The organism is Gemmatimonadota bacterium, from assembly GCA_026702745.1.
Classification (GTDB): Bacteria; JAAXHH01; JAAXHH01; order JAAXHH01; family JAAXHH01; genus JAAXHH01.
The window spans coordinates 1-50,624 of record JAPPBT010000051.1; the positions used below are offsets into that span (position 1 = coordinate 1).

The following is a 50,624-nucleotide window of genomic DNA, read 5'->3' on the forward strand; positions in this document are numbered from 1 at the left end:
TGAGTTTCAGCCTTGCGGCCGTACTCCCCAGGCGGGGCACTTAATGCGTTAGCTTCGGCACTGAAGGGGTCGATACCTCCAACACCTAGTGCCCAACGTTTACGGCTAGGACTACCAGGGTATCTAATCCTGTTTGCTCCCCTAGCTTTCGCGCGTCAGCGTCAGTATCAGGCCAGAGAGCCGCCTTCGCCACTGGTGTTCTTTTCGATATCTACACATTCCACCGCTACACCGAAAATTCCGCTCTCCTCTCCTGTACTCAAGTGATGCAGTATCAAATGCAGGTCCCCGGTTGAGCCGGGGGATTTCACATCTGACTGACACCACCGCCTGTACGCCCTTTACGCCCAATAACTCCGAACAACGCTTGCTCCCCCCGTATTACCGCGGCTGCTGGCACGGAGTTAGCCGGAGCTTCCTCTGGTGGTACCGTCAAACCCGCCTACTATTCGTATACGGGCTTTCGTCCCACCTAACAGGGGTTTACACTCCGAGAAGCTTCATCCCCCACGCGGCGTCGCTGGGTCAGGCTTTCGCCCATTGCCCAAATTTCTAGACTGCTGGCTCCCGTAGGAGACTGGGCCTTATCTCAATCCCAGTGTGGCCGATCACCCTCTCAGGTCGGCTATCAATCGTCGCCTTGGTAGGCCGTTACCCTACCAACTAGCTAATTGAGCGCGGGGCCATCCACAAGCGGTAGCTTCCAAGGAGAGGCCACCTTTAGTTGTCATACCATGCGGACTGACAACCACATTCGGTATTAGCCCGCCGTTAGGCGGGTTGTTCCCAGCTTGAGGGCAGGTTCCCCACGTGTTACTCACCCGTCCGCCACTGTACTCACGTTCCGAAGAACGCTTTCTCGTTCGACTTGCATGACTAAGACACGCCGCCAGCGTTAGTTCTGAGCCAGGATCAAACTCTCCATATAAGAGAAGTTCAATCTGGAATTGCATCTGCTGTGAACTCCCCGGACGGATCCGGAGAGCCTTGTCAGACGACTTAAGGACATGCACGCTGCCATGTTTTCAAAGAGCGTAAACTTACCGCAACCCGCGCAAGATACACAGCCGGTCAATCGAAGTCAACAGGTTTCTTTATTTTTAATTCCTGTTGACCAAACGTGCGTTCAGGACCGCGTCTGCGGATGCTATCCGGGCAGTGTTTCGGTGCCCGATACGGCGGGTTCAAGGGGCCGGATTTAGGGGCTGTTGGGGACCGGGTTTAGCAGAGCCGGTCACCCACCCGACCACGAACGCGCCGGGAGGATCTATCCGGGCGATGTTCCGAGCGGATCAATGGTCAGCAACCCGTTGTCGTTTGCCGGCTGTCCACCGCCGTTGTCTGATGCCGCGTCGTCTGCACGCCCGCCGCCCACGCTGTCCGCCTGGTCGGCCGCGTGATAGGAGCTGCGGACCAGGGGGCCGGACTCCACGTGCGGGATGCCATAGGCTTCGCCAGCCTGCTTGAACCGGGCGAACTCGTCCGGATGATAATGCTTACGTACCGGCAGATGCTTCTTCGTCGGCTGCAGGTACTGCCCCACCGTTAGGATGTCGCAGTTCACCGCGGCCACGTCGCGCATGAGGGCGTGGACGGCTTCGTCGGTCTCGCCGAGCCCCACCATGATGCCCGTCTTGGTCTTCGCGCCCCGGGCCTTCGCGCGCTCGAGCAACTCGAGTGACTGGTCGTATCGCGCCTGGGGCCGCACGGTCCGGTACAGGTCCGGCACCGTCTCCAGGTTGTGGTTCAGCAGATTGGGACGGGCGTCGAGCACGGTCTGGAGCGCCGCTTCCGATCCCTTGAAATCCGGGATGAGCACTTCCACGCCCACGCCCGGGCACCTGCGCCGTATGGCCCGGATCGTTTCCGCGAAGATCGGCGCGCCGCCATCGTCCCGCTCGTCCCGGTTCACCGAGGTGATCACGGCGAACCGCAATCCCAGCTTCTCCACGGCCCCGGCCACGCGCTCGGGCTCGTCCCAGTCCAGCCCCTTGTCCGGCCGGCCCGTCTTCACCGCGCAGAACCCGCAGCTGCGCGTGCAGATGTCGCCCAGGATCATGAAGGTGGCGGTACGCTGCTCCCAGCATTCCCAGATGTTGGGGCACTGGGCGCTCTCGCAGATGGTGTGGAGCCGGTTGTCCCCGACCAGGCGTTTCAGTTCCTGGAAGTTCGGCCCCTGCTTCAGTCGCACCTTGAGCCACGGGGGCTTGGGCACGTGGGATGTAGTCGTTTCGCTCATGAGTCCGCTAGTGGTGGTCGACGCCGATGCGTGGTTCCCGGCGCAGGCACGGCCGGCATGGAGTCCGATCAGCCGATTCAAATGCGCGACCCGCGCGCTACAGGAACAAAAAGCGACCCTCCGGCGCTGTGAACCGTCGTTCCGCGCCGAAGCGGCCGCCATGGATGTCAGGTACTTTACTTGCTCTTCTTATTCCGGGTTACGGTCGAGGCCCGACCGGTTGTTTCGAGCCTCATCCAGGTTTCATTTCGGGTGCGCCGTCGTCCCCCGGCGAAATGACCACGGCCTCCTCATCGAGGTGGCCCGCGATGGTCTTCGACAGGTCGTTCAGGTCGGTCCGGCAGAAGCCCGTGTTGCTGTCGAGTATGCCGCCGCCCTCATCCATGAGAAACCAGGTCGGCACGTTCGTCAGGCCGAAATCAGACGAGGCCCAGTGGGTCGTGTCGTACACGTTCGTAAAGGACGCGCCATGCTCGTCCATGAACGCTTTCGTTTCCTCCGGCGTATCCTGCGAGACGCCCAGCACCCGGAATCCACCGTTGCCGCCGTAGGCCTGGTGGATCTTGTCGAAATAAGGAGCGCTGAACTTGCAGGTCCCGCAGCCTACCTTGTAGAAGACCGCCAGCATCCAGTCGCCGTTCGCCTGATCGCCCAGCGACGTCGAATTGCCGTCCGCGTCTTCCAGCGCGACTTCCGGGGCCGCGACCCCGGCTTCCAGGAACGCCATAGATTACTCCCGTACTGGTTGAATTCGAATAATGACAGGTTCAAACCATGCTTCGACTATATATGTATTACATCTAATATTGAATATAGGGGATACGGGGCCGGTGTTGCAACGGGAATATACCACTATCACAGTTACTACCCTTTCCTGGTGGATCCACCTTTCGAACTGTTTGATTTGGACTGTCCTGAAGCAGCCTTGGATCGTCTGGATTCAAGATACTTGTTTATATCAACTCGAAAACCGCCGCTTCGTATTACCTTCACATGTTGAAGTCCTTGCCCCTTTTTCTTTTCCACAGTCTTCCTCCTTAAACAAAAACGCCCCTGTCGTCCATTTAACGACGTGAAGGCGTTATGCTATGAACTAGAGTAAAGAGATTGGAATCTCGGTTTTCGAGATTTCGAGCGACGGGAAATGCTACATTTGATCTAACTATCGAACTAAAAATAGTCAACTAGGATCTTCGTTTCGTTTTGATCTTTAGAGATTCGGCAACGTCTTATACTACAGGCACGCTGCTCCTGTATAAACCAGGTGCTTTGTACGTGTAGGAGTTGGCGAAGTTCATCAACTGAACCTCCCTCTGATTGAGCAAGTTATGACGACGACAACACAAGACGACACGTACAACATTCACCTGTGCCTGCAGGGAAACGCCAACGCCTTCGAGCCATTGGTCCGGCGTTACCAGAATGCCGCATTCGCTGTGGCCATGGGATTCCTTCGGGACAGGACAGACGCGGAGGACGCGGTACAGGACGCCTTTGTGGCCGCCTATTGCAAGTTGTCGCAGTTGAAGGACCCGGCCATCTTCGGCAGCTGGCTACACAGAATCGTCGTCAACCGATGCAAGGAATGGAGCCGCCGGAAGAAAGCCAGCCGACTGGTTCGTGTCGATCCGAATACCGAACACATACGCGACGAATATCCCGTGGCGGCTCGGAACCACCAGGACTACATCGAAAGCCTTGAACTCTGGGATGAAGTCGAGAGACTGCCCGAACACTATCGCCAGGTCGTCAATCTGTACTACTACACGGGCTTTTCACTGAAAGAGATCGCCGACTTTTTGGACATTCCGGAATCCACGGCGAGAGGACGGCTTTACCAGTCCCGAATCCGCTTGAAAAACGCCTTGTCGCCCCAGGAAAAGGAGACCATCGCCATGAGCCAGATCGATGTCACCGAAGATGTCCAGGATGTGGTCTGCAAGATCGCCAGAGAAGACTTCAAAGAAACGATCGATATGGGCGACGTGGAAAACATCGTCCTTTACTGTGGGATTAGTACAGAAGTGGAGATTAAACCGGCAAAGGGCAATAAGCTTGTAATCGAAGGCTCCAAGATCGCGCTTGGGACGTCTGAGAAAGCGGCCCGGAGCCAGTTAAAAGAGATTTCTGTTTCAAGGGATGTGGTCGAAGATTTCTATACAACTGGGCCTCACGAAGGGGAGTTGTTCCTGGGTGTCAGATCCGACCACGACGTACCAACCGCGGAAACGCGGCGTATCAGTGAATATTGGAAGCGTGATCTGACAAACGAATGGGCATTGTATGAAGTAAGCGCCGGGAACAGGTTGATCGATGTTTTTCCTCATTTAAAAGAAGATATCGAAGTGTTTCCATCCCTTCCCGAGTCAGTTAGAAAGAGTTTGGGAAAATCGATTCGAGTGTCTGTTCAAACTCAAGAGGTATGCCCATTGGACACAAAAAAATCCACCATGAATGGTGAGATTGAAGGTGTGTTCAAGGCTATGTGGTGGCAGAATGAAAACGTCTTCGGTCCGTCCGAGTACTGTCACATATCGATTTCTGTTCCGAAAAGCAAAAACGTATCAGTTTTCAGACCTTCGAAAATCAGTGCGGAACATGTGGACGCTTCACTGATGATCTATTCTTGCCGCAACGTCAGCACGCTATCGCATATCGGCAAGGACGTGTATCTGTTTAATTGTGCTTTCACCAAAATGCAGCATATCGGGGGGAAGCTGTTTCATCGAATGTACGACTACGGAGGGGGCAAATGGCGGGATAACGTCATGGACAACATTGGCCTCTGGGAAGGGGAGATAGATACTGTAGAGGGCGATGTGGATATCGACGTTGGTAGATACGAGTTACACGCATCGGACCTGAATGGAAAGGTGGCCATATACAACAGATACGGTACGACACATCTGAAACAGACTGCCAGGCAACCGGAATCACGGTTCAGGCTTAGAACAGTATCTGGCGATATCAACCTCACCCTGCATGAGGCCATCGCTCCGGAAACCAGCGTATCCCTGCACTCGCTGTGCGGCAGTTTCGATTATGGTAACACCAGAGAAACCATACCATTGTTCAATACTCAATGCAGCGGCCATTGGTTGACCATGTCATCTATCATCGATTTTGCATCTGCAGATTTTGTGGTTTCGACAGAAAGCGGAAAAGCAAGTATCGAATTGTTCAGTTGAAACCTCTTGAATCGGTGCATGGGTTTCACACCATGCATCACTCCTCCGTGACGGTCTCCACGTCCGGGGATGGGGGTCTATTCCTGAACATAAACGGAAGCGACTTTCGCATCTTTACGCGTTCACCGTCATGTACTGCCGGCGTATAGACCGTTTTACGAGCCACGTCCACCATCAAAGAATCCACATCAGTGAAACCTGACGATCTTTCGACGAATGCCGTGTCCACGTTGCCATTCGTGCCTACCACGAGTTGAACCACTACGACGCCATCGAAATTTAGATCGACGACGCCTGTGGGGACTTCGGGGTAATAAACAGTCTCTGCTCTCGTATCCACCGCTGTGGGCCAGTAAATCCCAACTTTTTCGTCAGCCAACTGGTCGGCCATCTGGTCCGGTCGGTCTGCCGGGTCCGGTTGATCTCCTTCCGGCGCCGATTGAGCAGCCAGTTCCGATTGATCTCCTTCCGGTTGGCCACCTGCCGACTCAGATTGGACGGCTGTGTCCGGTTGACCTGCCAGCTCCGGCTGGACGGCCGATTCCAGTCGCCTCACCATCTGCGCAAATTCCGAGATTTGTCCCTCCACTGATGGGGTATCGGACCCGATGGGTGCCAGGTGCAAAACGTTGCCGACTTCATCGATCAGCACAATGTGGGGTGTATTGGGCAGATCGAAGGGAGAGTCGGCTGCCAGGAACACCGGGAAGCTCAACCTGAATTTCTCCACGATAGGCGCGATCTCATCGGCAGACTCTCCCTGGAGTACGCCGACTACCGGGACATTGTCACCGATCATCGATCCAAATGAAGCCATCATGTCGAGGCGGCTTGGGTGATGCCAAGACTTGAAAAACAAGAAGAGTTGGTACCCCTTGCCGAGATCCGGCATTGCTGCAGGTTGGCCGTGCTGGTCGAGCGCGTCGAAGGGGGCAATAAACGGCGTGCCGAATATCGTTTGCGCCTGCAGCACGCGGATTTCCACCTGGGCGTTGTACAGACTGTGCTGCAGATTTTGAACGTCCTGCCTTTGCTGGTCATTGTGCCAGAGGAGGCCGGCGCTCAATGCGACGAGGACGGCAAAGGCGACGTAAAGGTATATGTGAGTGTTCGTGCGTGAGTCGGGTGTGGACATGTCTCTGTTTCCTTAGTAAAGGGACGTTAAATTCAGGAAAAACAATAATTGTATAGGGATAACTATGGTATATGGATGCAGACGTCCCGTCAACTGAACGGGTTCCCACAAGCATCGACGAATACACTGATGATTTGCTTGCTCGCTGTCTTGTAGGTTTCCTGACAAAACCGCAATTCCCACGAGATTCCCCCACGTAATCACGACCATTCCTGTATAGCACCGAATCACACACCCGGTCACAGGGAGGCGTCGTGCGTCAATCCATTCATACCCCTACCCTGATCTCCGTCGAAGATCTGTATAAGACCTTCCCGATGGGAGACAGCCGCATTTCCGCGCTCCGGGGCGTATCCGCCACCATCAACCGGGGCGAATACATGGCCGTGATGGGCCGGTCGGGATCCGGCAAATCCACCCTGATGAACATCCTGGGCTGCCTGGACACGCCCACGGCGGGCAGGTACGCCCTCGACGGCAGGTCCGTCGGAGACCTCACGGACGACGAACAGGCCTTCATCCGAAACCGGATGATCGGGTTCGTGTTCCAGGCCTTCAACCTGCTCCCGAGAATGGACGCGCTGCACAACGTGGAACTGCCGCTCCTCTACCGCGGCATGGACAGCAGGGAACGGCGTTGGCGCTCCATGGAAGCCATGGAAGCGGTGGGCGTGAGCGACCGGGCTAGCCACAGGCCCAACGAGATGTCGGGCGGGCAGCGCCAGCGCGTGGCCATCGCCCGTGCGCTGGTCGGCGAACCGTCCATCATCCTGGCGGACGAGCCTACGGGAAACCTGGACAGCGGGACCGGGGAGGAGATCATGGCGATTTTCGATCGTCTGAACGGGGAAGGACATACGATCATACTGGTGACCCACGAAGCGCATATCGCCCGGCATTGCAGGAGGATCATCAGGTTGCGCGATGGCGTGATTGAGGAGGATCGTTCGATTGTCTGAAATGGAGATGAATATGGATGCTACCAATGTTATAAGCAATGTAGTCGTAATTGGAATCCTGCTCTTTGTCTGGCGCAGTCTCGGCATGCGGATTTCTCAACTCGATAAGCGTCTGAGTGACCGAATCGATCACCTTGATGAGCGGGTCTCGCAGATCGAGGAACGGATTGCGCACCTGGGCGAGCGGATTGCACACCTGGGTGAGCGGATTTCCCGGATAGAAGGACTGTTTGAGGCCTTCGCTCGGAAAAGCAACCCTTTTGAATCGGAAAAGAAGTCCTGAGTAAACAGGAAAGGAGACGAACATGGACGCTACCAACGTCATCAGCAATGTAGTTGTAATCGGGATCCTGCTCTTCGTCTGGCGCAGCCTCGACATGCGGATTTCTCAACTCACTGAGCGGGTCTCGCAAATCGAGGAACGGATTGCGCATTTGGGCGAACACGTATCCCGTATAGAAGGGCTGCTTGGGGCCTTTGCACGGATAAGCAACCCCTTTGAAACGGAAAAGAAGACCTGAATGGAGAAGACACATACCGGTTTCTTAAACGATATCCACGATCAAATCTTGAAACCATGAAAGGAGCATCATGGAACACGCGCAACTCTGGCTTCAGCCCCTGATTCTGTTGACCGCATTCATCTTCTTCTGGCGCGAGGCCAAAGGCAGCCGGCGGGAACTAAAAGAGGACATCCAGAAAGAACTCAACAAGATCGACGCGAGATTCAATCGATTCGAGGACAAAATCGATGCCCGGATCGAACGCCTCGAAGACAGAATCCGGGAAGACATGGACAAGATGGATTCCCGTTTCGATCGTCTCGAAAGCGCACTGATCGAAGGCAGAAATTAACCACCTCACATGCGTCACCCGCTCTGTTCATCTGGGAGTGCCGCGAAAGGAGCATCATGGAACACGTACATCTCTGGGCTCAGCCCCTGATCCTGCTGACCGCCTTCATCTTCTTCTGGCGGGAGGCGAAAGGCAGCCGGCATGAACTGAAAGCCGACATAGGGGAAGAACTGAACAAGATCGACGCGAGATTCGACCGTTTCGAGGACAACCTTAGGAAAGAGTTGGGCAAAGTCGATTCGACGTTCGACAAGGTAAACGCCAAGTTCGATCGTTTCGAAGACAAAATGCAGAAAGACATGGGTGAGATGGACAACCGGATTGCACGTCTGGAAGACAAGGTAGACGCCCGTTTCGACCGGCTCGAGCGCATTTTGCTTGAACAGGGGAAGTAGACGTCCACCATGCAACGCCCGGCCCTGTTCATCGCGGTGTGTTTTGTAATCGGCATCCTGTTGGGACACCGCGTCGACGTATCGCCTGTCCTATTTGCGCTAGGTGCAGTCGCGGTCATCGCGGCGGGTTACGCGCTCTATCGGACCCGTGGAACCACCTCGCCGTACCTTCGCATATTCATGGCTCTGAGCCTCATGTTCGCGGGCGCCTTCTGGTACGCGGTACAGGTGCGGGTCGTGCCCGCGAACGACATCCGGAGATTCTGCGACCAGCGGCAACGGCATGTGCTGACCGGGACGATCGTCCGATCGCCCGATGCGAGAGCACGTTTCACCCTGGTTACGATGGACGTGGACTCCATCTCGTTGGGCGTTGTCGGCTGGGCTTCAAGAGAGTCGCCTGGCATGGCGACCGCCACCGATCAAGCGGCCCCCGTGACTGGCCGCCTGCAGGTCCGCCTGAACAGCGGCATCGATCCCGGCCGGTACGGCGACCGCGTCCTCGTATCGGGACGCCTGCGCAGCCCCCAACCCGCTCGCAACCCCGGCGGATTCGACGCGCGCACCTACTACGGGAGCAGGGGGGTTTACGCGCTGGTGAGCGTGCGCGATGCGGGCAGCTATCGCGTGACGCGGCGCAGTACGTCGTTCACCTGGCAGACCGGGGTCATCGACCCGCTGCGAAGCAGCATCGACCGGTCCATCGACCGGACCATGCGGGGCGATTCTGCCGCCCTGCTGAAAGGCATCCTGCTGGGTGCGCGGCAGCAGCTGCCCGAGGATCTGCTCCACACCTTCAGGACGATCGGCCTGGCCCATATCCTGGCCGTGTCCGGGCTGCACGTCGGCCTGATTACCCTGGTGATCCACACGCTGCTGTCCGTCCTGAGACTGCCGCGGAACATCGTCGTCGCCGGCACGCTGGGCGTATTGGTGCTTTACGCCTTCATCACCAACCTGACGCCGTCGGTCATCCGGGCTACGATCATGGCGGCGCTCTTCCTGGCGGGCCGCCAGCTGGACCGTCAGACCGACACCGTCAACATCCTGGCCGTGGCGGCCATCGTCATTCTCCTGATCTGGCCCTCGGCCCTCTTCGACCTGAGCTTCCAGCTGTCCTTCCTGGCGACCTACGCTATCATCACGGGATATCCCCGGATGAAGGAACTGCTCCCCGAGCGGATTTCACGGTCGGAGAAATGGTGGGCCCGCTGGCTGCGGGACGGGTTGCTGGTCTCGGTCGCGGCGCAACTGGGCGCGCTGCCCGTGGTAGCGGGTACGTTCTACCAGGTTTCCTGGATGTCGGCGGTGGCGAATCTATTCATCGGGCCGCTGGTGTTCCTGAACACGACCTTCGGCGTGCTCACCGCCCTGACCGGCCCCCTGGCCATCGAAATCGCCCGCCTCTTCAGCGCCGTCAACACGCTGGTCCTGTTCGCCATGATCCACCTCTCGAAGACCTTCTCCGGCGCGCCGTCCGCGCTGGTCGAGGTGCCGGCGCCTTCCACGCTCTTCTATGGCTCCTTCTACGGCGCGGGCCTGCTGCTGCTTTGGAAACCGGGTGGGTCCCGGGCGCGGCGGACGCGGCTGGGTCTGCTGGCCCTTTCTCTCTTGCTCTTCTGTTACAACCTGCTGCCCGACCGGTCGCTGAGGATCACCGTCCTCGACGTCGGACAGGGGGACGCCATCTTCATTGCCTGTCCCAACGGACGCACCCTCCTGGTCGACGGTGGCGTCCGTACGCATTTTTACGACGCCGGCGCCCGCGTCATCCTGCCCTTCATGCGTGCGAAAGGATACCGCCGCGTGGATACGATTATCGTCACCCATCCCGACCTGGACCACTACGGCGGACTTCGGGCCGTCGTGGAGTCCGTTGAAGTGGGCGAGGTTCTTTCGAGCGGCGTCGGTTCTCAGTCCCGTTCCTACCAGGCCTGGCGCGAGGCCATCGACCGGCGCGGCATCCCGTACCGCATGGTCGCGAGGGGGGACACCCTCGCGGCGCTGGGCGGCGTGCGCGGCCTGTTTCTTCATCCGGATCCCCTGTTCCTGACAGGCCCGTCGAAGTCCAGCTCCAACGAGGTGTCCTTGGTCCTGCGCCTGTCCCTTGGCGCGTTCAGCATGCTCCTTACCGGCGACATCGAGGAAAAAGGCGAAGCCGCTACCGTCCGCCGGCCGTCCATCCTGAAAAGCACGGTGCTCAAATCGCCCCATCACGGAAGCCGCTCGTCGAGCGGAACGACCTTCCTGAACGCCGTCGACCCGGAGGCGGTGGCCGTTTCCGCCGGCATGTACAATGCCTTCGGCCACCCTTCGCCCGAGGTCATTGAGCGGTACAGGCGGCGGGGAGCGGAGGTGTTTCGAACGGACGAGGGCGGCGCGGTTGTGATCCGCAGCAACGGCCGTTCCTGGGACATGTCGTACTTTGCGCCGCCACGACCCCTCGGTCCCACGCCCGGCCAGGTGGTGGATGGGTTTCTCTTGACAGCAAAATAACCTCGGTCTATATTTCGATAACACAACATAAGTCATTATCAAACATATATTTAACACCGATTTATACCCCGGTCCAATATGATCAGAGCCGCCCCTTTGCTCGCGGTGCTTCTGCTGCTCTTCGCGGCGGAAATCCCTCCCCCTGCTAACGCCCAGGGCGCAACAGCCCAGAACCGCTCCGCCCAGGACGGCGACGCCTTCAAAGAAGCGATCAAGGAAGGTCTTGCGGCGCGCCAGCGCTACGTGGACCGGATCGAGGAACTCCAGACGGAGGTCACGAGGCAAAACGCCCGCCTGCGCACCGCCGGTACCGGCAATCGTGATGAGCAGGAGCGGCGAAACGAGACGATGTCGGCGCTTGCACGGCTTCACATGTCCGTCGGACAGTATGATCAGGCCGTCGAACTCCTGAGTAGCGCGGTGGAGCAGGCGGGCGCGACCGAATACACCGCCGACATGCGCGCGTTGCTTGGCAGACTACTCCTGGGCCTGGGGCGGTATGACGAGGCGGAGGCCGTGCTGGCCGCTACCCGGTCTCGCCAGGGCGGTCCGGCGCTGGCCACCGTTCGGCTCGCGGAGGTGTATTTCACGACGGGCAGGACCGATGAAGGCCTCGAACTGTGCCGCGAGGTCCTGAGGAACACTGGATCACAAGGACCGCCGAACGCACCGAACCTGATGGCCGCGGGGCTCGCCGCGCGGTACCTGGAGCTTTCTCACGAGGCCAACTCGTTTCTGGCCGCCGCGACACGTGTCGACGGCGAGTATCTCGATGCCTACGTGGCATGGGGTCGCCTCTTCCTCGACAAGCACAACCGTGCGGAAGCGACGGGGATTTTCGAAGACGCGCTGAAGATCGACGCCGGATATCCGCCGGCGCTGATGGGCCTGGCCGAGGCGCTTGCGGAGAAACAGCCGCTGCCGGCGGAGGCCATAGTACAGAAGGCGCTCGCGATCAACCCCGCGCTCATGGAGGGACGTCTTTTCCTCGCGGGTCTCCACCTGACGGACGAGGCCTATGATGAGGCGATCGGCCAGCTGGACCAGGCCCTGGAGGTCAACCCGGAATCGCCAGAAACACATGCCCTCCTGGCGGCCGCTTACCACGGCCAGGGCCGCCAGGCCGAATTCGAAGCCGCCCGGCAGCGCGTCCTGGACATAAATCCTTCCTATGGCCGGCTGTACGAAATCATCGCGAACCACCTCACGCGGCGCTACCGGTTCCGGGAGTCCGTGGAGATGGGCCGCCGTGCGATCGAGACCGACCCCGCGCTCTGGTCGGCCTACGCCGGGCTTGGGATCAGCCTGACCCGGGTAGGCGAGATGGATGAGGCCCGCCGGATGCTGGAACAGGCCTTCGACAGAGACCCATTCGACACCCGGACCTACAACACGCTGGAACTGCTCGACGCCTTCGAAGATTTCGAGACCAGGGAAAGCGGACCGTTTATCCTGAAGATCCACCGGGACGAAGACGCCGTGTACGGGAAGCTGGCCCTCGACCTGCTCGAAGAAGCCCACCGGACGATCGCGCCGCGGTACGGGTTCACGCCGGATGGACCCGTGCTCGTCGAGATGCTGCCGGACAACGACGACTTCATGGTGCGCATCGCCGGCGTGCCGGGAACGGGCGGCCTGCTGGGAGTCTGCTTCGGCGAGGTGGTGGTGGCGAATTCACCCAGGGCCCGGCCGAAGGGGACGTTCAACTGGGGGCAGACGCTCTGGCACGAGTACATCCACGTCACCCATCTGCAGCAGACGCGCAACCGGATCCCCCGCTGGCTGGCGGAAGGCATCGCCGTCTACGAAACGCGTCTCGCCCGGCCGGAATGGGACATGGACCTGGAAGCGGAGTTCACCGAGGCGGCCATCCAGGGCGAGTTACTCGCCGTCAGCGAACTGAACCGGGGTTTCACCCGGCCGAAGTCGCGGAATCAGATCGTCCTTTCCTACTACCAGGCCTCGGTCGTCGTGGAATACATCGTGGACACCTTCGGATTCGAGGCGGTCCGGCACATGCTGGACCTGTACAACAGGAATCGAACCACCGCCGAAGTCGTTCGCGAGGTAACGGGCCGGTCCATGGAAGACTTCGACCGGGATTTCGCGGACTATACCGAAGAACGGATCGCCGGGCTCAGCCGCGTTTTACAATTCAAGCCGCCGCGCGACGAGAAGCCGTCCATGGCCGAACTGGAGGCGATGGCGGCCGATCACCCGGAGAGTTTCTACGCCCACCTGATGCTGGGCCAGGCGTTGCACATGCAGAAACGGTACGAAGAAGCCATCGCGCCGCTTGAACGCGCCCGGACCCTCTTCGCCAATTACACCCATGCCGGCAACCCCCACGCATTGCTGGCGGAGATCTACCTCGAACAGGGGAACACGGAGGCGGCGATGGAGGCCCTCGAGGCCCTCACCGCCGTCGACGAGGACGACATCGAATCCTGCAAGACCTTGGCCGGGCTCTACGCCGGGGAAGGCCGGCGCGGGGACGCCCTCCGCATCCTGGAACGGGCCGTCATGATCGATCCCTTCGACGCCGAGATCCGCAAGATGCGCGCCGGTTTGTACGAACGGGACGGAAGGCCGGAACTGGCCGTGCCAGAGTACGAAGCCGTGCTGGCGGTCGAGACCACCGACCGGGTGCAGGCGCAGTACGACCTGGCCCGCGCCTATCTGGCGGCGGGAAGGAAGGACGACGCCAGGAAGGCCGCGCTGAAGGCCCTGGAGGCTGCGCCCGGCTTCGAAGCCGCCCAGGAGGTCCTGCTCCGGTCGCTGGAATGAGCGCACCGGCACACCCTGACAGCACCCGGCCAGCCCACCGTTAGCGCCCGATCCACCAGCACCCACTGCGCTCGGTCCGCCAGCACCCGCCCCACTCGATTCGGCCCGGTTTTAACGTTGCGATTCGGGCCTTCTCAATTTATATTCATGCGGTTTGCTCCAACTGAACGCAGGTGATGCGCGAGCGCCCCGCCGTGGGCGTCTCACCGCATGCGCCCCGCCGTGGGCGCCTCACCGCGGTCCCTTTTGAGGGTCATCTTGCCGAAACGCAACGACATCGAATCCATCCTGATCATCGGCTCCGGGCCGATCGTCATCGGACAGGCCTGCGAGTTCGACTATTCCGGCACCCAGGCCTGCAGGGCGCTCCGCGAAGAAGGCTACCGGGTCGTGCTGATCAACAGCAATCCGGCCACGATCATGACGGATCCGGACATGGCCGACCGGACCTACGTCGAGCCTATCACCGCGGAATACGTGGAGAAAGTCATCCGGCGCGAGCGCCCCGACGTGCTGCTGCCCACGCTCGGGGGACAGACCGCCCTGAACGTCGCCGTCGAGCTCGCCGAGTCGGGCACGCTGGACCGCTACGGGGTCGAACTCATCGGGGCCAAGCTCGAGGCCATCAAGATGGCGGAGGACCGGGAACTGTTCCAGCAGGCCATGGAGCGCATCGGCCTGGAAGTGCCCCGGGGCGGCTTCGCGCGGACCGTCGACGAGGCCTGGGAACTGGTGAAGAATACGGGCTTCCCCGCCATCATCCGGCCGGCCTTCACCCTGGGCGGCGCGGGCGGGAGCATCGCGCGCAGCGAATCGGAATACGCCGAGGCCGTCGAATGGGGGCTGTCCACCAGTCCCATCACCGAGGTGCTGATCGAGGAGTCGGTCATCGGCTGGAAGGAATACGAACTCGAGGTCATGCGCGACCTGGCCGACAACGTGGTCATCATCTGCTCCATCGAAAATTTCGACCCCATGGGCGTGCACACCGGCGACAGCATCACGGTCGCCCCCGCGCAGACCCTCACGGACAAGGAATACCAGGCGCTCCGGGACGCCTCGATCAAGGTGATCCGGGAGATCGGCGTGGAGACGGGCGGATCGAATATCCAGTTCGCCGTCAGCCCCGAAGACGGCCGCATCCTGGCCATCGAGATGAACCCCCGCGTGTCCCGCAGTTCGGCCCTGGCCTCCAAGGCCACGGGCTTCCCCATCGCCAAGATCGCCGCGAAGCTGGCGGTCGGATATACGCTGGACGAGATCCCGAACGACATTACCCGCGAAACCCCCGCATCCTTCGAGCCCACCATCGACTACGTGGTGGTGAAGATCCCGCGCTGGGCCTTCGAGAAATTCCCCAATGCCGATACGCAGCTCGGCACGCAGATGAAGTCGGTGGGCGAGACCATGGCCATCGGCCGGACTTTCAAGGAAGCGCTCCAGAAAGGGCTCCGGGGTCTGGAGATAGACCGCCACGGCCTCGGCGCGGACGGGAAGGATCAGGTGGACGGCGTGCTGGACGATCTCAGGGAGCAGATGGCCCGGCCCACGGCGGAGCGCATCTTCCAGATCAAGACCGCCCTCCAACTCGGCATGCCCATCGAAGAGATCTACGCGCTTACCGGCGTCGATCCCTGGTTCCTGCACAACCTGCGGGACATCGTCGAGCTCGAGGGCGAGATCGGCGCGCACCGGAACGGGTCCATGCCCCGGAACCTGTTGCACAAGGCCAAGCAGGCCGGTTTCTCCGATGTGCAGATCGCCCACCTGACCGGCAGCGACGAGCGGTCGGTCCGCGCCCGGCGCATCGAGGCGCGCGTGGACGCCGTGTTCAAGACTGTCGACACCTGCGCGGCCGAGTTCGAGGCCATGACGCCCTACTACTATTCGACCTACGAGACCGAGAACGAGACCCGGCCCAAGACGCGGAAGACGATCATGATCCTCGGCGGCGGGCCGAACCGCATCGGCCAGGGGATCGAGTTCGACTACTGCTGCGTGCAGGCGGTTATGGCGCTGAAGGAGGACGGATACGAGACGATCATGGTCAACAGCAACCCGGAGACCGTGAGCACCGATTACGACATCTCGGACCGGCTGTTCTTCGAGCCCCTCACCTTCGAAGACGTGATGAACATCGTCGAGACGGAAAAGCCGGACGGCGTGATCGTCCAGTTCGGCGGGCAGACGCCCCTCAAGCTGGCCCTGCCGCTCGAACGCGCGGGCGTGCCCATTATCGGCACGTCGCCCGACAGCATCGACCTGGCCGAGGACCGCAAGCGGTTCGGCGCCCTGACGACGGCGCTGGGCATCCCCCATCCGCCCCACGGGACGGTCTTTTCCTTCGAAGAGGCCCGCGAGGTGGCGGGCGAGATCGGATACCCCGTGCTGGTGCGGCCTTCCTATGTCCTCGGCGGCCGCAACATGGCCCTGGTCTACGACGACGATTCCCTGCAGGCCTACATGAAAACCGCCGTCCACGTGTCCCCCGAGCATCCCATCCTCATCGACAAGTTCCTCGAGGACGCCTTCGAATACGACGTGGATGCCGTCTCCGACGGGACGGACGTCGTCCTGGGCGGGATTATGGAACACATCGAGGAGGCGGGCATCCATTCCGGGGACAGCGCCTGCGTGCTGCCGCCCTACATGGTCAAGCCTATGCATATCGACACCATGAGGAACTACACCCACGCCCTGGCGAGAAGCCTCAAGGTCGTCGGACTGATCAACGTGCAGTACGCCATCAAGAACGACGTGGTCTACGTGCTGGAGGTCAACCCGCGCGCCTCGAGGACGATACCCTTCGTCTCCAAGGCCATCGGCGTGCCGCTGGCCCAGCTCGCGGCGAGGGTCATGGTGGGGAAGACGCTGCGGGAACTCGGTTTCACCGAAGAAATTATCCCGCCCTATGCCTCGGTGAAGGAGGTTGTGCTGCCCTTCGTCAAATTCGCGGGGTCGGACAGCCTGCTCGGACCCGAAATGAAGTCGACCGGCGAGGTCATGGGCATCTACGAGGAACCGGGGATCGCCTTCGCCAAGGGACAGAGCGCGGCGGGCGGCTCCCTGCCCCTGTCCGGCACTGTCCTGGTCAGCGTCAACGCCTTCGACCACGAGAACGTCGTCGCAATCGCCCGGGAGCTCGATATGCTGGGCTTCACGATCATGGCGACGAGCGGCACCGGCCGGACGCTGGAGGACGCCGGCCTGGAGGTGGTCCGGGTCAACAAGGTCTGGGAGGGCGAACCGCACATCGTGGACCACATCCGGCGAAGCGACATCCAACTCATCATCAACACGCCGCTGGGCAAGAGCGCGCGGGACGACGACTACATGATCCGCCGCGCGGCCATCGAGGCGAACATCCCGTGCATCACCACGCTCTCGGCGGCCTGGTCCGCGGTAAAGGCCATCCAGGCGCTCAAGAACGAGGGCCGCGAGATCTCGGTGAAGAGCCTGCAGGAGTGGCACGAGACATTGAAAGAAGCGAGGGTTTGACCATGCAGACGGTAGACGGCGGCATACTGGCCCCGAAGGGGTTCCTGGCCAATACGGCGGGCTGCGGCATCAATAGTCCGAAGGGCAGCCGAAAGGACCTGGCGGTGATCGACGCGGGCGGGACCGCCTCCGCGGCGGGGGTGTTCACCACGAACCGGGTACAGGCCGCACCGGTGGTCCTTTCCAAAGACCATCTGCAGACCGGCATGGCGCGAGCCGTCGTGGTCATCAGCGGCAACGCCAACGCGTGCAACGGGGAACCCGGCATGGCGGACGCCCGCGAGATGGCCGCCCTGGTGGCCGAAGGGTTGTCCGTACCCGCGAGCGAGATCCTCGTCGCTTCCACCGGGGTCATCGGCCGGCCCCTGCCCATGGACGTGATCCGCGAAGGCATCCGGGAAGCGCTGGACCGGCAGCCGCTGGGTCCTGACCCGGACGCCGCCGAGTCGATCATGACGACCGACACGGTACCCAAGACCTGCGCGGTGCGGTTCGATCTCGATGGTACGGCCGCGGTGGTCGGCGGTATCGCCAAGGGCGCGGGCATGATCTGTCCGGATATGGCCACGATGATCGGCGTGGTCACGACGGACGCCGCCATCGCGCCGGGCGCCCTGAAGTCGGCCCTCAAGCGGGCCGTCGGCAAGTCCTTCAACTGCATCACCGTCGACGGGGACATGAGCACGAACGACACCGTGTTCATCCTGGCCAACGGCGCCGCGGGCAATCCGGAGATAACCCAGCCGGCCGGGGACGCCTACGAGCGGTTCGCCGAAGCGCTGGAGCACGTCTGTACCGACCTGGCGAAGAAGATCGCCCGGGACGGCGAAGGCGCGACCAAACTCGTGGAGATCCGCGTGCGGGGCGCCCGGACGGACGAGGACGCCCGGACGATCGGCATGAGCGTGGCGAATTCCGCCCTGGTTAAGACGGCCATCTACGGCCACGATCCCAACTGGGGCCGGATCCTCTGCGCCGTCGGGTACGCGGACGCCGAATCGGACCCGGACACGATCGACCTGTTCCTCTGCGGTCACCAGTTGACGCGCGACGGCCAGGGACTCCCTCTCGACGAGCCGATGATGCGGGAAGCCCTTTCCGCCAGTGAAATACCCGTCGAAATCGATCTCAAGCTGGGAGTCGGCGCGGCCACGGTATGGACCTGCGACATGTCCCACGAATACGTGACCGTGAACGCGGAATATACCACCTGATACACCACCAACGATTTCACGCGGCCTTGCGGGCCGTCACCACGGAAGATGTCTCATGAAACCAAGTCCTGAATTTGGCCTATTTGCGGCCGGCAGCGCGTTGCGCACGGCCCGCACCTCGTTGCGCACGGCCCGCGCCTCGTTGCGCACGGCCCGTGCCACTCCAGGGATAGCCACCCACAAGCTCGGCCCGGTCTTCTCCGCCGTGCTGTGCACGATCTTCACTGCCGCGCTCTGGGGAACGGCCCTCTATGGCGTCACTTCGGCTTCCCCGGCCGCCGCCCAGACCGGGTCCTTGTCGATCACGGAAGACCCCGGTCCGGTACCGGTGGCGGAGCTGGCGGAAAGGCGGACCAGGATCCTCGACGGCATGGGCAGCGGGATCATGATCCTCTTCGGGGCGGAACCCAAGGTATTCAGTAACGACGTGAACTATCCCTACCGGCAGGAAAGCAACCTCTTCTACCTGACCGGCATCAGCCAGCCCGGCGCCACGCTCGTGCTGGTGTCCGGGAATCGAAGCCAGAAGGAGATCCTCTTCCTCCCCAGGCGCGACCCCGCGCGGGAAATCTGGACCGGACACATGATCGGGGTGGAAGAAGCCCGCCGCCGGACCGGGATCACCCAGGTTTGGCCAAGTGAAGAATTCGACGCCTTCGTGGAGGCCGTCCTCCACGGCGTGGCCTATGAAAAACGTCTCTCCGATGACGCAGGGGATTACCGGGCCATCGGCGAATCCGTCGAGAACGGAACGCCCGTGCCCGTCTGGCTCCTGGCCGACGCCAGTTCCAGGTACGGCAGCCGGTATCCGAAAGCCCTTCGGTTCGCCTCGGAGTCCGCCCGTTTTCCCGCCGTCCAGATACGGCTGGCGACCGGGCTGTTCCGGGACCTGCGCGTCGTCAAATCGGACTGGGAGCTGCAGCGGCTTCAGCGCGCCGTCGACATCACCCGCCTGGCGCAGCGCGCCATCATGCGCCGGGCAAGCAGTCAGGGCGGTACTCGCGGACCGGGCGGCCGGGGCGGCACTTCCGCCACAACGGGACCAGCCGGACCAGGCGGCCCGGGCGGAACACTGAACGAATCCGTACTCGACGGCATCATTCTTTCCACCTATCGCACGCACGGCGCGCACTGGGGTTTCCCGTCCATCGTGGCTTCGGGACCCAATGCCACGACCCTGCACTACGAGGAAAACAACCGGGAGATCGCAAGCGGCGAACTCGTCCTGGCCGATATCGGCGCGGCCGTCGGATACTACACGGCCGACGTCACGCGGACGTTCCCGGTCGGCGGGGTTTTCTCGGAAGCACAGCGCGAAATCTACGAGGTCGTCCTCGAGGCCCATGCCCGGGGCGTCGCCGCCGTCCGGCCGGGCATGACCATGCGCAGGGTGCATGAGGTGGCGCGGAAGGTGATCGCGGACGGACTCCTGAAACTGGGGCTGATCACAAGTACATCGGGAAACCAGTACCGCATGTGGTATATGCACGGCACGAGCCACTGGATCGGGCTGGACGTCCATGACGTGGGCGGAAGGGACATGCCCTTCAGGCCGGGCATGGTGATCACGGTGGAACCGGGCATCTACGTCCGGGAGGACACGCTGGTGAACCTCGACGACACGTCGCGGAACCGGGCGCTCATCGAGGCGATACGGCCCGCCTTCGAGCGATACCGGAATATCGGGGTACGCGTCGAAGACGACGTATTGGTGACCGAAGACGGACACCGGGTGCTGTCGGAAGGCACGCCCCGGACGATCGAGGAAATCGAAGCCTTCATGGCGAATCCCGACGGCAGGTAATCCCCTGCCGCGGGCTAACGGGATGGATTCATGACCGCGGACCGGATGCTTACCGTGGAGGAGGCCCAGGAGATCGTGCTGGATTCGGTCTCCGTCTCGGGTATCGAGCGCGTGCCGCTGGCCGAGAGCCAGGACCGGGTGCTCGCCGAAGACGTGGCGCCCAGGTTCGACGTGCCGCCCCAGGACAACTCCTCCGTCGACGGTTATGCCGTCCGGGCCGAGGACACCTCCGGCGCATCGGAGGACGCTCCCTGCCGCCTCGAGGTCCTCGAAGAGATCCCCGCGGGTACCGTTCCCTCCGCGCACGTGGTTCCCGGCAAGTCTTCGCGCATCATGACCGGCGCCTTCCTCCCCGGAGGCGCGGACGCTGTCGTCATGGTGGAGCACACCAGGCAGCACGCCGAAGGTGTAGAGATCCTGAAATCGGTAACGCCGGGCCAGAACGTACGCTACCGGGGAGAAGACGTAAAACAGGGCCAGCAGGTCCTTTTCGCCGGCGCCGAAATCGGTCCGGGCGAGATCGGCCTCCTGGCGGCCTTCCAGCGGTCCCAGGTCGCGGTGCGCAGGCGCCCGGCCGTGGCCATCCTTTCCACGGGTGACGAGGTCGTCGACATCGACGAACAACTCACCCCGGGAAAAATCGTCAACAGCAACAGCTATTCCCTGGCCGCGCTCGTGCGGGCATGCAACGGCCGGCCGGTCAACCTGGGCATCGCCAGGGACAGCGAAGCGGAGATCTCGAAAGCCATACGGTCGGCGCTGCGCGCGGATATCGTCCTTTCCACCGGCGGCGTTTCCGTGGGAGACTACGACTATGTGAAAAAAGTGCTGGAAGACCTCGGCACGGACATGCGTTTCTGGCGGGTGAAGATGAAGCCGGGCAAACCCCTCGCCTACGGGTTGCTCCAGGGCAAGCCGTTCTTCGGTCTGCCGGGCAATCCCGTTTCCTGCATGGTCTCCTTCCTCCTCTTCGCGCGGCCCGCCATGCGGAAGATGATGGGTTACGGCCCCCATGACTGGCGCCTGCCCACGGTCCAGGCGGAACTCGAGAACGATCTGACGGCCGGCGGGGACCGGCGGCACTATCTGCGCGCCAGGATCACCTGTACCGGAGGCCGGTTCTACGCCTCGACCGTCGCGGGCCAGGGATCCGGCATGCTCAGTTCCATGACCGGGACCAACGGTCTCGTCGTCGTGGAAACGGGCGTAACCTCCGTGCCCCGCGGATCCGAGGTCCAGGTGCTGCTGATGGGTGCGGCCGGATTCGGCGCGGCCGGAACAAGCGACGGGACCATTCAGGGCGCAGCCGGAAAGGATTCACCGTGAGGACCGCGCGATGATCTCCGTTATCGAAGCCCGGGACACCATTCTGGACCGGATCCGTCCAATCGGCGTGGAGCGCGTCGACATCGCTTCCGCGCGCGACCGGGTACTTGCCGAAGACGTCCACGCCACGAGGAACCAGCCGCCCTGGGACAACTCGGCCATGGACGGCTACGCGGTGCGGGCCGAGGATACGGTACCCTCGTCGCCGGATTCCCCGGCGGAGTTGGAGATCGTCGAGGACCTTCCCGCCGGATACGTGGCCAAACGCGCCGTCGGACCGGGACAGGCGATCCATATCATGACGGGCGCGCCGGTGCCCGATGGCGCCGATACCATCGTCCGCGCCGAACGCTCCCTGAGACTCGATGAGCGTCGCGTACGCATTCTCCAGGCCGTGGAACCCGGGACGGACCTTCGCCGGGCCGGCGAAGACCTTTGCGAAGGGGACCTTATCATCCCGTCCGGCATGCTGGTCCGGCCGGCCGAAGTGGGCCTGCTGGCGTCCACCAACCGCTCACAGGTGTCGGTCTACCGCCGGCCAAGGGTTGCCATTCTGTCCACCGGCGACGAGATCGTCGACGTGGACGAGCCGCTCGAGGACGGCAAGATCGTGGACAGCAACGGATACGCCCTTTCCGCGCTGGTGGCGGACGCCGGCGGCATACCTTTGAGGCTGGGAATCTGTCCCGATACGCAGGACGCACTGGAAGAAGCGCTGCGCGACGGAATCCTGGCGGACGCGGTCATCACTTCGGGTGGGGTCTCGGTGGGAGAATACGATTACGTCAAGGCCGCCCTCGAGGCCGTTGGCACTTCCATGGCCTTCTGGAAGGTGTCCATGACACCCGGTCGTCCCCTCGCCTTCGGCTCCATCGACGACACCATCTTGTTCGGCCTGCCCGGTAACCCGGTGGCGTCCATGGTGACCTTCGAGCTCTTCATGCGTCCCGCCCTGCTCAAGATGCAGGGATACACCCACATCTACCGCCCCACGATCAAGGCCCTCCTCCTGGAAGACATTACGAAATCCCTTGGACGCAAGCAGTTCATTCGCGTGACCCTCCAGAAGCGGGATGACCAGTACTACGCGTCGCGTACGGGTGAGCAAGGCTCCGGTATTCTGAGATCCATGTCTATAGCCGACGGGTTGGCCGTGAGTCACGAAGACCAGGAACTCATGCCGGCCGGCCAGGAAATTGAGGTCATGTTGCTCGGAGGTTACAGCGGGCTATCTTCTGCCCGTAACTACTGATAATTAAATAGGTTACGAAGTTTTAGAAAGTACTACTCAGACACGTATATTATTATGTATATACGTTTTTCTACCACGATGGACGATCGGTGACGGGGTAGCCTGATTCATCGGTCGTTTTTCCTTCCATCTGGCCACTTCCTGTCTTCACCGACGTAGTCTTTCCGATAATACACACCGTCCCGAATTAATCGCCTTCCTTCTCGCTCTTGCTGATCACCACAAGGGTAGGAGAGTCACCCACCCCTTTTTCGTATGGAACGGTGGCCTCCCATACCATGCCCTGCGCCTCCATGACTGACGCTGCCGATTCGATCTCTGCTTCCGGGCCGGGACCCTTGTAGCAGACCAGCTTCCCTCCTGGTTTCAGAACAGGCCCGCTCCAATTCACAAGCCGACCGATCGAGCCGACGGCCCGCGCCACCGCGGCGTCATACATGCTGTCCGGTGCACACTTCGGCAACTGTTCCATCCGCATATTGCAGACTTTCATATTATCCAGCGATATTGCCCGCCTCACCGCCTTAAGAAAGGCGCATTTCTTCTGGTTTGATTCGACTGCCACAAAGTGGGTTTCAGGAAGGAAGATGGCGAGTGGAACCGCAGGGAAACCGCCGCCGCTCCCGATGTCTACGATCAAGCCGTCCCTGGAAAGGACACCCTTCAGGGCCGGCATGAGCGAATCGAGGAAATGGCGCGATGGAATACGTTCCAGATCGTTCGTGGATATAACTTTAAGTACGTGATTTACGCGGCGTATTTCGTAGAGGTATCGCTCGTATGCCCCGATTCTACGGGCGTCCAGCGGATGACCAAGCTGCTCCATGCTATGAACGAATTGTTCTATGGAGTCCATGTCATGACTTGGAATGTTCCACGTGGAACATCCGGTTTTCGTTGTCGGTATCTTCGGTGTGGGACAAAGCCATAACACGTTCGAGATGCACTACGAGAATGGATATGTCGGCTGGCGTCACACCCGGGATCCTTGACGCCTGTCCCACGTTTGCCGGCCTAATGCTGACCAGCTTTTCACGTGCTTCATGGGACATAGCCCGGATGGAAGCGTAGTCGAAGTCTTCGGGGATCTCGCGAGATTCCCAGGACCGCATGCGTGCGATTTCCTTGTGCTGGCGCTCGAGGTAACCGGCGTATTTAACCGCCGTCTGTATCTGGCTGATGACAGATGGTTCATGGTCCATGGGATTTGGGTCTACGGTATAGAGGTCGGAATACTGTATCTCCGGGCGGGAAAGCAGCTTGTACAGGGACACGGGTTCAGATACCGGTGTCGACGACCTGTTCTCCAGTATGGGATTTATACATTCCGCAGCCACGTATTCCCTCTTCAGCCGGTCCGTTTCCACTTCCACCAGACGGCGCCGGCTTACCGTGGCCTCGTGTCGTTCCCTTGAAATCACACCGATTTCGAAAGCACGGTCGGACAGGCGCATATCCGCGTTGTCGTGCCGCAACAGCAGTCGGTATTCCGCACGCGAAGTAAACATCCGGTAGGGTTCGTCCGCTCCCTTCGTGATGAGATCGTCGACCATTACGCCGATATAGGCCTCGCCCCGATCGAGGGTGAACGGCGGGCGGCTGCTGACCTTCAGCGCGGCATTGATACCGGCCAGAACGCCCTGAGCCGCGGCTTCTTCATAGCCCGTGGTACCGTTGATCTGTCCCGCGAGGAACAACCCGTCGACCTGGCGCGTTTCCAGGGACCGGGACAGGTTGTCGGGTGGAATGAAATCGTATTCGACGGCGTATCCGAACTGGAGGATCTCCGCCTGCTCCAGGGCCTTGATCGTGTGCAGCGCACGGTCCTGTACCGGTTCCGGAAGGCTGGTGGAGAAGCCGTTTACGTATACTTCGTCGGTATTCCATCCCTCGGGTTCCAGGATGATCTGGTGACTGTCCCGGTCGGGGAACCGTACGATCTTGTCTTCGACGGATGGACAGTACCTGGGACCGCGGCCGGTGATCCGGCCAGAGTACATGGGCGACTGGTCCAGCGCGGAACGGATAATGTCATGGGTCCGGGCGTTCGTGAAGGTCAAATAGCACGGCAGCTGCTCATCGGGCGGCGACAGCCTGTCCTGGGAGAAATGTTCGGGAAACTCGTCCCCGGGGATGATCTCCAACTCACTGTAATCTATGGATTTACCATCCACTCTGGGCGGCGTGCCGGTCTTCAGCCGGCCGATATCGAACCCCAGGTCCCGCAGGGAATCGGACAACTCCGTGGCCGCTCTTTCTCCGAGACGTCCTCCGGGTGAATTGCTCGCGCCGCGATGCATGACGCCGTTAAGAAAAGTGCCCGAAGCCACGACCACGGCACGGCAGGATATGGCGCGTCCATCGCTGGTCCGGACGCCCGTCACGCGACCCTGATCGACGTCCAGCCACGCGACCTCGCCTTCCACCACCGTCAAGTTCGGCGTCTCCCCGATAACCCGCTGCATGTAGTCCCGGTAGGCCACGCGGTCATTCTGGGACCTCAGGGACTGTACCGCCGGACCCTTGCGCGTGTTCAGCATCTTGACCTGCACGGCTGTCGCGTCCGCAGCCTTGCCCATTTCGCCGCCGAGCGCGTCGACCTCCCGAACGAGTTGCCCCTTTCCCAGGCCGCCGATAGAAGGGTTGCAGGACATCTGCCCTATTTTCGACGCATCAAGGGTAACGAGCGCCGTTTCCACGCCCATTCTCGCCGACGCCAGGGCGGCTTCGCACCCGGCGTGGCCTCCGCCGATGACGAGGACTTCAACCCATGTCAGCTGGTTGTTTTGCACCACTGCCTGGTCCCTGTTCCACGTGGAACATCATTTGCCGATGCAGAATCTGGAGAACACATGATCCAGCACGGCATCGCCGATTTCCTTACCCACGAGCACACCGAGCCGGTGCACGCTTTCCCTCAGATCGACGGCCGCCATTTCGCCGCCGAGACCTTCTTCCAGTACGCCGATCCCGCGGTCAAGACTCGTTTTTGCCTGGTCGAGCAGTTCGCTCTGACGGGCATTGACGACGAGTCCCGATTCGAAACCGGCAGGATCGAACCGCGCGATTTCGAGAATCGCTTCCCGAAGGCTTTCGAGGCCTTCGCCGAGTTTTGCGGAGGTCCGGATCCACCGGCCGCCCGCGGTCAATTCGATAAACGCGTCCGGATCGTAAGCGTCCAGATCGCACTTGTTCAATATAAACACGGCGGTCCGACCGGACAACATCTTCACCAGTTGCCGGTCGTCGTCGTCCGGCGGGCTTGACGCGTCGAACACAGCCAGGGGGATATCGGCCTTCTCCAGTTCCGTGCGCGACCGGATGACGCCCTGCTGTTCCACCCTGTCCGAGGTTTTCCGGATACCCGCCGTATCCACGAAGACGACGGGCACGCCCCGGATGTCGACGCTCTCCTCGATGGTATCCCGCGTCGTCCCCGATTCCGGATGCACGATCGCGCGGTCCCGTGACGTCAGCAAGTTGAGCAGGCTGGACTTCCCCACGTTCGGCTTGCCGAGCAGCGCGACCCGGACGCCGTCCCTCAGCACGCGCGTTTCGTGGGAGGACTTGATGAGGCGGTCCAGCGCTTCCCGGACGGGTCGGAGCTGGTCCAGGAAGGTCTGCGGCGACATATCGGGGATGCCCTCTTCGGTGAAATCAAGTGTAACTTCAATATATGCAATTATTTGTATTAGTGTTATCCTGAACTCGTCGACCTGTTGCGAACAGGTCCCGTTCAACTGCCTGAGGGCCGCCCGCGCGCAGGCGTCGGTCCGCGCCCGGATGAGTTCGCCCACCGCTTCCGCCTGCAGCAGGTCGATCCTTCCGTTGAGAAAGGCGCGCTTAGTAAACTCTCCCGGCTCCGCCAGCCGGGCGCCCGATCGGATCAGGACATCCAGGATCATCCCGCCCGGGACCATGCCGCCGTGACCGCTGAACTCGATCAGGTCTTCCCGGGTGTAGGTACGTGGCGACCTGAATACGGACATGAGCACTTCATCCACCCGCTCGCGGCTCCGGGGATCGACGACGTGGCCGTGATGAATGGTGTGCGTCCCGCACTCCGAAGGTCGGTTCGCGCCGTCGAAGACCCGGTCGGCAATGGCGAAAGCGTCGGGACCGCTCATGCGCACCACGCACAGTCCGCCCTCGCCGGGCGGCGTGCCGATCGCGGAAATGGTATCGTTCGGGGCCTGCGAGGTCATGGGATTAACGAGGCTTGCTGCCGCGCCCGGTGCCGCGCCCGGTGCCGCGCCCGGTGCGCTGCGGTCCTGTGCCCGGCCGGCCGTTGCCCGGCCGTCTGGAATCCTGCGGGTCGATGCCCTGCGGGTGCGTCATTTGGCGGGTTGTACGGGGAAGAACCGGTTCTGAAAGGCCTGCTGCACGATGGTCAGCACGTTGATCATGGTCCAGTACAGGATCAGTCCGGAAGGCAGGTTCATCATGATGAAGAACAGCACCGTGGGCATGATGTAGACGAACATGGCCTGCCGGGGGTCCTTCATCGTCATCTTGGACTGGATCAGCATCGTGGCCGCCATGAGGACGGGCAGCACGTAGTACGGATCCCGGAGGGACAGGTCCTGGATCCAACCGATGAATGGCGCGTCCCGCAGTTCGATCGTACTGCTGAAGATGGTGTAGAGCGCGATGAGGATCGGCATCTGCAGCAACAGCGGCAGGCAGCCGCCCAGCGGGTTCACCCCCGCGTCCCGGTACAGCTTCATCATCTCCTGGTTCAGCTTGGTCGAATCGTTCTTGTGCTTCTCCTTGAGCGATTCCATTTTCGGCTGGAGCGCGGCCATGCCCTGCGTGGCCTTCATGCTCTTGTGGGTCAGGGGAAAGAGCAGGATCTTCACGATGATGGACAGCACGATGATCACGACGCCGTAATTGGTGATGAACTGGTGCAGCCAGACCAGGGAAATGAGCGTGATCCGGCTGATCGGCTGTATGATCGTCCATCCGAGATCGACGGCGCCCTCGAGGCCGTAGCCGTAACTTTCCAGGGTATCGTAGTGGACCGGGCCGAGATAGAGGAGGAAATTGTCCACCAGGGGAGAGGCGAGTCCCATGGACAGTTCCGCGGCGATCTGCCGGTCGTCGTATTGGGCGCGCTGCACGGGCCGGCCGTTCAGCCGGTACCCCCTGGCCTTCCGGTCCACCGGCACCATGGCGGTGAAGAAATACTTGCTTCGCACGCCGACCCAGTGGGTCTCACCCGTGGTCTCGGGCCGCGGGTCTTCGAACTCGGTCCCGAGGTCTTCATCGATCACCGTGTCGTTGAGCGAGGCGAATCCCCTGAAGGCGTAAAGATCCTGGTCCCAGTCCCGTTCCGTCACGTTGATCCCGCCGCCCCACCGGAGATAATACTTGCTGCCCAGGGCCAGGTCCTGCCCGCCGTCGATCCTCACCTGGAGATCCACGGCGTAATCGTCCCGGTTGATCACGAAGGCCTTGGTGATGGTCAGGCCCCCCGGGGCGTCGGCCGTCAGCGTCACGGACCCCGAAGACTGTCCGGGACCCAGCACGACCGCGTCGCGGTCCGCGGCGAAGCGCAGGGCGCGGGTGCTGCGGGGGCCCCGCTCCGTGGTGAGGACGATGTCAGGGCCGGACTCTCGATCGGGGGGGACGAGTTCCACTTCTTCTCCGCCAATCCCCCTGTAACCCTTGAGTTTCCAGCTGGTTATCACACCGCCCATCGTATTGATCACACCCCGGAAGTACTGGTTTTCGACGACGATTTCACGGGGCGCCGGCGCGCCTTCGGCAGGAGGGAGAAACAGCACGCGTTCGGAGCGGTCCCAGCTGTCCGCGGCCAGGTTCTGCCGGGGGCGCTCTTCGGTACGGGGAGGTGGCGTCCGGCCGGGCTCCGATACGGCGGCGTCCGGCGGTGCTTCAAAGGACGGTCCAGTGGCATCCGGCGGCGCGTCGAAAGCCTGACCGGGGGTCTCGCCTGAAGGAAAGGCGCCCGCGGGATCGTCCCCGGTCGCGAAATCCCCCGGCTGCTGCTGCGGTACCGTCCGGTCGACCTGGGCAGGACGCTGGGGCGCGTACATGGGGTATATAATGTAGTAGTAACCGATCCAGGTCAGAATGATCAGTCCGAATGCGCCGAGTACCCGTTTTTCCATGGTCGTTGTGATTCCGGGGTTTCAAGCCGTGGCATGCGGCTAATCGCGTGGTCCGTCCGGTGCGCCAAGTGCACCTGTCCCGGTTGTTCCGACGGGCACGCCCGATTCGGCCGGCACGCCTGATTCGACGCAGCAATCCTGTACGCCCGGCCCGGGTGATCCGTCCGGTTGCTCCACCGGATCGTAACCGCCCGGGTGAAAGGGATGGCAACGCAGCAGCCGCCACACGGCCATGCGGGTCCCGGTGAACAGGCCTTTTCGTTCCAGTGCTTCGATGGCGTAATTCGAACAGGTGGGGGTAAACCTGCAGCTTGGCGGGAGGAGCGGGGAGATGACGAGCCGATAGCCGCGGACGCCCCAGACGAGCGTGGTCGTAATTGCCCTGGTCAGCCGTTTCCACATAAGCGTGTCACCGCGGTACGGTAGAGGGACAGGAACTCTTCGTTCATCTGGCGGTAGGTCCATTCCCGGTCGGAACTGCGGGCGATCAGCACCAGATGCACCCCCCTCTTCAGGCGGCATCTGTTCAACCGGTAGATTTCCCGCATTCTCCGGCGGACCAGATTCCGCTTGACCGCGCCGCCGTAGTGCCTGGTCACGATGAAACCGACCCGGCGCTCGAGCCGGTCCGGACACGCGGCCAGAGACAGGGTCATCGAACGTCCGCGGACGGTCAGTCCGCATTTCCTGACCCGTTCGAACTCCCACCGGTGTCTCATGCGTTCGTCGTGGGGAAAACGTCGGGAACCGGCGGCCATGGTGCATCGGTCCTGCCGCGTTCGGGCGGCGCCTAAACGGCGACGCGTACCCTTCCCTTGGCCCGTCGGCGGTTCAGTATCAACCGTCCCGCCCTGGTGCTCATCCTTCGACGAAACCCGTGCCTGCGGTGCCGCTTGAGATTGCTCGGCTGAAAGGTCCGCTTCATCGTTTACTCCCGTTTTTTCTTCCTGTTTTCACAAAAACAACAACCCTCCATATTACCCCCGAAGCGCGATTAAGTCAAGTTGTTTTTGGTCTTTCCAGGGGAGCAAATCTTTTCGAGATATTCTCTTGACAGTACCCCGCTCACCATACATACTAATTTGAAGATACGACCCGCAACGTTTCCGCCTGCCGTGGATTTGTTGTCGCACCTAACACCACCTTAATTGTAGTAATTTCAACAATTTAGCATGTTACATGCGAGCGTACGAGTATGTTTTCGGACCGAAAAACCACCGGTCCGTTCACAGGCTTTCCAGTCCCTTCAGTCCACAAGGTAATACGCAATGAAGCAGGAAGATCCTGCACAGCTCTGGTCGGTGTGTTTATCGGAACTGAGGGGCATGATGCCCGCGCAGACGTTCGCGACCTGGTTCGAGCGGACAAGGGGGCATGACGTAACACCGGATAGATTCACGATCGAGGTACCGAACCCGTTCTCCGGCGAACGGATGCTGAAGCGGTTTCACGACAAGATCAGCCAGGTCGTGACGACCCAGCTCGGTCGCCAGGTCGTCATTGACTATCACATTTTCGAGGGCAATTCGCAGATCATCCCGGTGCTTACCGACTTGCCCTCCTACGTGACGGACCGGGCGGACCGGGCAGACCGGGCGGACCGGGCGGATCAGGCGGACCGGGAACATCAGGCCGCGGGCGCAACGGAATCGGACAACCTCTACGACAACTACACCTTCGAGAACTTCGTCGTGGGGGAATGCAACGACTTCGCCCACGCGGCGTCCCTGGCCGTGGTGAAATCCCCGGGCCAGCAGACCTTCAATCCCCTGGTCATCTACGGCGGTGTCGGCCTGGGCAAGACCCACCTGGCGCAGGCGATCGCCCACGAATCGAAGCGGCTCGGTACTGTCGACCGAAGCAGGTACGTCACGTCGGAGATCTTCTACAACGAGTTCATCGAGTCCATCCAGGAAAAGAAGACGAAGGAGTTCGCGCAGACCTACCGGAACGTCGACCTGCTGATCGTGGACGACATCCAGTTCTTCTGCAAGGGGCACAAGGACCGAACCCAGGAGGAGTTCTTCCACACCTTCGACGTGTTGCGGCAGAAGGGCAAGCAGATCGTCCTGACCAGCGACCGGATACCGAAGGAGCTTTCCGGCCTGGAGGAACGGCTGGTGTCCCGGTTCGAGTGGGGGCTTCTCGCGGACATGAAGCCGCCCGACTACGAGACCCGGGAGGCCATTCTACAGAAGAAGGCGGACAAGGACGGACTGTCGCTCAGCCCGGACGTCATCGCCTATATCGCCGACCGCGTCGCATCGAACATCCGGGAGCTGGAAGGCGCCGTGCTCAGCCTGCTGGCCTACGCGTCGCTGAGTCACTGCGACATCACCATCGAAGTGGCGAAGCGGGTGCTGAGCAACAAGATCCGCAGAAAACAGCGCTCCGTGGGAATGGACGACATTCAAAAGGCCGCGGCCGGCCATTACGGCGTGCCCGTCGAGGATCTCGCCGCGAAGACACGGAAGAAGCACGTCGTGGCGGCCCGCCAGGCCGCCATGTATCTTTGCAGGGACATGACCCGCGCGTCGCTTAAGGATATCGGCGCGGTTTTCGGCAAGAGAGACCACACCACCGTCATACACGCCTGCCGGACGGTCGAGAAGCTTCTTTTGTCCGACGAAAACCTGCACGAAGACCTCGACAAGATCAGGAATGCCCTTTCATAGCCCCGCCTGCTGTCAAGCAACACTCTCCACACTGTCATATCCCCCGCAACCTGTGGATAACTCGATGGTTATCCACATTTTGTCAACAATTATCACCTCCTGTAACTTCTGATCCCACAATACGTTGCATAGTGTATTTACCGAATTTCCACACCAATCCACCAGGGTTAATGCACCGGAGTGTGGAAAGATCTCCGCCCGCAGTTAAAAAAGGCCTCGTTTCGGCCTGGAACAGACCTCGGAACGGTTTTCATACGTCCGACTGCTCATCGGCGTGGATCAGGCACATTTCCGGACTGGAGATGATGTGGATAACCCGGGGGATAAGGGGACGCGGAGTGTCAATGATTTGTGTATAACTGGCTGATTTGTCCCCTATTGGTTTCTAGTGTGTGGATTATGTGGATAAACAAGTGTTTAGGTGCCTGTTTCTCCACATCTTTGTTTTTTTGCAAATTATTGAATTTATTGTTGGTTATCATCACTAATGCGTATTTATGCACATATCCACATTCCTTATTAGTATTATTCCTTTCTTATACATACATAATACAATAGATAGTATACACAATATATTGTACGATTTCAGAGACATACCGCTACGTTCTACAATATAGGGTGGTTTTGCCTCACAAAACCCTTGCGCTGTCCCGAGCGTAATCTATATTATATTCAATAATAGTAATAGGTTACTGTACAATAAACCTCCCCGGTTCATTCTGTGCAGTGCGGATCCGACGAGGTAACCGGCGAAGAACGCCCTGAAGGCTGCCCAAAGGAGTACCCTGTGAAAATCACCATTCCGTCCAGTTCCACCCTCATGAGCGGTATTCAGACCGTCCTGAACGTCGTTCCGCCGAAGACGACCCTTCCTATCCTGTCCAACATGCTGCTGGAGACGGAAGACGGCCACCTGACCATAGGGGCCACCGACCTGGACATATTCATCATGACCAGGATCCCCGCCCAGATATCGGGAGAGGGATCGATCACGGTGCCTGGAAGGAAATTCGCGGAAATGGTGCGCGAGCTGCCCGACGCGCCCGTGGATATCGAGGTGGACGGGGTCAAGGTGATCATCCGGTGTGACCGCGGGGTTTTTCGCCTGGTGGGCATCAGCAAGGACGAGTACCCGGCACTGCCGGACGTGGCGTCCGATCAGACCATTGAGATACCCTCGTCTTCGCTGCAGCGGCTGATCCGCAAGACAGTGTACGCCGTATCGAAGGACGAGATCCACCCGAGTCTCTGGGGCGCGTTCCTCCGCATAGGCCGGGGTGCCGTCCGGATGGTGGCCACCGATGGGCACCGGCTGGCCAAGACGACGCTCCCCTGCGATGTTTCCGATGCGGCCACGGAAGGGATCATCGTGCCGCCCAAGGCGCTGAACAACCTCTCGCGCCTCATCGGGGAATCGGACTCGCCGTCCCGGATCACCATCGGCGAGAACCACGTCCTGTTCGAACTGGAGAATGCCCGGTTGTTCGCCAGGCTGATCGAAGCGACCTATCCGGACTACGAACGGGTGATTCCCACGGGCAATGACAAGGTGGTCAAGGTGAACCGCGAGGAGCTCGAGAGCGCCGTCCGCCGCGTGTCCGTGCTGTCCAATCCCTCCACCCGGCAGATCCGGTATTCCTTCCGGCCGGGATTCGTCGAACTGAGTTCCTTCAGCCACGATATCGGCGGCGAGGCCCGGGAAGAGGTGCCGGCCGAATACGAAGGCGAAGCCATGGACACGACCTACGATTTCCGCTACCTCCTCGACGTCGTGGAGCGGATAGAGAGCGAGGAAGTGGTTTTCAAACTGGATACGCCGGTCAGCGCGGGGATTATCACCCCCTCCCGGGAGGAATCGGAGGGCGAGGACTACGAGTGCCTGATCATGCCCTTCAGGACGACCGAGGCGGAAAGCTAAGGTGCACCTTCAAGGGCTGTCCCTCAGCCATTTCAGGAATTACGCATCCCTGTCGCTGGCCTGTGATTTGCAAACGAACGTTTTCATCGGATCGAACGGACAAGGAAAGACCAACCTCCTGGAAGCGGTTTACTACCTGTGCGTGGCCCGGTCCTGCCGCGAGGCACAGGACCGGGATCTCGTGCGCATGGGGGCGGACCACTTCCTGATACAGGGACAGGGCCGGTCCGCGGAGGGCAGGGAGGTCGAGGTACAGATCCGATACGCCCGCCCGTCGGGGAAGAAGGTCTTTGTAAACGAGTCGCCCCAGCGGAACCTGTCGGACCTGTATGGAATCCTGGCGGCCGTCGTGATCTCGCCGGACGACCGGAGGCTGGTCCAGGGCTCGCCGGGCTCGCGACGGCGGTTCCTCGACATCGCGATCTCGCAGTCCAACGCGCCGTATCTTACGGCCCTGCAGGAATACAGGCGGGTAGTCCGGCAACGCAACGAGGCTTTGCGCGCGCACCAGGAGCGGCCGGGGAGGACGGAGGACCTGGAGGTCTGGAACGCCCCGCTGGTCGCGCTGGGCAGCCGCATCATGAGAAAGCGGGTGGAAGTCGTCGAGGACCTGAAGGAAGAAGCCGGCCGCATTCACGCCGCCGTGAGCGACGACAACGAGTGCCTCGAGATCGCCTACGCGCCGTCCTTCGAATACGAGGCGCTTGCCGATATCGAGCAGGCCTTCGAGGAGGCGCTGGACCGCGCCGCGCCGCGGGAGAGGGCGCGGTGCATGACGGAGGTGGGGCCCCACCGGGACGACCTGTCCATCCGGATGAACGGGGTCTCGCTGCAGGCCTTCGGGTCGCAGGGACAGCACAAGACGGCGGCGACGGCCCTCAAGCTGGCGGAAGCCCGCTTCCTGTGGCGCCGGCTGCAGGCCCCGCCCCTGCTGCTGCTGGATGACATATTCGCGGAGATCGACGCCGCCAGGACGGGCCGCCTGATGGAAATGGTACCGGCCTACGGCCAGACCTTCATTACGACGGCCAAGGAAAGTGATATCGGGGACTACAACCGGGGGATCACCCGGTTCCGCGTCCACGGAGGCGCGGTGACGCCCTATGACTGAGGATCCGAACGTGACGCGACGGAAGAAGGCCACCACCCTTGGCGACGCGCTCCGGGAACTGGTGCGCAACCTCGGCATGGAAGGCAAGCTGGAGGAGCAGCAGGCCGTGGACCATTGGCCCCGGATCGTCGGGGAGCGCGTCGCGGCGCATGCGCGGGCAGTCTTCTTCGACGGCGGAAAGCTGTTCGTGGAGTGCGACAGCGCCACCTGGAGCCAGGAACTGCACTACATGAAGCCGGACATTCTGAACCGACTGGACCGGTCTTTCGGAAGACCCCTGGTCCGGGACATCATATTCACCAATACCAGAAGGTAAAATCGATGTCAGAAACACGGGAAAACACGCCGGATAGCCTGGACAACCTGGAAAACCCGGACAACCTGGACCGCTCCGGGAACACGAACACGCCGGACAACCTGGACCGCCAAGGCCGTCCGGACCACTCGAATGGTCCGGAATCGCCGGAGTCGGACTCCGGCACCCCGGATGCCGATCAGTACGACGCGGAGAACATCCAGGTCCTCAAGGGGCTCGAGGGGGTTCGCAAGCGCCCCGCCATGTACATCGGGAGCACCAGCGCCTCCGGCCTGCACCATCTCGTGGAAGAGGTGATGCAGAACGCCATCGACGAGCATCTCCAGGGATTCGGCGATACGATCAAGGTATACATCGAAGAAGACGGGCGGATCACCGTGATCGACAACGGACGCGGCATTCCGGTCGAAATGCACCCGACGGAGAACCGGCCGGCCGTGGAAGTCGTCATGACCATGCTCCACGCCGGCGGGAAGTTCGACAACAAGTCCTACAAGGTATCGGGAGGCCTGCACGGCGTGGGCGTGTCGGTGGTCAACGCGCTGGCCGAATGGCTGGTCGTCGAAGTGCGCCGGGACGGCAAGATCTACTACCAGCGCTACGAGCAGGGCATCCCCGTATGCGACCTGGAGGTCCGGGGCGAGACGACGGAGAACGGGACGACCGTCTCCTTCAAACCCGACGACGAGATCTTCGACTCGACGGAGTTCAATTTCGACCACATCGCCCACCGCTTCCGGGAACTGGCCTTCCTTAACCGCCACATGCGCATCGAGCTGCATGAGGAAGCCAGGGGCAAATCCGCCATTTTCGAGTACCGCGGGGGCATTGTCGAGTTCGTCGAGTACCTGAACGAGAACAAGACGGCCATCCACGACACCATCGGCATCCGCCAGGAACGGGACGGCAACCAGATCGACGTCGCCTTCCAGTACAACGACGGCTACCAGGAGAACATCTTCACCTACGCCAATACCGTGCGGACTTCGGAGGGCGGCTTCCACCTCGTGGGCTTCAAGACGGCCCTCACCCGTTCCATCAACAACTACGCCCAGCGGAACAACCTGCTGAAGAACCTCAAGGTGCCCATCACCGGAGACGACACGCGGGAAGGGATCACCGCCATCGTGAGCGTGATCATCCCCGATCCCCAGTTCGAGGGGCAGACCAAGGAGAAGCTCGGCAACAGCGACATTCGCGGCGTCGTGGAGTCGGTGGTCGGCGAGGGGCTCTCCGTGTACCTGGAAGAACATCCGGCCACGGCGAAGAGGATCGTCGAGAAATGCATCCAGGCGGCGGTTTCCCGCGACGCCGCCCGAAAGGCGCGGGAACTGACCCGCCGGAAGAGCGCGCTGGAAAACACCACCCTGCCCGGGAAGCTGGCCGACTGCACCCTGAAGGACCCCATGGCCTGCGAGATCTACCTCGTCGAGGGCGATTCGGCCGGCGGCACGGCCAAGTCGGGCCGCGACAAGACCTTCCAGGCCATCCTCCCCCTCTGGGGCAAGCCGCTCAATGTGGAGAAGGCCCGCATCGACACGGTGCTGAGCAACGACAAGCTCCAGCCCATCATCACCGCGCTCGGGGTCGGCATCGACGAGGATTTCGACCTGTCCCGGCTGCGCTACGGGCGCGTGATCATCATGGCGGACGCCGACCATGACGGGCTGCACATCCGCACGCTGCTCCTGACCTTCCTGTTCCGCTACATGCGTCCGCTGGTGGAGCACGGCCACGTCCTGATCGCCCAGCCGCCGCTCTACCGCGTGCGCAAGGGACGCCGGGAGGACTACCTCAAGAACGACCGGGAGCTCTGGGAATACCTGCTCAACCAGAGCGTGGACCGCACGAAGGTGCAGCGGGCGGACGCGAACGGCAACGGGCACGCCCTGACCGAAGACAAGCTGCTGGCCCATCTCCGCGAGATGATGGACTTCGAAGAGCAGCTCGGACGGCTGGTCAAGACAGGCATGAAGCGCGAACACATCCTGGATATGCTGAGAGACCGGGACCAGTACGACGCATACCGGAGGGAGCTGCGCGACCAGGCTGCAGTACGAAAAGCGCAGGAGGAAGCCGGCGAAGTCCCGGTGCCCGTGGATCCCGTCGAAGAGGCCCTGGACCCCTCCCTGTACGGCCGCCTTCGGAAGCTGTGCCTCCGGCTGGAGGACGTCATCGACAGCGAGATGGTGGTCAGCACGGACAAGACCGAGAAGCGGGTCAGGGGCGTCGGCAAGCTGATCGACGCGGTGCTGGACGTGGGGCGCGAAGGCGCCACCATCTCGCGGTACAAGGGGCTGGCCGAGATGGACGCCGAGGAACTGTGGCAGACCACGATGAACCCCGAAACCCGCACGCTGCTCCGGGTCACCCTGGACGACGCGGTGGAGGCGGACCGGATCTTCACGATCCTCATGGGCGACAACGTGGCCGCGCGAAACGATTTCATCCAGCGGAACGCCCTGCTGGTCAACAACCTGGACCTGCACTGATACCTGGCGCCTGCCCGGCGCGATCACAACATGAATTAACACGTTCAAGGGGAAAGCATGGCGGTAGAACAACACGACAACATCCAGCCGATCTTCATCGAAGACGAGATGAAGAGTTCCTATCTCGATTTCTCCATGAGCGTGAACCTGTCCCGGGCGATCCCGGACGTCCGCGACGGGTTCAAGCCGTCCCAGCGGCGCATTCTCGTGGCGATGCGCGACCTGAACCTCACGCCGGGACGGCCCACGCGGAAGTGCGCCAAGATCGTCGGCCAGACGATCGGGGACTACCACCCCCACGGCGACCTGGCCGTGTACGATACCCTCGCGCGGATGGCCCAGCCCTTCAGCATGCGCTACCCCATGGTCTTCGGCCAGGGCAATTTCGGGTCCATCGACGGCGATCCGCCGGGCGCCATGCGGTACACCGAATCGCGCATGTCCCGCCTGGCCATCGAGATGATGGAGGATATCGACAAGAACACCGTCGATTTCATGCCCAACTACGACGAGTCGAAAGACGAGCCGACCGTGCTGCCGGGCAAGTTCCCCAACCTGCTCTGCAACGGCTCCCTCGGCATCGGCGTGGGCATGGCCTCCAACCTCCCGTCCCATAACCTCAGCGAAGTGGTGGACGGCATCGTGGCGGTGATCGACCACCCGGAAATCACGATCGGGGAGCTCGCCGCGCACATCCAGGGACCCGATTTCGCCACCGGCGCCATCATCTACGGCCGCAACGCGATCAACGAGTATTTCCACACCGGCCGCGGGAAGATCAAGGTGCGCGCCCGCACGACGATCGAGGTGCACGAGCAGAGCGAAAAGGAAACCATCGTCGTCACGGAGATCCCCTACAAGGTCAACAAGTCCAGCCTGATCGAGAAGATCGCCGACCTCGTCCGGGAAAAGCAGATACTGGGCATTACCGACATCCGGGACGAGTCGGACCGGTCGGGCATGCGCATCGCCATCGACGTGCGGCGGGACATCCCGGGCAACATCGTGCTCAACCACCTCTTCAAGATGACGCCGCTGGAGACCACCATCGGCGTCACCATGCTGGCGCTCGTGGACGGGCGGCCCCGGGTCCTGAACATCAAGGAGTGCATCCAGCACTTCATCGACCACCGCCACGAGGTGCTGGTGCGCCGGACCACCTTCGACCTCGAGAAAGCCGAGCAGCGGGCCCATATCGTGGAAGGCCTGCGCGTCGCGCTGGACAATGTGGACCGCGTGATCGAAGTCATCCGCGGCTCGCATACCGGCGAGGAGGCCATGGAGGTCCTGGGCGACGAGTTCGGCCTGTCCCGCGCCCAGGTCGAGGCCATCCTGGACATGCGCCTGCAGCGCCTGACCGGGCTGGAAAGAGACAAGCTGGAGGAAGAATACGAAGAGCTGGTCGCGCGGATCGCCGATTACCGGGACATCCTCTCGCGGCTGGAACGCCGGATGCAGATCATCAAGGACGAGATGATCGACCTGAAGGAGCGCTACGGCGACGAGCGGCGGACCGAGCTGATCGACATCGAGGGCGATCTCAGCATCGAGGACCTGATCGCCGACGAGGAAATGGTCATCACCATTTCCCACGCCGGTTACGTCAAGCGCCTGCCCATGGACACCTACCGCAGCCAGAACCGCGGCGGCAAGGGGATCACCGGCATGAAGACCCGGGAAGAGGATTTCGTGGAGCACCTCTTCTCCGCCTCGACCCACTCCTATATCCTGTTCTTCACGAACCGCGGCAAGTGCTACTGGCTCAAGGTGTGGGAGATCCCCGAAGCCGGCCGCACGGCCCGGGGCAAAGCCGTCGTCAACCTGCTGCAGCTCGACCAGGGGGAGAGCATCGCGGCCTTCCTGCCGATCCGGAACTTCGACGACGAGCACTATATCCTGATGGTGACGCGAGGCGGCCTGGTGAAGAAAACCGTGCTGTCGGCCTACGGGAATCCCCGGCGGAACGGCATCGTGGCGCTGAACATCCTCGAGGGCGACGCCCTCATCGAGGCCTTGCTGACCGACGGCGACAACGACATCGTCATCGCCAGCCGGAACGGACAGGCCGTCCGTTTCCACGAGAGCGACGTCCGGACGATGGGCCGGGGCGCACAGGGGGTGCGGGGCATACGTCTCGGCGAAGGCGACCGGGTCGTGGGGATGCTGGCGTCGGATCGGGACACCACGCTGCTCTCCGTGACGGAGAACGGCTACGGGAAGCGGACGGACATCGAGAACTACCGGCTGACCCGCCGCCACAGCAAGGGCGTGAGCAACATACGCACCAGCGAGCGTAATGGGCCCGTCGTGTCGATCCACGCGGTCTCCGACGAAGACGAGTTGATGATCATTACCACGAACGGCCTCATCATACGCCTGCCGGTCCGCGACCTGCGCCCCATCGGCCGGAACACCCAGGGCGTCCGGCTCATCAACCTGGGCGAGGGGGACCGGGTGATCGATGTTTCCCGGATTACGCCGGGCGACGAAGAGGACGATCCGGCGACTTCCGAAGACGATTCCACGCCGTCCGAAGCGGCCGAATCACCCGGATCGGACGGTGACGAGGAGGGTTGAAAAAAGCGCTTGACACGTTAGGCGCGCACCCTATATTTCGTCCGTTCTTCAGGAGGAAAGGCCTTTCGTTCCGAGGCTGCACTGGTGTAAAGCGAGGGTACAATGAGCGGGATCTGCCCCGAATGTGGCGCCGAGATCACCCTGGACTATGATGTCGTGGTCGGCGAAATCATCACGTGCCCGGAGTGCGGCGCGGAACTGGAAGTGATCAGCGTCGGCCCACTGGAGTTCGCACTGGCACCGGAAGAAGAGGAAGACTGGGGAGAATAGGCCCACGGTCTAGTCGGCGGTTTCGAGCACATACGGGATATCAAGGAAATCAAGATGAGCAAACGAATGAAACATAAACATGGTAAACATGATTGTGATTTACGTTCGTCCGCTCATCGGGCCCCACGGTAATCCTGCGAAAGGGATTACGGGGCCACGGGAACAGTTGGGAGCCGTGTTCCTCTTCGATTGAGCGAAGAGGCCGGCTCTTTTTTTTTGCACGCGGGGCAAGGGAACACCGGATATCCGGAAGGACGCGGTATATCCGGAAGGACGCGGGATCTATGGTATTGGGCATCGTGCTGTCGCGTATCAGGAAGGACGAGAAACGGTTGATCGCCGAGGCGCGCCGCCGCGGCATCAACGTGAAGACGATCGACAACACGCGGCTGGTCTTCGAACTGGACCGGCGCCACATGGAACTGGATGGGGTCCTGGAGCGCTGTATCGATCACCATCGCGCCGTGTACGCACTGACCGTCTTCGACCACTGGGGCATACCGACGGTGAACCGCCAGTCGGTGGTGGAGACATACGGGAACCGGTTGCTGACGTCCCTGGCCTTGCGGGAGAACGGGGTGCCGGTGCCGGAAGTGCGCGTGGCCTATACGCCGCGTTCCGCCCTGGAAGCCATGGAGGACATGGGGTACCCGGTCGTGCTCCGTCCCGTGGAGGGCCCCGAGGGCCAGCTCGTTTCCCGCATAGGGGACAAGTATACGGCGGCGACGGTCCTGGAGCACAAACGCATCCTCGGCGCCTATCACCACTCCATATTCTTCATGCAAAAGCACATCGATACGCCCGGACACGACATCAGGGCGTACGTGGTCGGTGACGAGACAGTGGCCGCCGTATCGGTGCTGACCCATCACTGGATCGGGACCATCACCGCCGGCGGCCTGATGAAGCAGGAACCCGTCACGGAGGAACTGAACGACCTGGCGGTCGCCGCCGTCCGGGCAATCGGCGGCGGTATCGCGGTGGTGGATATGGTACGCACGAAGGACGCCTGGTTCGTGCAGGAGATGGGCCCGCCGTCCGGGCTTTCGGACGCGTCGGACGCCACCGGGGTCAATATCCCGGGGAAGATCATGGACTACGTGGCGGACGCCGTGGCGCGGGGGGGCGCGGTGTCTCGGCCGGACTCGGTATCGCGGGGAGGACGAAACTCGTGAAGATCGGCATGTTGCTGTCCATCGTTTCCACGGAACAGAAGATGCTCTTTGAGGCCGCGGCGAAACGGGGTATCGTCTTCGACCGGCTGGACGACCGGCGCATCGTCTTCGACCTGGAGAACCACCGGTACGACCACGACGTCATACTCGAGCGGTGCATCAACCACTCCAGGGCCCTCAACTCGCTGAAGATGCTCAATGCCGGCGGCATCAGGACCGTCAATACCTACGAGGTGGCCCGTGTGTGCGGCAACAAGTTCCTGACGACCATGGCACTGGTGGACCACGGAGTACCCACGCCGAAGGCCCGCGTCGCGTTCACAGCCGAGTCGGCGCTGGAGGAAATGGAATCCATGGGCTATCCCGTCGTGCTCAAACCGCCCATCGGTTCGTGGGGGCGCCTCATCGCGCGCGTGAACGACCGTCATGCCGCCGAAGCGGTGCTCGAGCACAAGGAGACCCTGGGGTCCTATCAGCATTCGGTGATCTACATCCAGGAGTACGTGGACAAGCCTGGCCGGGATATCCGGTCCTTCGTGGTCGACGGCGAGACCATATGCGCCGTTTACCGGTACTCGGACCACTGGAAGACCAATACCGCCCTGGGCGGGACGACGGCCGACTGTCCCGTGGAGGGCGAGGTGGGGACGCTTTCCGCCCGCGCCGCGGAAGCGGTGGGCGGCGGCGTGGTGGCCGTCGACCTGCTGGAATCGCCGGACGGGATCCTGGTCAACGAGGTCAACTACACCATGGAGTTCCGGAACAGCATCAAGCCGACGGGCGTGGACATTCCCGGCCGAATCATCGATTATCTGGTAAAGGTGGCCCAATCATGATCAAGGTGTCTATCGCCGGCGCGTCCGGCTATGGCGGAGGGGAACTGCTCCGCCTGCTCCTGTTCCACCCGGAAATCGAAATCGGACAGGTGACTTCGGAATCGCTTGCGGGCAAGCCCGTGGGCCGGTCCCATCCGAACCTGCGGCGGGTTACGGACCTCAAGTTCAGCGCCCTGGCCGACCTCGAGCCCTGCGATGTCCTGTGCCTGTGCCTGCCCCACGGGGAGGCCATGCAGAGGTGGGACGCCGTTTCCGGCCTGTCGGGCCGCGTCATAGACCTGAGCGCGGACTTCCGCCTGCGGGATCCGGCGGACTATCCGACCTGGTACGGACACACCCATGCCCATCCCGATGTCCTCGGCCGGTTCGTGTACGGCCTGGCCGAACTCTACCGGGACGAGATTCGGGAAGCGGAATGCGTCGCGTGCACCGGGTGCCTGGCCGCCACGGCGATCCTGTCGCTGGCGCCCCTCCTCAGGGCCGGGGCCGTCGATCCCTCCCGAATTTTCATGGAGGGGAAGATCGGCTCCTCCGCGGCGGGACACCGGGCCGACCGGTCCACCCACCACCCGGACCGCAGCGGGGCCGTGCGGTCCTTCAAGCCCACGGGACATCGCCACACGGCGGAGATCGTGCAGGAGCTCACCTTCGGCGGGCATGCACCCAAAGTCCATTTCTCGGCGACGGCCATCGAACTGGTGCGCGGCATCCTCATGACGACCCATGCCTTTGTGAACGACGGCCTGGCCGACAAGGATATCTGGGGCATCTACCGGGCGGCCTATAGCCGGGAACCCTTCATCCGCATCATCAAGGAACGCCAGGGCGTGTTCCGCTATCCCGATCCGAAGTTCCTCGCGGGCACCAATTACTGCGACATCGGGTTCGAGCGAGACGAGCACAGCGACCGGGTCGTGGTCATGGGCGCACTGGACAACCTGGTCAAGGGCGCGGCCGGACAGGCCGTGCAGGCCCTCAACATCATGCACGGGTGGGACGAACGGACGGGCCTGGAGTTTCCGGGCCTCCACCCGGTATAGGACGGATATGAACTACAGGGCACCGAGAGGCACCTACGACATCCTGCCGGAAGACCAGGCCTACTGGCGCCACGTGACCGAGACCACGCGCCGGGTCTGCGAACTCTTCGGCTACGAGCAGATCGACGTGCCGGTCTTCGAGCAGACCGGCCTCTTCGAGCGGAGCGTCGGCGAATCCACCGACATCGTCGAGAAGGAGATGTACACTTTCCTCGACCGCAACGAGGAGCGCATGACCCTGCGTCCCGAGTTCACCGCGGGGATCTGCCGGGCCTACGCCGAGCGCAAGCTGCACGGCCGGCCCCAGCCCCTGCGTCTCTTCACCATCGGCCCCGCCTTCCGGTACGAGCGTCCCCAGGCGGGCCGGTACCGCCAGTTCTACCAGATCGACGTGGAAGTACTGGGCAGCCAGGATCCGGCCATCGATCTCGAGGTCATGCAGGTCGCCTGGCAGATCTACGAATCGGTCGGCATCAAGAACCTGTCCTTCCAGGTGAACAGCACGGGTTGCCCGGTGTGCCGTCCGGGATACGTGGAAAAGCTTCGGGCCTGGTACGCGGACCGCCTGGACGGGGTCTGCGCCGACTGCGCGCGCCGCTACGAGCAGAACCCGCTCCGGCTGCTGGACTGCAAGAAGGAGACCTGCCGCGCGATCGCGGACGAAGCGTCGCGGATCGCGGATTCCCTGTGCGACGAATGCAGAACCCACTTCGACCGGTTGAGGTCCTACCTGGACGACCTGGGCCGGCCCTACGAGGTCAACCATCGCCTGGTGCGCGGGTTCGACTACTACACGAAGACGGTGTTCGAGGTCTGGGCCGAGGGCATCGGGGCGCAGAACGCGGTGTGCGGTGGCGGCCGCTACGACGGGCTGATCGGCATGGTCGGCGGTCCCGAGACCCCGGCGATCGGATTCGCCTCCGGCATCGAACGCATCATACTCACGATGAAGCAGGAGGGGATCGACCCTCCCGGAGTGCCGAAGCCGCGGGTATTCGTCGCCTATCTCGGCGCGGAGGCCAAGTCCGCCGCGGTGGTCCTGGCGCAGGAGCTGCGCGCGGCCGGCGTGGGCGCGACGGCACTGTGGGAAGACCGGAGCCTGAAGGCCCAGATGAGACAGGCCGGCCGGCTCGGCGCCGCCTATACCCTGATCATCGGTGAAGAAGAGGTGAGAAACGGCGTCGTGATGATCCGGCGCATGGCGGACAGCACGCAGGCGTCCGTGCCCCGGCCTCAGGCCGTGGCCGCCGTTAAAGAAGGGAAGACTCAATGATCGTGGTGAAGACGGGCGGAAGCCGGGGCATCAACCTGGATTACGTCCTGGAGGACATCGCCCGGCAGACCGAACCGCTGGTGCTGGTGCACGGCGCGTCCGACGAATTGAACCGGATTTCCGAGCAACTGGGCAAGCCGCCCCGCATGGTCACGTCGCCGTCGGGATACACGAGCCGGGTCACCGATCAGGAAACGCTGGACATCTTCACCATGGTGTACTGTGGAAAGCGCAACACCCGCATCGTCGAGAGACTGCAGCAGCTCGGGGTCAACGCCGTCGGCCTTAGCGGCGTGGACGGCCGTCTGCTCGAGGGCCGCCGGAAACCCAGTATCCGCATCGTGGAGGACGGCCGGACGAAGATCCTGCGGGATGACTACACCGGCCGGATCGAAAGGGCGAACGTCTCGCTCCTGACCACGCTCCTCGACCAGGGCTACCTGCCCGTCATCAGTCCCCCCGCCATCAGCTACGAAGGCGAGGTGATCAACATTGACGGGGACCGCGCGGCCGCGGTGATCGCCGACGCCCTCGGCGCGGAACGGCTGGTCATACTCTCCAATACGCCGGGGTTCCTGGAGGATGCGGACGATGAGGACACACTGATACCTCGGATATCCCGCGACGAAATCGACCGGGAGATCGAAACCCACGCCCGGGACCGCATGAAGAAGAAGCTGCTCGGTGCGAAGGAGGCGCTCGAGGTCGGCGTGGGCCAGGTGATCCTGGGGGACGGCAGGATCCCCGAACCGGTCACGGCGGCCTTGCGCGGCGAGGGCACGGTGATCGGGTAGCAGGCGCAGGCGCGGAACGATCGCGTTGTGGCCGCGGGCGGGTTGCGGCCGCCCGGGCGGGGACGGTCCGCGCCGAGGCGGATGAACCGGAAATACGGATCGGAGCAAGCTGAAATGACAGACTACCAGGCCATGGAAAACCAGGCGTCGATGGGCATTCTGCCCAAGCGGGACGTGGTGATCGTCCGGGGCAGCGGCGCGCGCGTCTGGGATGCAGAAGGCAAGGAATACATCGATTGCATCGGCGGGATCGGTACGGCCAATGTAGGCCACTGCCATCCGGCCGTGACGGAGGCGGTCGCGCGGCAGGCGGAGCGGCTCGTAATCTGTCCGGACACCTTCTACAATGACCTCCGGGCGGAACTGGCCGTAGCCCTGACCCGGGTGGCCCCGGAGGGGCTGGACCGGCTCTTCCTGTGCAATTCAGGCACGGAAGCGGTGGAGGCGGCGCTGAAATTCGCCCGCGTCGCTACCGGCCGGCAGGGCATCATCGCGGCCCAGCGCGGATTTCACGGACGTACCTTCGGGGCCCTGAGCGCCACCTGGAATCCCAAGTACCGCGCCCCCTTCGAACCCCTCGTGCCCGGTTTCACCCACGTGAAATACAACGATGTCTCCGTCATGGAGGAATCCATCGGCGACGGGACGGCCGCGGTAATCCTGGAGGTGGTACAGGGCGAGGGCGGCGTTCGGATCGGCGACGGCGCCTATCTGAAACGCGTGGAAGCCCTGTGCCGGGAACGGGGTGTCCTGTTCATCGTGGACGAGGTGCAAACCGGATTCGGCCGGACCGGCGCCATGTTCGCCTGCGAGCACCATGGCCTGCGGCCGGACATGCTCTGCCTGGCCAAAGCCATGGCCGGCGGCCTGCCCGTGGGCGCTACGCTGTGTGCCGACTCGGTCCGGGACGTCCCCTCCATGTCCCACGGCAACACCTTTGGCGGCAGCCCGGTGGTCTGCGCGGCGGGCCTGGCCACGCTGCGCGTGCTGGAGGAAGAAGGGCTCGTCGAGAAGGCTCGGGAGAACGGCGCGTACTTCCGGGATGCACTTGCGGCGCTGGACGCGCCCTTTGTCCGGGAGATCAGGGGCCTGGGCCTGATCATCGGCGTCGAGATGAAGGGACGGGTCACCCCCGTCCTCCGCGGACTCATGGAACGCGGCGTGATGGCCCTGCCCGCGGGCAACACGGTGCTGCGCTTCCTCCCGCCCCTGTCGATTTCCAGGGAGGAGATCGACCAGGTGGTAGAGACCGTGGGTGTGGTGCTGGGATCGTTGGAGGGAAGTTCGGCGGACGATGCGGCCCGGGACCGGAGACGTGCGCGGCGAAGTCCTGCCGGAGCCCCGGAGGCCGAATGAGTCGCGACCGCGACGACATCGCGCTGCTGCGAGGCCTGGTCGAGCGTTACAGCCCTTCCACGCAGGAAGGCGAGGCCGTTTCCTTCCTGGTGGACGCCATGGATCGCCGGGGGCTTCGCGCCTACGTGGACGAGGCCGGGAACGTGGTGGGCGAGATTGGCCACGGCGAACCGCATATCGCCCTGGTCGGGCATATCGACACGGTACCCGGGATCGTTCCCATCCGGGAGGAATCGGACAGGCTTTACGGCCGCGGCACGGTAGACGCCAAGGGCCCCCTGGCGACCTTCGCGGCCGCCGCGTCCCGCCTCACGGAAACCACCGGCGGCCGGATCACCGTCGTCGGCGCCGTGGAGGAGGAGTGCCCCACCTCGAAGGGCGCCCGCCACCTGGTGGACCGCATGCGGCCCGACTGCGTGTTCATCGGTGAACCGAGCGGTTGGGACAGCGTCACCATCGGGTACAAGGGCCACGTGGGGTTCGACTACCGCCTCGAGCAGCCCAACGCCCATCACGCCGGCGATCACAAACGCGCCGCCGAACGGGCGATCGACCTGTACAACGCCATGCAAGCCCGCGTCGCCGGCCAGGCCACGGAAAGCGAATTCGGGTCTCCCCGGCTCGAGTTGAGACGATTCAACACTACGGACGAGGGATTGACCGAGGGCGTCGAGGCGTACTTCTCGGTGCGCGTGCCGCCCGGTTACGACCTGGATGGCCTGATCGGTTTCGTGATGGAACAGGCGGTCCCAGCGGAAATCACATGCGACCAGCGGCTGCCGGGCGTGGTCGCCGAGAAGAACACGGCGCTGATCCGGGCGCTTTTGCGGGGCATCAGACAAGAAGGCGGCCGCCCCACTTTCAAGAAGAAGACGGGCACCTCGGACATGTGCATCGTCGGACCGGCCTGGAATTGCCCGATCGCGGCCTACGGTCCCGGCGACTCCAGCCTGGACCATACACCGGACGAGCACATCGTCCTGGAAGAGTATCTGCGGGCCATCGAGGTGTTGACGGCCGCGCTGAAGCAGTTGACCGCCGCGGGCTCCCCGACCGCCTGAAAGTCACTGTCTCGCGCTCCCAACCGGACTGAGAACCGAACTCCTCGCTGCTTTCCTTCTTGCCTGGGAAGAATCTCCCGACGCGCAGTCCACGATAGCGCATCGACGTTTCCTGGCCCTGCACGGCCCGGACGGCAACCCCCTCGGTGGAGTAGCTGAGCGAACGCAAGGCGGTTCCCGGTCAACTCGTGGGCGCTATCCACCACCTCTTGAGGCACCGTATTCAGGTCCAGGCTTGCACTGATTCGCAGGCTTGCCGTACTGAACTTCGGAATATCCCTCCCATGCCGTGCCATACGCGCCAGATTTAAATCGCCTGCGTGCTTGTAATTCCCCAGGATCCATTCCTATTTACCGGCGCATGATTCATGGAATGTTCATTCTATATATTGAAGTATAAGTACAATAATTTAATAGTTGACATAATTGACTATTTGGAGAACTTGAATGTGAAATCGGCTACTAGTGGATCCGGGTGGATGGGTCCGATGAAACCAACAGTGCCGGGGCGACTTCCAGCATTTGCCGGTTAGCGGCCGCAGACCTTAGCCACGATCCCGTGACCCCCAATGTCGATGAGCCATATGCAGGAGATTCATATGCGTAGAAGCAGATTTCACCGCATGCTGTGTGTGGTGGCGGTGGCCATTTGCGTGGCAGTCGTTGGCCATCCAGATGCAGCACATGGTCAATCCAACCCATCCAGTTGGTTTGTCACCACCTGGCGAACGACGACCAGCAACGAGTCGATAACCGTTCCCGCCCGCGGCACGTACACCATAGACTGGGGCGACGGGACCGTCGAAGAGAACGTCAGCGGCACCCAGTCCCACACGTATGATTCCGCCGGCCGCCACACGGTGCGCATATCCGACGGCATCACCGGATTCCGCCTAGACACCACCAATGACGCGTACAAGCTGGTATCCATAGACCAGTGGGGAACCGCCCAGTGGACGTCGATGTATGCGGCGTTCCGGGGCGGATACAACATGAGTTACAATGCGACGGACGCGCCCGACCTCTCGGGCGTCTCCGACGCCAGCCACATGTTCCGCGATGCCCGCTCCTTCAACGGCGACCTGTCTTCCTGGGACGTCTCGTCTGTGACTACCATGGTTGATATGTTCCGCGGCGCCACCGCCTTCAACAAGCCCCTGTCCTCCTGGGACGTCTCGTCTGTGACGGACATGTCGCGGATGTTCCTCGGCGCCACCGCCTTCAACCGGCCTCTGTCCTCCTGGAACGTCTCGTCTGTGACGGACATGTCGCGGATGTTCAGTGAAGCATCCTCCTTCAACGGCGACATATCCGGATGGGACGTCTCGTCCGTGGCCGGTATGAACGGCATGTTCCGCGGCGCTACCTCCTTCAACCAACCCCTGAACTCCTGGAACACGTCGTCTTTGACCAAAATACGCGCCATGTTCTGGGGAGCCCACTCCTTCAACCAACCGCTGGACTCGTGGAACACGTCGTCCGTGACCGACATGCGCTCCGTGTTCACTGACGCCCAATCCTTCAATCAGCCCCTGGACTCGTGGGACGTCTCGTCCGTGACCAGCCTGGAGGAGGTGTTCCTCAATGCCTACGCCTTCAACCAGCCCCTGGACTCGTGGGACGTCTCGTCTGTGACCAGCCTGAGTAGCTCGTTCCTCAACGCCCGCTCCTTCAACCAACCCCTGAACTCGTGGGACGTCTCGTCCGTGACCAACATGCTAAAGACGTTCCGGAACGCCGCCTCCTTCGACCAGCCCCTGGACTCGTGGGACGTCTCGTCCGTGACCAGCCTGTTCTCCACGTTTTATGACGCCGCATCTTTCAACCAGCCCCTGGACTCGTGGGACGTCTCGTCGGTTACTCGCATGGACTACACGTTCCATAACGCCACGTCTTTCAACCAGCCTCTGGACTCGTGGGACGTCTCCTCTGTTACCCACATGACCCTCATGTTCAACGGCGCTGCCTCCTTCAATCAGCCCCTGGACTCGTGGGACGTCTCGTCGGTTACCCGCATGGGCGACATGTTCGGCGGCGCATCCGCCTTCGAGCAGAACCTGGGAAACTGGCTCATCGTGCTGGATGACACGTCAATCGACTATAGCGATACAACGGGAACCGTCGGAGGTCTATCCGCGCAGAACGACTACCTTGACCGGCAGAACCCGGTCTACGGGATCGACCCGGGCGGCGATTCCGGCTCCTTCGAGCTGAACGGCACCAACCTCGTGATGAAGGAAACCCCCACCAGGGACGTGTACACGGTGACCATCACAGCGAACTCCACCGGAGACTTTGGCACCGGCAACTCCCGGACATTTACCATAGACGTCACGGGCCTGCCCAACTCCCCGCCGTCCGTCGACGCCGGCCCCGACCAGACGGTGCGCGAACTCTCCACCGTGACCCTGTCCGGCAACGCCACCGACGCGAACGCCGGGGATACCC

38 protein-coding genes and 1 rRNA gene are annotated in these 50,624 nt (G+C 62.0%); 28 read left to right on the forward strand and 11 right to left on the reverse strand.

Annotation, left to right across the window (positions count from 1 at the left end; genetic code table 11):
- From OXH56_07800 to OXH56_07810, 3 genes are all read right to left on the reverse strand, one after another.
- Positions 1-928, reverse strand: a 16S ribosomal RNA gene (locus OXH56_07800); the annotation flags it as partial.
- A 339-nt stretch (positions 929-1,267) separates the two neighbouring features.
- Positions 1,268-2,239, reverse strand: a complete 972-nt coding sequence (gene lipA, locus OXH56_07805) for a lipoyl synthase (GenBank protein MCY3555210.1) — start codon at positions 2,237-2,239, stop codon at positions 1,268-1,270.
- Between the two features lie 232 nt (positions 2,240-2,471).
- Positions 2,472-2,966 carry a TlpA disulfide reductase family protein gene (locus OXH56_07810; GenBank protein MCY3555211.1) on the reverse strand — a complete coding sequence of 165 codons (495 nt, stop codon included), beginning with the start codon at positions 2,964-2,966 and terminating at the stop codon, positions 2,472-2,474.
- A gap of 601 nt (positions 2,967-3,567) precedes the next feature.
- On the opposite strand from OXH56_07810, the gene OXH56_07815 reads away from it, so the two are divergent.
- Positions 3,568-5,427: a sigma-70 family RNA polymerase sigma factor gene (locus OXH56_07815; GenBank protein ID MCY3555212.1), complete on the forward strand. Its 1,860-nt coding sequence runs from the start codon at positions 3,568-3,570 to the stop codon at positions 5,425-5,427.
- A 37-nt stretch (positions 5,428-5,464) separates the two neighbouring features.
- Here OXH56_07815 and OXH56_07820 read toward each other — a convergent pair whose 3' ends face one another.
- A complete protein-coding gene (locus tag OXH56_07820) occupies positions 5,465-6,562 on the reverse strand; it encodes an energy transducer TonB (protein MCY3555213.1) in 1,098 nt (365 codons plus the stop codon).
- Between the two features lie 317 nt (positions 6,563-6,879).
- Here OXH56_07820 and OXH56_07825 point away from each other — a divergent pair, with 317 nt between their 5' ends.
- From OXH56_07825 to OXH56_07880, 12 genes are all read left to right on the forward strand, one after another.
- Entirely contained in the window at positions 6,880-7,521 is a 642-nt protein-coding gene (locus OXH56_07825) for an ABC transporter ATP-binding protein (protein ID MCY3555214.1), read from the forward strand.
- Positions 7,514-7,804, forward strand: coding sequence for a hypothetical protein (locus tag OXH56_07830; GenBank protein MCY3555215.1), 291 nt, complete (start codon positions 7,514-7,516; stop codon positions 7,802-7,804). Before OXH56_07825 ends, OXH56_07830 begins: the two co-directional genes overlap by 8 nt.
- A gap of 22 nt (positions 7,805-7,826) precedes the next feature.
- A complete protein-coding gene (locus OXH56_07835; protein ID MCY3555216.1) occupies positions 7,827-8,042 on the forward strand; it encodes a hypothetical protein in 216 nt (71 codons plus the stop codon).
- A gap of 70 nt (positions 8,043-8,112) precedes the next feature.
- Positions 8,113-8,376 carry a hypothetical protein gene (locus OXH56_07840; protein MCY3555217.1) on the forward strand — a complete coding sequence of 88 codons (264 nt, stop codon included), beginning with the start codon at positions 8,113-8,115 and terminating at the stop codon, positions 8,374-8,376.
- Between the two features lie 56 nt (positions 8,377-8,432).
- Positions 8,433-8,771, forward strand: coding sequence for a hypothetical protein (locus tag OXH56_07845; GenBank protein ID MCY3555218.1), 339 nt, complete (start codon positions 8,433-8,435; stop codon positions 8,769-8,771).
- Positions 8,772-8,780: 9 nt separating this feature from the next.
- Positions 8,781-11,267 (forward strand): DNA internalization-related competence protein ComEC/Rec2, encoded by a 2,487-nt coding sequence (locus OXH56_07850; protein MCY3555219.1) that lies wholly within the window; start codon positions 8,781-8,783, stop codon positions 11,265-11,267.
- Between the two features lie 78 nt (positions 11,268-11,345).
- Entirely contained in the window at positions 11,346-14,054 is a 2,709-nt protein-coding gene (locus OXH56_07855; protein ID MCY3555220.1) for a tetratricopeptide repeat protein, read from the forward strand.
- Between the two features lie 258 nt (positions 14,055-14,312).
- On the forward strand, positions 14,313-17,552 hold the full coding sequence (gene carB, locus OXH56_07860; protein MCY3555221.1) for a carbamoyl-phosphate synthase large subunit: 3,240 nt from the start codon (positions 14,313-14,315) through the stop codon (positions 17,550-17,552).
- Between the two features lie 2 nt (positions 17,553-17,554).
- Entirely contained in the window at positions 17,555-18,766 is a 1,212-nt protein-coding gene (argJ, locus tag OXH56_07865; protein MCY3555222.1) for a bifunctional glutamate N-acetyltransferase/amino-acid acetyltransferase ArgJ, read from the forward strand.
- 55 nt (positions 18,767-18,821) lie between these two features.
- Positions 18,822-20,570, forward strand: a complete 1,749-nt coding sequence (locus OXH56_07870; GenBank protein MCY3555223.1) for an aminopeptidase P family protein — start codon at positions 18,822-18,824, stop codon at positions 20,568-20,570.
- A gap of 30 nt (positions 20,571-20,600) precedes the next feature.
- A complete protein-coding gene (locus OXH56_07875; GenBank protein MCY3555224.1) occupies positions 20,601-21,896 on the forward strand; it encodes a molybdopterin molybdotransferase MoeA in 1,296 nt (431 codons plus the stop codon).
- A gap of 10 nt (positions 21,897-21,906) precedes the next feature.
- Positions 21,907-23,148, forward strand: a complete 1,242-nt coding sequence (locus tag OXH56_07880) for a molybdopterin molybdotransferase MoeA (protein ID MCY3555225.1) — start codon at positions 21,907-21,909, stop codon at positions 23,146-23,148.
- Positions 23,149-23,335: 187 nt separating this feature from the next.
- Here the strand turns inward: OXH56_07880 and rsmG are convergent, their stop codons facing one another.
- From rsmG to rpmH, 7 genes are all read right to left on the reverse strand, one after another.
- Positions 23,336-24,004: a 16S rRNA (guanine(527)-N(7))-methyltransferase RsmG gene (rsmG, locus tag OXH56_07885; GenBank protein MCY3555226.1), complete on the reverse strand. Its 669-nt coding sequence runs from the start codon at positions 24,002-24,004 to the stop codon at positions 23,336-23,338.
- Position 24,005: 1 nt separating this feature from the next.
- Positions 24,006-25,940: a tRNA uridine-5-carboxymethylaminomethyl(34) synthesis enzyme MnmG gene (gene mnmG / locus OXH56_07890; GenBank protein MCY3555227.1), complete on the reverse strand. Its 1,935-nt coding sequence runs from the start codon at positions 25,938-25,940 to the stop codon at positions 24,006-24,008.
- Between the two features lie 30 nt (positions 25,941-25,970).
- Positions 25,971-27,353, reverse strand: a complete 1,383-nt coding sequence (mnmE, locus tag OXH56_07895; protein MCY3555228.1) for a tRNA uridine-5-carboxymethylaminomethyl(34) synthesis GTPase MnmE — start codon at positions 27,351-27,353, stop codon at positions 25,971-25,973.
- 129 nt (positions 27,354-27,482) lie between these two features.
- On the reverse strand, positions 27,483-29,282 hold the full coding sequence (gene yidC, locus OXH56_07900; protein MCY3555229.1) for a membrane protein insertase YidC: 1,800 nt from the start codon (positions 29,280-29,282) through the stop codon (positions 27,483-27,485).
- Positions 29,283-29,321: 39 nt separating this feature from the next.
- Positions 29,322-29,684 (reverse strand): membrane protein insertion efficiency factor YidD, encoded by a 363-nt coding sequence (yidD, locus tag OXH56_07905; GenBank protein ID MCY3555230.1) that lies wholly within the window; start codon positions 29,682-29,684, stop codon positions 29,322-29,324.
- A complete protein-coding gene (rnpA, locus tag OXH56_07910) occupies positions 29,669-30,040 on the reverse strand; it encodes a ribonuclease P protein component (protein MCY3555231.1) in 372 nt (123 codons plus the stop codon). The genes yidD and rnpA overlap by 16 nt, the downstream gene beginning before the upstream one ends.
- 32 nt (positions 30,041-30,072) lie before the next feature.
- The gene (gene rpmH / locus OXH56_07915; GenBank protein ID MCY3555232.1) at positions 30,073-30,207 is read right to left on the reverse strand and encodes a 50S ribosomal protein L34; all 135 of its coding nucleotides are present in this window, start codon (positions 30,205-30,207) and stop codon (positions 30,073-30,075) included.
- Positions 30,208-30,550: 343 nt separating this feature from the next.
- On the opposite strand from rpmH, the gene dnaA reads away from it, so the two are divergent.
- The 15 genes from dnaA to OXH56_07990 form a co-directional block, all read left to right on the forward strand.
- Positions 30,551-31,957: a chromosomal replication initiator protein DnaA gene (gene dnaA, locus OXH56_07920; GenBank protein ID MCY3555233.1), complete on the forward strand. Its 1,407-nt coding sequence runs from the start codon at positions 30,551-30,553 to the stop codon at positions 31,955-31,957.
- A gap of 787 nt (positions 31,958-32,744) precedes the next feature.
- Positions 32,745-33,875, forward strand: a complete 1,131-nt coding sequence (dnaN, locus tag OXH56_07925; GenBank protein MCY3555234.1) for a DNA polymerase III subunit beta — start codon at positions 32,745-32,747, stop codon at positions 33,873-33,875.
- Position 33,876: 1 nt separating this feature from the next.
- Positions 33,877-34,986, forward strand: a complete 1,110-nt coding sequence (recF, locus tag OXH56_07930) for a DNA replication/repair protein RecF (GenBank protein MCY3555235.1) — start codon at positions 33,877-33,879, stop codon at positions 34,984-34,986.
- A 10-nt stretch (positions 34,987-34,996) separates the two neighbouring features.
- The gene (locus tag OXH56_07935) at positions 34,997-35,302 is read left to right on the forward strand and encodes a DUF721 domain-containing protein (protein ID MCY3555236.1); all 306 of its coding nucleotides are present in this window, start codon (positions 34,997-34,999) and stop codon (positions 35,300-35,302) included.
- A gap of 5 nt (positions 35,303-35,307) precedes the next feature.
- Complete coding sequence (gene gyrB, locus OXH56_07940; GenBank protein ID MCY3555237.1) at positions 35,308-37,794, forward strand: DNA topoisomerase (ATP-hydrolyzing) subunit B; 2,487 nt, start codon at positions 35,308-35,310, stop codon at positions 37,792-37,794.
- A gap of 57 nt (positions 37,795-37,851) precedes the next feature.
- A complete protein-coding gene (gyrA, locus tag OXH56_07945) occupies positions 37,852-40,371 on the forward strand; it encodes a DNA gyrase subunit A (protein MCY3555238.1) in 2,520 nt (839 codons plus the stop codon).
- 102 nt (positions 40,372-40,473) lie between these two features.
- Positions 40,474-40,641 (forward strand): lysine biosynthesis protein LysW, encoded by a 168-nt coding sequence (gene lysW / locus OXH56_07950; GenBank protein MCY3555239.1) that lies wholly within the window; start codon positions 40,474-40,476, stop codon positions 40,639-40,641.
- A gap of 284 nt (positions 40,642-40,925) precedes the next feature.
- Entirely contained in the window at positions 40,926-41,816 is an 891-nt protein-coding gene (locus OXH56_07955) for a RimK family alpha-L-glutamate ligase (GenBank protein ID MCY3555240.1), read from the forward strand.
- A complete protein-coding gene (gene lysX / locus OXH56_07960) occupies positions 41,813-42,652 on the forward strand; it encodes a lysine biosynthesis protein LysX (protein MCY3555241.1) in 840 nt (279 codons plus the stop codon). The genes OXH56_07955 and lysX overlap by 4 nt, the downstream gene beginning before the upstream one ends.
- Complete coding sequence (argC, locus tag OXH56_07965; GenBank protein ID MCY3555242.1) at positions 42,649-43,692, forward strand: N-acetyl-gamma-glutamyl-phosphate reductase; 1,044 nt, start codon at positions 42,649-42,651, stop codon at positions 43,690-43,692. Before lysX ends, argC begins: the two co-directional genes overlap by 4 nt.
- Before the next feature lie 7 nt (positions 43,693-43,699).
- Positions 43,700-44,965, forward strand: coding sequence for a histidine--tRNA ligase (gene hisS / locus OXH56_07970; protein MCY3555243.1), 1,266 nt, complete (start codon positions 43,700-43,702; stop codon positions 44,963-44,965).
- Positions 44,962-45,759, forward strand: coding sequence for a [LysW]-aminoadipate kinase (locus OXH56_07975; GenBank protein ID MCY3555244.1), 798 nt, complete (start codon positions 44,962-44,964; stop codon positions 45,757-45,759). The genes hisS and OXH56_07975 overlap by 4 nt, the downstream gene beginning before the upstream one ends.
- 114 nt (positions 45,760-45,873) lie before the next feature.
- Positions 45,874-47,115, forward strand: coding sequence for an acetylornithine/succinylornithine family transaminase (locus OXH56_07980; GenBank protein MCY3555245.1), 1,242 nt, complete (start codon positions 45,874-45,876; stop codon positions 47,113-47,115).
- The gene (locus tag OXH56_07985; protein MCY3555246.1) at positions 47,112-48,176 is read left to right on the forward strand and encodes a [LysW]-lysine hydrolase; all 1,065 of its coding nucleotides are present in this window, start codon (positions 47,112-47,114) and stop codon (positions 48,174-48,176) included. The genes OXH56_07980 and OXH56_07985 overlap by 4 nt, the downstream gene beginning before the upstream one ends.
- A 599-nt stretch (positions 48,177-48,775) precedes the next feature.
- On the forward strand, positions 48,776-50,624 hold a 1,849-nt coding region (locus OXH56_07990), incomplete at its 3' end, for a BspA family leucine-rich repeat surface protein (protein ID MCY3555247.1).

Coding starts and splice junctions, on each gene's coding strand:
- gyrA (MCY3555238.1), top strand. CDS start 37,852: ATGGCGGTAGAACAACACGACAACATCCAGCCGATCTTCATCGAAGAC.
- OXH56_07975 (MCY3555244.1), top strand. CDS start 44,962: ATGATCGTGGTGAAGACGGGCGGAAGCCGGGGCATCAACCTGGATTAC.
- OXH56_07825 (MCY3555214.1), top strand. CDS start 6,880: ATGGGAGACAGCCGCATTTCCGCGCTCCGGGGCGTATCCGCCACCATC.
- OXH56_07875 (MCY3555224.1), top strand. CDS start 20,601: ATGACCGCGGACCGGATGCTTACCGTGGAGGAGGCCCAGGAGATCGTG.
- OXH56_07810 (MCY3555211.1), bottom strand. CDS start 2,966: ATGGCGTTCCTGGAAGCCGGGGTCGCGGCCCCGGAAGTCGCGCTGGAA.
- OXH56_07870 (MCY3555223.1), top strand. CDS start 18,822: ATGAAACCAAGTCCTGAATTTGGCCTATTTGCGGCCGGCAGCGCGTTG.
- argJ (MCY3555222.1), top strand. CDS start 17,555: ATGCAGACGGTAGACGGCGGCATACTGGCCCCGAAGGGGTTCCTGGCC.
- OXH56_07820 (MCY3555213.1), bottom strand. CDS start 6,562: ATGTCCACACCCGACTCACGCACGAACACTCACATATACCTTTACGTC.
- lysW (MCY3555239.1), top strand. CDS start 40,474: ATGAGCGGGATCTGCCCCGAATGTGGCGCCGAGATCACCCTGGACTAT.
- dnaA (MCY3555233.1), top strand. CDS start 30,551: ATGAAGCAGGAAGATCCTGCACAGCTCTGGTCGGTGTGTTTATCGGAA.
- OXH56_07980 (MCY3555245.1), top strand. CDS start 45,874: ATGACAGACTACCAGGCCATGGAAAACCAGGCGTCGATGGGCATTCTG.
- rpmH (MCY3555232.1), bottom strand. CDS start 30,207: ATGAAGCGGACCTTTCAGCCGAGCAATCTCAAGCGGCACCGCAGGCAC.
- OXH56_07840 (MCY3555217.1), top strand. CDS start 8,113: ATGGAACACGCGCAACTCTGGCTTCAGCCCCTGATTCTGTTGACCGCA.
- hisS (MCY3555243.1), top strand. CDS start 43,700: ATGAACTACAGGGCACCGAGAGGCACCTACGACATCCTGCCGGAAGAC.
- OXH56_07985 (MCY3555246.1), top strand. CDS start 47,112: ATGAGTCGCGACCGCGACGACATCGCGCTGCTGCGAGGCCTGGTCGAG.
- rnpA (MCY3555231.1), bottom strand. CDS start 30,040: ATGGCCGCCGGTTCCCGACGTTTTCCCCACGACGAACGCATGAGACAC.
- OXH56_07880 (MCY3555225.1), top strand. CDS start 21,907: ATGATCTCCGTTATCGAAGCCCGGGACACCATTCTGGACCGGATCCGT.
- OXH56_07845 (MCY3555218.1), top strand. CDS start 8,433: ATGGAACACGTACATCTCTGGGCTCAGCCCCTGATCCTGCTGACCGCC.
- OXH56_07855 (MCY3555220.1), top strand. CDS start 11,346: ATGATCAGAGCCGCCCCTTTGCTCGCGGTGCTTCTGCTGCTCTTCGCG.
- lipA (MCY3555210.1), bottom strand. CDS start 2,239: ATGAGCGAAACGACTACATCCCACGTGCCCAAGCCCCCGTGGCTCAAG.
- mnmE (MCY3555228.1), bottom strand. CDS start 27,353: ATGACCTCGCAGGCCCCGAACGATACCATTTCCGCGATCGGCACGCCG.
- OXH56_07955 (MCY3555240.1), top strand. CDS start 40,926: ATGGTATTGGGCATCGTGCTGTCGCGTATCAGGAAGGACGAGAAACGG.
- OXH56_07835 (MCY3555216.1), top strand. CDS start 7,827: ATGGACGCTACCAACGTCATCAGCAATGTAGTTGTAATCGGGATCCTG.
- argC (MCY3555242.1), top strand. CDS start 42,649: ATGATCAAGGTGTCTATCGCCGGCGCGTCCGGCTATGGCGGAGGGGAA.
- OXH56_07815 (MCY3555212.1), top strand. CDS start 3,568: ATGACGACGACAACACAAGACGACACGTACAACATTCACCTGTGCCTG.
- OXH56_07850 (MCY3555219.1), top strand. CDS start 8,781: ATGCAACGCCCGGCCCTGTTCATCGCGGTGTGTTTTGTAATCGGCATC.
- yidD (MCY3555230.1), bottom strand. CDS start 29,684: ATGTGGAAACGGCTGACCAGGGCAATTACGACCACGCTCGTCTGGGGC.
- yidC (MCY3555229.1), bottom strand. CDS start 29,282: ATGGAAAAACGGGTACTCGGCGCATTCGGACTGATCATTCTGACCTGG.
- rsmG (MCY3555226.1), bottom strand. CDS start 24,004: ATGGACTCCATAGAACAATTCGTTCATAGCATGGAGCAGCTTGGTCAT.
- gyrB (MCY3555237.1), top strand. CDS start 35,308: ATGTCAGAAACACGGGAAAACACGCCGGATAGCCTGGACAACCTGGAA.